We start from the raw sequence: 41206 nt of genomic DNA on the forward strand, positions 1-41206 counted from the left end.
GGATCCGGTACTACAACGAAGAACGGCCACATCAGTCTCTGGACTATGTGGCACCCCGAGCACACCCTGCATTAGCTGCATAGGGTGTGCAGAAACTAGGGGGTCATTACAGGTTAACCCGCACCAGCGCCCAGGGAGCGACCGAAGAAGCCAACTACCGCTACGACGCCCTGGGGCGGCGTATCAGCAAGACCGTCCATCGGGCCAACGGCACCACCGCCACCACCCACTACGGCTGGGACGGCGACCGGCTCGTGCACGAAGCGAAAGAGCGCTACCAAACCACCGTGGTCTATGAGCCCGGCAGCTTCGTGCCCATGCTCCGAATCGACCAGGCCGGTGATGGCGCAGCCAAGCAGATCAGTGCCTATGTCACCGACGAGGGCAATGGCTTTTAGGTGTATTGGGAATAGGGGCCGCCGCGACTGCAGTGTCTACCATTTCCGGATCTACAAATGATACGTCTCAAGCACGCCTGGCGCATATGCTGGCACTCATTCGAGTACAGCAGAAATAATGCGCCGCGGAAGAATTCAGGCACAAGGTGGTGGCCTAGAGGCGTCAGTGTCTTGGGCACAAATGAGCCCACCCAGTTCTGCAGACGGGCTATTGATGCTTGAGGAGTTGCAAGCACAGTTGACAAAAAGGCAAGTACGAGAGCGAGCTGTAGGGTTTAGTCAGGCCGAATGATTTATCAATAACGCAGGTAATGCAGGCGGTGTTATGGCCCCTGTTTCTAGAAGCTTTCCACGAGGCAATCCGATTCGTGTTGATATAGAAATCATTACGGGTGAGGCATTTGTACCATGACAGATTGTTGAGGTTGAATATGATGATTTTCGAAGTTTGGGAAGATGAGGACGGCACGACACTGTCTACCGTGGAAAATATAATCGAATTAAAAAATAAAGGGCTGCTTTCAAAGAGTGCTAAGCTGCTGTATAAGATAGAGGCTAATAATTATGAAGAGGCAATGGTTGAGCATCATAATAAAATGGGCTGGGAACGATATAAACCCATGGAAGAAGAATGATATTGGCAGCAGCTCTTCTTTGACGACTATGGCCGCCCGGTACAACGCATCGAGGCGGAAGGCAGCCAGCAGTTCACCGCCTGCGATGACGTGGGCCGCTTGAGCAAGCTTACTCTGGGCAACAGCGCGGTCTACCGTTTTTGCTATGACGAGATGGATCGTCTGGCCAGCGAGACCGGCCGTGACGGCTGGGAGCAGCACTACCGCTATAATGGCGCCGGCAACCTGATCGAGCGAGGCTCCTATGGCGGGCGGCCCAGCCTCGGCTATGTGGCTCTTGTTTTTGATGCTGGCATGCTCGTAGATATAAGGTGATAAATAAATCCTGGCGCTGTAGAAAGAAGGTGTGGTTGCATGGAGCGAACGGATGGGCTGGTAGGTAAAGGAAAGCTGAGCGGTGGTAGGTATTTGGCTATATTTCTTGTAGTGGCGATTGCCTCCACTCCGCTAAATATATATCTTTTTAATCATTGGCTGGCTGTTTTTCTAGCTGCTCTGATTTTGGTCCCTATGCTTGGGGGTAAGCCGAGGATGGAGAAAGATTTAATAAATGCCGCGTTATTTGGTTTTTATACATCAGTCTCTATGTCGCTAATCATATCGTTATATTGCTATTATTCCTAATTTTGTTGCGATTCCGTTTTGCGCGATGTCATCATGTGGAGTTTTGGATGTGGGTGAGCTGAAGAAATTGGGCTGGTTTTACAGACTACTTTGTGGTCTGATTTCTTCTTTTTGTCTTATAGCTCTTCTGGGAATTCTTGCATTTGGGCGTGATGAAGGGCTTCATGCTCATGTATTGATCTTTGTTGCGGTTGTAGGGCTATTGTTGTATATATCACTAGTTATTTTGTTGAAAGGCTATCCGCCAAGATTTTTGAAGTGGGCAGCAGGAAGAAAGTGAAGTTTGTCTTACGGGCTTTGGGAACGTAGGCGCCCCCAATCTGAGGCGTGAAAATTGGAGAGTGTTTTTTTGGAGTCAATGCATGGACGGTGTGTTTGAAGCTCTTGTAAAGGCCTTTTTACGTGCGGTTGTATATATCGTAGGACAAATAATATTTGAGGTGATTTTTTATTATGTTGGCTGGCCATTTGTTAAGGTAATGACCTTGGGGCGATACCCGAAAGGCCACGCTCGGAATGGTTGGAAGAGCGAGAGTTATGAGGGAATATGGACCAGCTGCGTGGGTGTAATGGTAATAGCGATCGGGGCCGTGTTTTTTGTCACTGTAAGTTGAATGTCCGAATCAGTGTGCTGCACGTGTCTGAAAACATTGCAGTCCGAACAACATAGATGTTAAGGAAATGATGTGCTTCTAAGCTTTTTCTTTGGCTCGCTGTGTCTTATTGGGCAGCATAGGTACGCTCTATTGAAAGGCGTTGCCTTGCCGTCAATTATTTATCTGCTCCTTGAGGCCGTGGATTATGCTCTGTCCAATGCTGGGCCCTCATTTAGCGATGTCAAATTGCTGCTGTATGTCCCTTTCTTGCTTGCTGAAATTGCAATTGTGGCAGTTGTTTCCATAACCACAATACGAATTGTGTTGCTGGATGAAAGGCCTAAAATCTTTCGGTTCTCCAAGCGAGAGCTCAAGTATGCTCTGTACTACATGGGCTTTTTACTTGCTTGGATGATACCAAGCTCGCTGATAGGGGTGTCAACAGCCCTTGTTTTCCAAAGCATATGGTTGGCTCCGATTCCTTTGGCTTTTTTTCTGGTGGCAGTATTTTTCACGTTAAGGTTGTCGTTGGTGCTTGTGGGTGTGGCGATTGACAGAAAAATTTCTTTGAGAGATTCCTATGTCATGACTCTTGGGCCCCAGTGGGCGCTATTCATTTCGCTTGCAATGTTCAGTGTTTTGTTTGTTGTTTTTTATTTTTTCTGGGGGCTTGCTATCGGCATGTTAGAGTCTGAATATTTTAATTCAGTATCGTTTTTCCTGTTGTGGCCTCTTGGGGATATATTCATCTATGTGCTTATATCTGTTGTTCTAGCTAACTTGTACTCTGTGGCTTATCAGTCAGGCGAAGGCGAAGGTGAAGGTGAAGCACATGCGTTGGTGTGACTATGGACTGGGGCGGGCTGTGAATTACAATTTATAATTGAGGAATTTTTGTGCGCTCCCTATAATTGTAATTGCTGGTTTTGGTTGTTCTAACGAGTCTAAGGGTGTGCAGTGATAGCATCCACCTGACACAAAGCCCCTGAGCCAGTCACCTGACTCAGGGGCTTTCCATTTCTATCACCTAATTACTTCGCCGCCAGCGCCACTCCTACCTTCGAGCGGTTCGGCCGGCCGATGGTCTGGGTGATCCAGGTGCCGGTCTCGGCGAGCTTGTTCAGGTCGATACCGGTCTCGATGCCGAGGCCGTTGAGCAGGTAGACGACGTCCTCACTGGCGGCGTTACCGGAGGCACCCTTGGCGTAGGGGCAGCCGCCAAGGCCGGCGACGGAGCTGTCCACCACGCTGATGCCTTCTTCCAGCACGGCGTAGAGGTTGGCGAGTGCCTGGCCGTAGGTGTCGTGGAAGTGGGCGGCGAGATGGGCCATGGGCACTGCGTCGCTCACGGCTTCGAGCATGCGTTTGGCGGCAAGGGGTGTGCCCACGCCGATGGTGTCGCCCAGCGAGATTTCGTAGCAGCCCATGTCATAGAGTGCTTTTGAAACCTCGGCGACTTTGGCCGGGGCGATCTCGCCTTCGTAGGGGCAGCCGAGTACGCAGGAGACGTAGCCGCGCACGCGTACGTTGGCCTGCTGGGCGCGTTCCAGTACGGGGGCGAAGCGCTCGAGGGATTCGGCCACTGAGCAGTTGATGTTCTTCTGCGAGAAAGCCTCGCTGGCCGCGCCGAATACCGCCACTTCCTCCACGCCGCACTCCAGTGCCGCTTCCAGCCCCTTGAGGTTGGGGGTGAGGGCGGCGTAGGTGATGCCTTGGCGACGCTTGAGGCCGGTCATCACTTCGCGGTGGTCGGCCATCTGTGGCACCCACTTGGGCGAGACGAAGCTGGCGGCTTCGATGTAGCGGATGCCGGCGGCGCCCAGGCGGTCGATCAGCTCCAGCTTGGTGGCCGTGTCGATCGGGTTGGGTTCGTTCTGCAGCCCGTCGCGGGGGCCGACCTCGACCAGGCGTACGCGCTTGGGAAATGCCATGTTCTACACTCCTTCCTGTTCTCGGCCGAGGTTATGAACCGCGGCTTACCCCCGCGCCGCTCACCTTGGCGCTCTCAGATTTGCTTCCAGCTTACTCCGCGGGAGCGAATTCCAGCAGCACGTCGCCTTGTCCCACCGTATCGCCGGCATTGAAGTGGAAGCTTTCCACGTGGCCGTCGGCGGGGGCGGTCATGGTGTGTTCCATCTTCATGGCTTCCATGACCATCAGCGGCATGCCTTTCTCCACCTTCTGACCGGCTTCCACCAGCAGCGCGACCACGGTGCCGTGCATCGGCGCGGTGAGGGTCGACTCGGCCTCGTGGTGGCCATGGTCGATGGCGTCGATGCGGCGCCAGAACAGGCGGGTTTCGCCACGCGGGTCGACCATCACGACGACGTTGCCGTCGCGGCGGGCCTGCAGGCGGCGGCGGTGGCCGTTGAGGGTGACGGCCACGGCGTCGCCTTCCAGGTGCTGCAGGCGGGCGGTGAGGGTCTCGCCGCCGATGGTCAGGTCCCACGGGTCGGCGCCGCTGGCCCGGGTGCCTTCCACGACCACCACGTTTTCCGAGTTCTCATCGTCCTGCACGTGGGCCGGATCGCACAGCGAGATGCGGATGGTGTGCGGGGCGTTGAGGCGGAAGCCGTCGTGGCGGTCCCACGGCGAGTCGCTCTCGCACTCGCGGGCGAGCTGGTTGAGGCCGATCAGCGCGGCACCGGCGTATTCCTCGATGCTGTATTGCTTGGGGGCGAAGAGGGTGGCTTCGTTCTTCTCGATGAAGCGGGTATCCAGCTCGCACGCCTTGAACGACGGGTGCGTGGCCAGCCGCTGCAGGAAGGCACGGTTGGTCACCACGCCCTGCACGTCCAGCGCGGCCAGCGCCCGGTTGAGGGTGGAGAGCGCCTGGTCGCGGTCGTCGCCGTGGACGATCAGCTTGGCGAGCATGGGGTCGTAGTGCATGGAGACGACGTCGCCGGTTTCCACGCCGCTGTCCAGGCGTACGCGCTCAGGGTCGAGTCCGGCGCCTTTCAGGTCCATGGCGAAGCGGGTCAGGGTGCCGGTGGCGGGCAGGAAGTCCTGCTCCGGGTCTTCGGCGTAGAGGCGTGCCTCGAAGCTGTGGCCGGTGATGGTCAGCTCGTCCTGCGTCAGCGGCAGTGCCTCGCCCATGGCCACGCGCAGCTGCCACTCGACCAGGTCCTGGCCGGTGATCATCTCGGTGACGGGGTGCTCCACCTGCAGGCGGGTGTTCATCTCCATGAAGTAGAACGAACCGTCCTTATCTAATAAGAACTCGACGGTGCCGGCGCCGACGTAGCCGATTTCCTTGGCGGCGCGCACGGCGGCTTCGCCCATCTCGCGGCGCAGCTCGGCGGTCATGCCGGGGGCGGGGGCTTCCTCGAGTACCTTCTGGTGGCGGCGCTGCACGGAGCAGTCGCGCTCGAACAGGTACACGCCGTTGCCGTGGCTGTCGCAGAATACCTGAACCTCGACGTGGCGCGGCTGGGTCAGGTACTTCTCGATCAGCATGCGGGTGTCGCCGAAGGCGGCCTGGGATTCACGGCGGCAGCCGTCCAGCGCGGCCTGGAAGTTCTCGCCGCTTTCCACCACGCGCATGCCCTTGCCGCCGCCGCCGGCGCTGGCCTTGAGCAGTACCGGGTAGCCGATCTTGTCAGCCTCGGACTTGAGCAGGGCGTCGTCCTGGTCGTCGCCGTGGTAGCCCGGCACCAGCGGTACGCCGGCATTGGCCATGCGCGCCTTGGCGGCGGACTTGTCGCCCATGGCGGCAATCGCCGAGGCGGGCGGGCCGACAAAGGTGATGCCGGCGGCGTCCAGCGCTTCGACGAAGGCGCCGTTCTCGGAGAGGAAGCCGTAGCCGGGGTGAATGGCGCCAGCGCCGGTACGCTTGGCGGCTTCCACCACCGCTTCCACCTTCAGGTAGCTCTCGCGGGCGGCGGCCGGGCCCAGGCGCACGGCCTCGTCGGCCTCGCGCACGTGGCGGGCCTCGGCGTCGGCGTCGGAATAGACAGCCACGGTGCGCAGGCCCATGGCACGGGCAGTGCGCATCACGCGGCAGGCGATCTCGCCGCGGTTGGCCACCAGCAGGGTGTCGAAGGGCGTGGTACGGGAATCGTGGGTCTGACTCATGAGCGGCGCTCCGAGGAATTCGTGTTGTCGTCGGCCCAGGCGGGGCGGCGCTTCTCGAAGAAGCTGGTCAGGCCTTCCTGACCTTCGGCACTGACGCGCAGCTCGCTGATCACGCGGCAGGTGTGCTCGCGGGTCGCCTTGCTGTCGGCGTCGCGGGCCACTTCGGCCAGCAGCGACTTGGTGGCGCGCTGGGCCTGGGGCGAGCCGGCCAGCAGGGTCTCGATCATTTCGCTCACGGCCTCGTCGATATGATCATGGCCGACGATCTGGTGAGCCAGGCCCAGTTCCAGCGCCTGGTCGGCGTCGATCACCTCGGCGGTGAGCGCGAAGCGGCGCATCTGGCGCGAGCCAAGGGCGCGCTGCACGTAGGGGCTGATCACCGCAGGCGAGAGGCCGATCTTGACCTCGGAGAGGCAGAACTTGGCCTTCTCGGAAGCGATTACCACGTCGCAGCAGGCGGCCAGGCCCACGGCACCGCCGAAGGCCGCTCCCTGTACGCGGCACACGGTGGGGCAGGGCAAGGTGTCCAGGCCGTGCATCAACTGCGAGAGCTTGCGCGAGTCGGCCAGGTTGCCCTCGAAATCGTATTCCACCATGCGCTTCATCCAGTTCAGGTCGGCACCGGCGGAGAAGCTCTTGCCCTCGGAGCCCAGCACCACCACGCGCACCTCGCCGTGGCGGGCAGCGTCGTGGAGCTTGGCGAGGTGTTCGTTGAGCTCGGCGATCAGGCTGTCGTCGAAGGCGTTGTGCACCTCGGGGCGGTTCAGCGTCAGCCGGGCGACGCCGCGGCCGTCGATGTTCAGGTTCGAATAAGTCTGTGTGGTCATATCGGTATCCTGCTGGCTTCGAGCTTCGAGCTTCGAGCTTCGAGCTTCGAGCTTCGAGCTTCGAGCTTCGAGCTTCGAGCTTCGAGCTTCGAGCTTCGAGCTTCGAGCTTCGAGCTTCGAGCGCTCGTGGCGCGTAGCCCGGTGCTCGTGGCTGGTGCGAAGCGCCTACATCCGGAATACGCCGAAGCGGGTGTCTTGTACTTCCGCGTTCATGGCGGCGGCGAGCGAGAGCCCCAGCACGTCGCGGGTCTGGGCCGGGTCGATCACGCCGTCGTCCCACAGCCGTGCGCTGGCGTAGTAGGGGTGGCCCTGGTGCTCGTACTGCTCGCGGGTGGGCTGCTTGAAGGCTTCTTCCTCTTCCTTGCTCCACTCGCGGCCTTCGCGCTCGTACTGCTCGCGCTTGACCTGGGCCAGCACGCCGGCGGCCTGTTCGCCGCCCATCACCGAGATGCGCGCGTTGGGCCACATGAACAGCAGGTTGGGGTCGTAGGCGCGGCCGCACATGCCGTAGTTGCCGGCGCCGAAGCTGCCGCCGATCAGCACGGTGAACTTGGGCACCTTGGCGCAGGCCACGGCGGTGACGAGCTTGGCGCCGTGCTTGGCGATGCCTTCGTGCTCGTATTTGGAGCCGACCATGAAGCCGGTGATGTTCTGCAAGAAGATCAACGGGATCTTGCGCTGGGCGCACAGCTCGATGAAGTGGGCGCCTTTCACTGCGGATTCGGAGAACAGCACGCCGTTGTTGGCGACGATGCCCACCGGATAGCCGTGAATGTGGGCGAAGCCGGTGACCAGGGTGTCGCCGTAGTAGCGCTTGAATTCGTCGAAGTCGGAGTCGTCGACGATACGGCCGATCACTTCGCGCACGTCGAACGGCTTCTTGAGGTCGGTGCCGACGATGCCGTAGATATCGCTGGGGTCGAGCCTGGGTGGCTTCGGCTCCTGCATCTTGAGCTGGCCGCGCTTCTGCCAGTTCAGCCGCGACACGCAGCCGCGGGCGAGCTGCAGGGCGTGGGCGTCGTTCTCGGCGTAGTGGTCGGCCACGCCACTGATCTTGGCGTGCACGTCGGCGCCGCCCAGGTCTTCGGCGCTGATGCTCTCGCCGGTCGCGGCCTTCACCAGTGGCGGGCCGCCGAGGAAGATGGTGCCCTGCTGCTTGACGATGATCGACTCGTCGGCCATGGCCGGCACGTAGGCGCCGCCGGCGGTGCACGAGCCCATCACCACGGCGATCTGCGGAATGCCTTCGGCGGAGAGGGTGGCCTGGTTGTAGAAGATGCGGCCGAAGTGGTCGCGGTCGGGGAATACTTCGTCCTGGCGGGGCAGGAAGGCGCCGCCGGAGTCGACCAGGTAGATGCACGGCAGGCGGTGCTTACGGGCGATCTCCTGGGCGCGGATGTGCTTCTTCACCGTCAGCGGGTAGTAGGTACCGCCCTTCACGGTGGCGTCGTTGGCGACGATCACGCACTCGACGCCGGAAACGCGGCCGATGCCGGTGACCACGCCGGCGGCGGGCACGTCGCTCTCGTAGACCTCATGGGCGGCCAGCGCCGAGAACTCGAGGAAGGGCGAGCCTTCGTCGATCAGGTGGTCGATGCGATCGCGCACGAACAGCTTCCCGCGGGACTCGTGGCGGGTGCGGGCCTTCTCGCCGCCGCCCTGGCTGATCGCCGCGGTCAGCTCGCGCAGCTTCATTACCTCGTGGCGCATGGCCTTTTCGTTGGCCTGGAAGCCGTCGCTGCGCGGGTTGATCTGGGTTTGCAGAATAGCCATAGAATATCCTCTGACGAGCTTCGAGCTTCGAGCTTCGAGCTTCGAGCTTCGAGCGGCTCGTGGCCCGAAGCCCGTGGCTCGCGGCTGGTTTAGGCTGACTCGTTGAAGAGTTCACGGCCGATGAGCATGCGTCGAATCTCACTGGTGCCGGCGCCGATCTCGTACAGCTTGGCATCGCGCAGCAGGCGGCCGGTGGGGTACTCGTTGATGTAGCCGTTGCCACCGAGCAGCTGGATGGCGTCCAGCGCCACCTGGGTGGCCTTCTCGGCGCAGTAGAGGATCACGCCGGCGGCGTCCTTCCTGGAGGTTTGGCCACGGTCGCAACCGGCTGCCACGGCGTAGAGGTAGGCGCGGCAGGCGTTCAGGGTGGTGTACATGTCGGCGATCTTGCCTTGCACCAGCTGAAACTCGCCGATCGACTGGTCGAACTGCTTGCGCTCGTGAATGTAGGGCACGACGACGTCCATGGCGGCCTGCATGATGCCGATGGGGCCGGCGGCGAGTACGGTGCGCTCGTAGTCCAGGCCGCTCATCAGCACGCGTACGCCCTTGCCTTCCTCGCCCAGCACGTTCTCGATCGGCACTTCGCAATCCTGGAACACCAGTTCGCAGGTGTTGGAACCGCGCATGCCGAGCTTGTCGAGCTTCTGGGCGGTGGAGAAGCCCTTGAAGTCCTTCTCGATGATGAAGGCGGTGATGCCCTTGGAGCCGGCTTCCGGGTCGGTCTTGGCGTAGACCACCAGCACGTCGGCGTCGGGGCCGTTGGTGATCCACATCTTGTTGCCGTTGAGCACGTAGTGGTCGCCCTCCTTGCGCGCGCGCAGCTTCATCGAGACCACGTCGGAACCGGCGCCCGGCTCGGACATGGCCAGCGCGCCGACGTGTTCGCCGCTGATCAGCTTGGGCAGGTACTTGGCCTTCTGCTCGGCACTGGCATTGATCTTGAGCTGGTTCACGCACAGGTTGGAGTGCGCGCCGTAGGAGAGGCCCACCGAGGCGCTGGCGCGGGAGATCTCCTCCATGGCGATACAGTGCGCCAGGTAGCCCATGCCGCTGCCACCGTCCTCTTCCGGCACGGTGATGCCGAGCAGGCCCATGTCGCCGAACTTGCGCCACAGGTCGTTGGGGAATTCGTTCTTCTCGTCGATCTCGGCGGCGCGCGGGGCGATCTCGTCGCGGGCGAAGGCGTTCACATGGTCGCGCAGCATGTTGAGTTCGTCATCGAGGCCGAAGTCGAGGGGCTTGTAGGACGTGAACATGGCGGCGGAACTCCTAGTGTCAGTGGTAGACCAGCTGTCTGGTGATACGGGCCGCGCAGGCGCAACCCGCAGCGCTATACATGAATGGTACTAGACTAGGCGAGGTTTACGTTAACGTAAAGTGCAGCTTTTGGACGTGCGACGAATGTAGAAGATAGGTCATGGGAAAGGAGCGTAAGAAGGGTAAGAAGAAAGAGGGTAAAGGAAGCGTGGCAGACGGAGGGAATAAGCGCCACCGACCTGCATGATCGGTGGCGCGGCGACAGGTTCAGCCCCTATCAACCCAGCCACATGGCGAGCTGGTGGTAGATGGGGATGCCCACGATTACGTTCAGCGGGAAGGTGAAACCGAGCGCCGCCAGCATGGCCAGGCCGATGTTGGCCTGGGGTATGGCGGTACGCATGGCAGCCGGGGCGGCGATGTACGAGGCGCTGGCGGCAAGGGCGGTGAGGATCATCAGCGAGCCGGTGGGCAGGCCCAGCATCAGCCCGACGGCCAGGCCGGCCATTGCCAGCACGAACGGCGCCACCAGGGCGAAGGTGAGCAGGCGCCAGTGGTACCAGGGAATGGGCCGCAGGGTTTCCGCCGCGGTCAGGCCCATCTGCAGCAGGAACAGGGCCAGTACGGCATGGAAGGCGCCCATTAGCAGGTCGGTGACGTTGGCGCCTTCCGCCGGGCCGTACATGGCACCGATCACCGCACCACCGGCGAGCAGGATCACGCCGCGGTTGGTCAGGGTCTCGTGCCAGATGCCTTGCAGGGCTTCGCTTGAATCCTTGCCGGAATGACGGCGGTAAAGCGCGATGGCGACCATGATCGCCGGCAGCTCCATCATTACCAGGTAGAGCGTGACCTCGGCGCCGATGGGCAGGGTGCGGCTCTCGGCGAAGGCCAGCGCCACGGCGAAGGTGCCGGCGCTGACCGAGCCGTAGTGGGCGGCGATACTGGCGCTGTCGGCGGGCGAGAGCCGTACCAGGCGGCGCAGCACCGGCATCAGGGCCAGTGGGATCAAGCCCCCCAGGGCGGCCACCGCGAGCAGTTCCGGTATTAGCGACCAGCTGAGGTTGCCATACAGCGCCATGCCCCCCTTGAGGCCGATGGTGAGCATCAGCAGCAGGCTGAGGGTGTCGTAGGCGGCCTTGGGAATGGTGAGATCGGATTTCACGACGCCGGCGAGCAGGCCGAGCAGGAAGAACATCACGACGATATCTGGCATGGGGCTCTCTTCTTCTGGAACGCAATGGCAGGGTAGTCGCGGATTGTGAGGAGTGCGTGGTATTGATTCCAATTGAATGTACTGGCGAATAGTATGGAAAATTATCTATAAGGCTGCAGTGGTCCTTGCCATGAACATACGCCACCTGACGTTTCGCCTGTTGCAGGTCTATGTCGCCGTGGTCCGCAGCGGTTCGGTCAGCGAGGCCGCGCGCCAGCTCCACCTGACCCAGCCGACCGTTTCCCAGCAGCTCAAGCGGTTGGCCGAGGCGGTAGGGGAGCCGTTGCTGATCATGCGGCAGGGGCGGCAGGTACCCACTGAAGCGGGGCGGGAACTCTACCGGGCCAGCCGTGAAGTGCTGGGGCGCTTCGACGACTTCGAGGATTATCTCACCGCACTGCGTGGCGGTGAGCGGGGGCGCTTCAGCATCGCCCTGGTCAATACCGCCCAGTACGTGTTGCCGCGCCTGCTCGGTCCCTTCAGTCAGGCCTTCCCCGATGTCGACGTGACCCTGCATATCGGCAACCGCCGCCAGATGCTCACTCGCTTCGAGCGCCAGGACGACGACCTCTACGTGTTCAGCCATCCGCCCTCGCTGGCTCATGCCCTGGCCGGACGCTTCCTGCGCAATCCACTGGTCGTGGTGGCGCCGCAGGGGCACCCCCTGGCGGATCGTGAACGTATCGCCATGCGTAACCTGCTGGGGGAGCGCCTGCTGCTGCGCGAGCCGGGCTCGGCGACGCGCATGATGTTCGAGGGCTGGCTGCAGGAGCATGGGCTCTCGCTGGGCCCCACGCTGCAGATGGCCAGCAACGAGGCGATTCGCGTGGGGGTAGCGGCCGGCATGGGCCTGGCCGTGCTCTCAGAGCACGTGCTACCCCCGGAACACCCCGATATCGCGATCCTGCCGGTCATCGACTTTCCCATCGAAAGCCACTGGCAGTTCATCGTGCGCCGCGACCGCCGCCTGCCCCACGCCGCGTTGGGCTTCCTGCGCTTCGCCGCTGGTCATCTCGACGAATGCGTGGAACCGCGCTTCGTGGCCAATGAGTTGGGGGAGATGCTGGGGCGGTTGGAGGCTGGACTATCCGGGCGCACCTGAGGCGTTCTGGTTCGATTGAAGGTCGGTGCCCTACAAGATCTCCAGATCGGGAATGTGCAGGATGCCGTCGTCCATGGCCTCGTCGTCGAGTTCGCGAATGACCTGGTAGATCTTGGCCACATGGCGCAGGGTTTCCCGCGGAATGTAACCGCCGGTCCGTTCGCGATGGAGGGTTCGCGCCAGCCAGATGAAGCGGATGACGGGGATGCCCTTCTCCTTGGCCTGCTCGATCAGTGCCAGGGCATCGTCGTCCATCCCCTTGCAGACGATGCGCGGCAAGGGGGTGCTCTCGGCCCGGTAGTAGAGCCCGACGGCGAAGTGGGTCGGGTTGACCACCAGGGCATCGGCGTCTTCCAGCCGTGGCTTGGGCTTGGCGGCCGGGGCGTCACTCATGGCAATTTCACGGGCCACCGAGCGGCGGTGGCTCTTGGTGTGTGGGTCGCCTTCGGCATTCTTGTACTCCTGCTTGATGTCGTCCTTGCTCATCCTCAGGCCCTTGATGTGGAAATACTTCTGCATGCCGAAGTCGAGTGCGGCCAGCACCAGCAGTGTCATCAGGCAGGCTCTCTCGATCTTGACGAACAGCAGGGCAATGCCTTTCCAGGTGGTGTCGAGGTCGGTCAGTGGCAGTTTCACCAGGGTCTGCAGTGCGGGGGACAGCAGTAGATACAGGAGGGTGGCCAGGACGATGGCCTTGACCAGGCTGTTGAACAGCTCGAACAGTTTCTTGCCCGAGAACATGTTCTTCAGCTGGTTAACGGGGTTGAGTTTGTTGAAGTCGATCTTGAGGGCTTCCGGCGCGAACAGGAAACCGAACTGAAGCCAGCTGCCCAGTAGGCGCATGATCACGGCCAAGCCAAGCACCATGAGGATCATCGAGCCCGCAATGGTGAGGCACTGGATGACCACTGCCCGGAGCGCGTATTCGAAGGGTTGATTCAGCAGCGTCAGCGGGACCGCCACCAGGCCTTCCATGCTGGCCATGCCGGTTTCCACCATGGCCAGCATGGTTTCCAGCAGCGCCGCGGCAATCAGCAGCTTGGGGACATCCTGGCTTTGGCCGACCTGGCCTTTCTTGCGTGAGTCGCGCAGCTTCTTGGGAGTAGGCTTTTCGGTCTTTTCACCCATGACGAGACTCCTGGTCGAACCGCGGCGTCATGGGCTGGCGAACAGCAATTGCAGCGTATGCTTGAAGCCTATCCACTGCAGGTTGCGTTCACCGGCCAGGTAGAACAGCATCGGTAAATAGAGCACCAGAAAGCCGAGGCCGACCAGGCACTTGAGTGGCATGGAAAGGATATACGCCTGTAGCTGCGGACTGTACAGGCTGAGAATCGCCATGCCGAACTCGATGAACAGCAGCAGGGCGACCAGAGGGGCGGCGTACAGCACCATGTCGGTAAAGGTTGCGGATAGCAAAGTGAGGTAGACGTCCATGCCATCGGCTGCCGGTGTCGGAAACCATTGGGTGGGCGGCCATACCAGATAACTGTCCCAGATCACCTGCAGCATGGTCAGGAAGGCGCCCGACGTCACCATCAGCACGATCAGCGCCTGTTTGAACAGAAAACCCAAGGGCGTGAAGTCCTGGCCGAGGCTGGGGTTGAGCTGCCCGCCCATCAGCGCGCCACGCTGGTTGTCGAACAAGGCGCCGACCGATTCGAACAGCCAGAAGGGCATGGATAGCAGGGCGCCTAGCAGCATGCCGAGGGCCGCTTCCTTGAAATAGAGGGCGAACAGGGTCCACCAGGAGTGATCATTGGGCAGCGCCTCGTGAATGCCGGGTGACACCACCAGTGCCAGAATGGCCACGATGGAGTAGCGCAGCATGCCCTTGAGCTCATGGAAGGAAAACAGCGGCACCAACAGTAGACAGGGATACAGCCGTGCCATGGCCAGGGTGATGGCCAGGACCCAGTCGGCGAGATGAAGGGCACCCTGAAACGGCATCTCAGTGCCTCGTGGTGGCGATCAGGGTGAAGACCTGGGTGATGAACTGGATGGTTTCCACCCCTATCCAGCGCCCGGTCAGTGCCAGGGTGACCCCGACCCCCACCAGCTTGATCGCGAAGGGCAGGGTCTGGTCCTGAACCTGCAGCAGGGCCTGCAGCAGCGAGACGATCACGCCGGTGATCACCGCCACCAGCAGTGGCGGGGCCGACAGCAACACCACCAGCACCAGGCCTTGCTTGAACAGGGTCAGGGTATCCATGGGCTCAACCTTCCAGGCTTGCGATCAAGGCAGATGGCATCGTCGGGGCACATGAGGTCACAGCACATAGGTGTAGAACAGCGCATCGAGCAGGCGTCCCCAGCCCTCGACCAGCACGAACAGCAGGATCTTGAGCGGCAGGGAGATGGTCATGGGGGATACCATCTGCATGCCCAGCGCCAGCAGCACGTTCGAGACGATGAGGTCGATGACGATGAAGGGAATGTAGATCAGGAAGCCGATCTGCAGACCGGCCTGCAGTTCCGAGAGCATGAAGGCCGGAATGGTGATCATCAGGTCATCTTCACTGACCTTCTCCGCCATCTCCTTGGGCCAGAGCAGAGCGGTGTTGTCCATCAGATGGATCCGCACGTCGGGGTTGGAGTTGTTGGCCATGAACTGCTGCAGCGGACCGACCAGGTGATTGACGCTGGCCTGCATGGTGTCCAGGGAGTTGAAGTCGGGAGGGGTCTCCTTGACCTTCTCGCTGATGTCCTGGAGCACCGGCGCCATGACGAACAGGGTCGCGGCCAGGGCGATGCCGTAGATGGCCATGTTCGGCGGTACCTGCTGTACGCCCATGGCGTTACGGGTGATCAGCAGTACCATGGAGATCTTGAGAAAGGCGCTGCAGACGATCAGCAGCATGGGCAGTAGTGACAGACCGCCCAGGAAGAGGGCAAAGATCAGCGGGTCGACCTGGCCCAGATTCATCAGTCGTCGTCCCCGCCGGTGTGATCGGCAGTCCCTGGTGGCAGCAGCACCTGGGTCAGCTGCACACCGAGGCGTCCTTCCACTTCCACCAGTTCGCCGCGCGCTACCGGACGCTGGCGGTGATAAAGGGTGGCGTAGCCTGGGGCCTCTCCGGTCGCGACCAGGATGCTGCCCTCTTGCAGCTGTGACAGTTCCTTGAGGGTCAGGGAAATCGCACCGGCATTCAGGGACAGGGTGACGCTGCTTTCTACTGAGGGCATTTCCATGCTGGCATCCAAATCGTGATCGTCGTGCTCCAGGGGAGCGCCTGCAGCCACTTCCTCCCGATGAGTGACCCGATAGCAGGCCTGGGTTCCCTCACTCTGGTGACGAAGTTGCAGACGCACGGAAGCCAGTTGCACGAAACCTTCTCCCTCGGCGGAAAACATCGGCTGGGTGGGGAGGATCACATCGCCAATGCCGAGCCCTCTGAACTCGCTCTTCTCGAGCTGGAGTTGGCCCAGGCAAAGTGGGGTATCGAGCACGAGATCGTCGATGTCGAGCCGCGAGATGTCTTGCCATTGCGCTCGACCCAGTAGCTGCTCCAGCGTCGCTTCCCCTAGCGTGGCAAGCAGCTGGCCGCTGTGGTCCCCGATACGCCAGTCCAGGAGATAGGTATGGCGGTCGGAATGGGCATCGCCCGGGGGCGGCTCGAGCGGCTGGAGATGACCGAGCAACTGGCGAAATGCGGCGAGCAGGTGCTGGTTGTAGAGCTGTAAGTACCACGCCTGTTCGCCGCCATCGGTGGCGGGTACGGAGGAGAGCACGAACGGTACCTCGGAGAGCTGGTTCAGCCATGGTTCTGCGTTGGTGCTGTCGAGGGCGAGGGCGCCGGCCGCCGTATCGAGATGCAGCCAAGCGCCGCCCGGCTCGCGCTCGCTTACTCTACGCAGCGTCAGGTATCCCTGTGTGTCGGCGTTGCCGCCCCAATGGAGCGCCTTGCCGCGTCCGAGCCGGTTGCTCGCCCAGGCTTCATGGGCGCTGACGCGTCGTAACTTGTTCAGGTAGCTAGTCGTCAAGCGAGTCTTCCCTTCGAAGATGCAGGCCCAGGATCACTTGGCGGCCCAGACGATCGCTAAGGCGCTGGGCGAGGTGGGAATGGTGACGGCGTGCGTAGGCCAGGGCCGGCGCGTGCAGAAAGGTGAGGTCGATGTGCCAGTCATCCTGCTGCAGGCTGGCATTGAGCCTGACCTCGCCAAGCCGGGGCAGGAGCAGGGTGCACTCGATGTCAGGGCGGCCATCATCGAGCCGTTCATGCACCAGATGCTCCAGCCGATCCAGCGGCTGGGTCTGCGTACCGTGGATCATGACATCGGCGAATTTGGCGGCGGTACCGCTCGGAGGGCGCCCCTCCTCGCCGGCAATGGCCGGGGGCTGGGCGTTGGCCGGCAGGGGAGGCATGAGCAGGTGGCTGAACAGCATGGCGTCCGCATCGCTCGCCTCGCGCCGCGCCTTCGCCGCTCCGCCATTCGCGGGGCGGGAAACCACGTCATCCGTTGTCGCGACGGCGCTATCCGCAGCCGCTGTCTTTGCCATCAGGGGGCGGTTCATGACTCCTCCTCGAGTGCTTGAGTGAACAGCATCAGGCGCTCTTCTTCTCGCTGCTGGAGTTCCGCCTGTCGTTTGGCTTCCTCCACGCGCCCTTCCTGCTCCTCAAGTGATTGCTGCAGTTGATGCAGCTCGCGATCGATGGCCTCGATGGACTTGAGCAACTGCTTCTCTTCTCCCATCCACTGCTCGAGCGATTCATGGCTGATGCGGCGCGACTGATGCTCGCCGGCCAGTTCGCCTCGGCGCTGCTGGCAGCTTTGCCGACGCCGTTCGCCTTCGGCCTGGCGTTCCTGCACCCTGTCGTGCAACTGCGCCAGGGCCTGGCGCTCCCGCCGCCAGCGGCGCTCGGCCATCAGCCGTCGATGGGCACGAATCGGCTTCAGCACCTCGAGACTGTGCTGGAGTTGCAATGACTCGGGATCGGCGGGACGTGGTTCATCGGGCAGGTAGCGATTTTTCGCACGGGACCTAGGGCGGGGCATGGGCACTCAACTGGGCGAGCAATTGCTGGGAGTGTTCATAGGGCGTCGGCGCGCGCATCTCCTGTTGCAGAAAGCGGTTGATGTCGGCCTGCAGCTCCACGGCGACGTCGGTCAGGGGATCGTGTCCCGGCTCGTACTCGCCCAGGCGAATCAACATTTCCACCTCCTTGTAGGCCGCCAGCAGATGACGCAGCTTGCCGGCGGCCTGTATCTGCGCGTGGTCGGCGACATTGGGCATGGTGCGACTGATGCTGCCGAGCACGTCGATGGCGGGGTAATGGTTCTTTTCCGCCAGCTTGCGCGACAGGATGACGTGGCCGTCGAGCAGCGAGCGCACCTCGTCGGCGACCGGGTCGCCGGCAATCACATCGCCTTCGATCAGTACGGTATAGAGCGCCGTGATCGAGCCTGCCCCCTCCATGTTGCCCGCTCTCTCGACCAGGCGTGGCAGCATGGTGTAGACCGACGGCGGGAAGCCGCCACGGCCGGGAGGTTCCCCTGCCGCCAGGCCGATCTCACGCTGCGCGCGGGCGAAGCGGGTCAGGGAGTCGATGAGCAGCAATACCCGTTTGCCCTGGGCGCGAAAGCCCTCGGCGATGGCGGTGGCGGTCGAGGCGGCGCGTGCGCGCTCCATGCTGGTTCGGTCCGAGGTGGAGCACACCAGCACGGAGCGGGCGCGCAGTTCCTCATCCAGCTCATGGTCGAGGAATTCCCGCAGCTCCCGGCCGCGCTCGCCGATCAGGCCGAAGACGATGACGTCGCAGGGCATGTTGCGCGCCAGCTCGGCGAGCAGGGTGGTCTTGCCGCAGCCGGCACCGGCGAAGAGGCCGATGCGCTGGCCTTCGCCGATAGTCAGCAGGGCATCGATGGCGCGCACTCCACTCGGCATGGGCTGGCTGATGCGGGGGCGCTGGGTGGGGGCCAGGGCATCGGCGATGACGGGAAAGGTCTGGTCGCCGCGCTCCAGGGTAAAGGCTTCGCTTGGCCCTTGCAGGCGGCGGCCGAAGCCGTCCAGCACGCAACCCAGCAGTTGTGGGCCGATACGGATACGGTGGGCCTGGAAGAACGGCGTGATCGCCGCGCCAGCCTCGATGCCATCGAGCGGCCCCAGAGCCGACAGCAGCGTGGAGTGGGCGCTGAAGCCGATGACTTCCGCGAGCACCGAGGGGGCATTCTGGCTCTTGTCGCTCTGGCTCTTGTCGCTCTGACTATGGATGGCACAGAGGTCGCCAATGCGGGCGAAGGGCAGCCGGCTTTCCACCAGGATTCCATTGACCTGCGTGACCTTGCCCTCGATGGCGACGGGCTGGAAGGCCTCCAGGCGCGCCAGGTGTCGGTCTCGCCACTGTGCCAGGACGTCGGGAGTCACTACCAGATGACCTCGAAATCCTGGTCGCCCTTGAACAGGACCTTGTTACTGTCGATGGCGACCAGCCGCACGCCGTTCAGCTCATCGCCGATGAACAGGCGCTTGCCATCACCGGTCACGACGCTGCCCATCGGTCCCGAGGTGATCTGCGCGATCTCGAAAGGCAAGGTCCGGGATTGGTGAGAAATCTGGTTGTCGATCGGTAAAGGTGTGCTGAAGCGCTGCTGGAAGCGCGTGAGCATCCGGCCGACCAGCTCCTGTTCGCTGGGGAGCAGGGTGCCGTTCAATACGATCCGTTGATGGCTGACCTCGACATGGACCTTGGTGTCCAGTTCGCGATCGACCAGCATCCTTCGCAATTGTTGTTCCACATCGGTGGCGATACTCAGAACAGGTTTGTTGGGTTCGGCCTCGGGGGACGGCGCCGGAGTCGGTTCAGGCGTCAAGGTGGCCCAGGCGCTGGTGGCGACAATGGCGGCCGCACTGAGAAAACCGAGAAAGAAGGGTACGCCGGAACGTCTCGCCGTCGGTGGTGTGGCAGGGGCCGGTGAAGGTACGGCCGAAACTTCCACGTCGTCGCTGGGCCAGGGGGTGTTGGCCTCGACAATGGTCATCCAGATTCCGTTGAGGGAAAAGGCCATGTTGGGGCGTAGCGCCGGTAGGGCATCGAGGCGATGGCCTTCGGCATCGGTAATCTTGCCTTGCATGGCGGTGAGCACCCAGCCGTCGTCCTGCCACTCGAGACGACAGTGCCGCGGCTTGACGCCTGGATCGAACAGGACGAGATCGGAGTCCTCATCGGCACCAAGGAGCCACTGTTCACCGACCAGTGGTAAGGCGGCGCCGCGATGCAGTCCGGTAAGAACGCGCAATTCGTACATGATGACGGTCCCCTTGGTTCGGATCGTGTATCCGGTAATCGGCATCCAGGTCCGATCCAGCGTTGTTTGCTGTTGGTTAAGTGGGTGAACGGGCGAGGGAGTTCCCATCCTTCACGAGCTTCAGGCTTCGAGGGAAATGCGCCCCAATACGTTGATTTGTGAGGTGCTTTGCAACTCGGCGAAGGACAGCACCGGCACATGGTTGAACTCGTCCTGGAGCAGGTTGCGCAGGATGCGTCGCAGGTCCTGGGCGACCAGCAGGATCGGCTTGGGCTCGGCCAGCATGGGGAAGGCTTCGCGCAGCTGCTGCACCAGCAGATGGCTGGCTTCCTGGGACAGCGCGAAAAAAGTTTCGCTCTGGGTCTGGCGCAGGGAGTCTCTCAACAGCTCTTCGGCCTCGGGGGTCAGCAGCCAGACATGCAGGCCGGAAGGGGTACCGTATTGATGGCATATCTGTGCCTTGAGGCTGATGCGAATGTAGTCGGTCAGGGCGCCGACATCCCGTTCATGCTGGCCATGTTCGATCAGGGCTTCGGCGATCGGGCGGATCGCGCGCAGGGGGATGCTCTCGGCGGCCAGGCGCTGGAGCACGGCGGCGAAACGGGAGGTCGGAATCACCCGCTGCAGCTCCTGGGCCAGCTCGGGTTGCTCCGACTCGACCCAGCTGAAGATCGTCTTGGCCTCCTGCAGGCCGATGAACTGGGGGCCGGTGGCGAAGAACAAGCGTTGAAGGCGTTCTATCACTAGGGAAGTCGAGGAGATCGGAGCCATCTCCTCTTGTTGGGCCAAGGGATGATCGGCACCGAACCAGACCCAACGTTCTTCGTCGCGCTCTGGAATGCCCGGCTGCCCTTCGGCGATCTGTTCGTCGGAGAGCAGGCTACGCTCGATGGCTATCCGGTCTGGGTCATGGGTCGCTGTCAGGGCGGGCACTTCATAGACGCAGAAGCGAAATTCGTCTTCGGCCAGCTCGTCGCTGTAGTCGATATCGAAGGAGGGCAGGGTGATGCCGTACTGGTTGACGATACGATTGCGGCAGCGTCTCGCCTGGCGGATCAGGTCGACGGCAACCGGGTCGTTGGGGGTGCTGCGGCAGGGATGAAACTGCAGCAGATAGGCTCGCGCCGGATTGAAACGGCGAATATCCTCTTCGCCATTCAGCTCGGGAGGGGTATCGGAAGGGAGTCGGTTGGCTTCCTGGAGTTGCTGAATCTTGCGGGCCTTGAGCAGTTGAAAGAGTCCGCTGGCGAGGGACAGGCTGGCGAGGGTCAGGAAGATCGTGGTCGGCATCCCCGGCAGCAGGGCGAACCCCACCATGCCAAAAGAGGCAACGATCCAGGCCTTGGGTTGGCTGGTGATCTGTTCCGCCATCTCGCGGCCGATATTGGCATCCAGCGACTGATTGTCCGGCGCCACGCGGGTGATGATCATGCCTGCGGTAAGGGAAATCAGCAGCGCGGGAATCTGGGCGATCAGGCCGTCGCCGATGGTCAGCACCGAATACAGGTGCATCGACTCCGAGGCACTCATGTCGTGCTGGAGCGTGCCCACGGTAAAGCCACCAATCAGGTTGATGAAGACGATGATCAAGCCGGCGATGGCATCGCCCTTGACGAACTTCATGGCACCGTCCATGGCGCCGAACAGCTGGCTCTCCTTGCCCAGCTGCTCGCGACGATAGCGTGCTTCGTGGGGGTCGATCAGGTTGGCGCGCAGGTCGCTGTCGATGGACATCTGCTTGCCGGGCATGGCGTCGAGGGTGAAGCGTGCGGCCACCTCGGCCACGCGTTCCGAACCCTTGGTGATCACCAGAAAGTTCACCACCGTCAGAATCAGGAAGATCACCAGGCCAACGGTCAGGTTGCCGCCGACGACGAAGTTGCCGAAGGCTTCGACGATATGACCGGCATCCTGTTCGAGCAGGATCAGGCGTGTGGTGGAGATGGACAGCGCCAGGCGGAACATGGTGGTCAGCAGCAGCACCGCCGGAAAGGAGGAAAATGCCAGCGGGCCGGGCAGGTACATGGCCAGGGCGATCAGCAATGACGAAAGGCTGATGTTGATGGCGATCAGCACATCCACCAGCCCAGGGGGCAGGGGGATGATCATCATGAACACGATGGCGATGACGAAGACCGCGCCGACCACCTCCGAGCGCTTCATGGCGCTGATGGCGATGCGGTTCAGCAGGAGAAATAACTGGTGCATCGAGATGTCCGTTCAGTGGCTGCGCAGCGGCGGTTCTGGGGGGCCGGCGGTTGCGGTTGGGTCAGATCCTATCCAGGCGGTGAGTGGCAGCCGGAGTGGAGGGGTTCCGGTCAGACGGCAAGGGGCGCGACATTTTTTACGGCATGGCGTTTTACGGCATGGCGGGTCGTTCACTCCTCATGTCGTACCGCTCGAGGGGGCGGTAGCATTGGCTTGGGCGAGCAACTGCTGGCGCTCGTACTGGGCGTATTCCGTCATGATGCGCAGCAGCAGATTGAGGGTACTATGGCGGGATTTTCCATCTTTCCAGATGGGTAGGGGGAGTTGCTGTACCAGCGGGTACAGGGCGTTGAGGAACTGCAGATGGTCCAGGGGATCCTCCCCGACCGTGTCCTCACTGAGGGTCTTGAACTCGCGTGGGTAGACGTTGGTTTGGGTGAAGTCCACCAGGCGGCGGGTCAGTCGAGCGGGCGTCATCTGGCGGGCCAGACTTCGTGCGGCGAGTCTCTCCAGCAGTTCGCGGCAGCCATTGAGAATATTGCTGAGCTGTTGGCTGGCGGTCAGGTCGCGCAACAGGGTGCGCAATTGACTGGCGGGAAGAGAGGGGTAGGCCGCGGACAGGTCGTCGGCCATGGCTCGCATCAGAGTATGAATTCCCTGACTGAAGTGCTGTTCATCGAACTGGCTCAGCAGGGCATCGAAGATAGCGGCCAGGGAGGCTTGTCCGACGATGGTGCGGTAATAGAGCTGGCGCATGGTTTGCCGCTGTTGCGGCTCCTGACTGAACAGGGCCAGCGCTTCTGCGGTATTGATGCCCGCCTGAACCTCGTCGCCATGCTCGCTGTGCAGGGCTTGCATCGCCTGTTGCAGATTGCCTGTGGCCGTGGTGTTACCCTGGGCGCGCGCCCGGTGCAGGGCGTGTTGCGCCAGGACTTCCGCCTTGGCTGGATCGCCCTCGGCAAGCTCCAGCAACTGCGACAATGACACCTGGTGTTGCCCCATGGCCAGCAGCCGGCGTACTTCCCTGTCCAGCCGGCTATCGGAGCCGCCGCTCAGCAGGGTGTAGAGAGCTTGCAGTTTCTGCACGCGCAGCAGCGTGCGGGGCCTCACGGCCCGTTCATCCAGTGACTTGCTGTTGCGTTCCACGCTCTCACTGAACTTCATGGCGACCTCTTCCATTGCATCGGCCAGGTCGTCTGCCGGTGACGGTGTCTTGATGCCGTTCGCTGCGCCTGATGGGGAGATAGCAGGAGGTGGATGGGCGGTATCTCGGGTTGGGGCGCGGGTCGCGGAAGTGAGGTTCATTGGTTGTCCGACATTGGGGTGATACCCCGTGGGTGGAACCGGAGGTGGAGTGGGTTCCAGAGAAAACTTCGCTCAACCCGGTAGTGCAGCGGACAGTCAGCAGCGGCAAGGAACCCGCCGGCCTCCTGCGCCAGTCGATTCAACAACCCTTTCACGTCAACCGAGGCGGGTGCCGTGGCGCTTACCTCGGTTACGTCGCGCCTGACAGGCACGAGGTCTGAGGACAGTAGACATATAGCTGTTGCAGATCGTTACTTTCGCGTGCTGATGATGTCGGCGATGTGCTCGACCACCCTCGCCGCCGTCAGGGCGGCATCCTGCTGCAATTCGTCCAGGTGCTTGGCATCGTCGATGAACCGCTCCTCCAGGCCGTCGATATAGCGAGCGAAGTCGAAGGGTTCGGCCTGCTCGGCCGGCGTTGGTGTCTTGCCGAGGGTCACCTGTAGACGTTCTATCACCATGGCGATGGCGGTTTCGAAGGCCTTGCGCTGCGCCGGCGTCAGATAGCCGTCACCTTGCTCGAGCAGCGCCTGCCAGGAATCGGGGGGCGTTTCATCGCTCGTGGTCATCGATGTTCCTTTATCGTCGTTCATGCCTGCCTGCTCTTGGGGTTAGCCTACTCTGGTCGTAGCCATGCAGGGTTGTCGTGGTCGAAAATATAGAGACCAGCGCTGACTGATGGCCTCGCTGGTGTGGTGGGGCAGGCGTGGCTCAGCCCATGACCAGCAGCACTGGCGAGATCCATGCCACCGGCCTGGCCAATACGACTCTGGGTACCGCGAGGTGGCACAGATAGAATGACATGAGGAGTTCCCCGTCTCTCTGCGTTGCACCCGTATTCTGAGTGGTGGTGAACGTTCAGAGGTTCCAGGCGTGAAAGGGGAAAGGGCGGGATTCGAGCGGGTGGAGTGAATTCCACCCGATGGGAGCGGTACTACTTGATCAGGTTGTGGGCCAGTGCGTAGCGGACGATCTCGGTATGGCTGCTGAAATCCATCTTCTGCATTAGCCTGAACTTGTGCGTGCTGACGGTTTTGGTGTTGATGCTGAGCTGATCGGCAATCTCGTTCAGACTCAGGCCGCGGGCCAGCAAATAGAAGACATGAAGCTCGCGCTTGGACAGGGCCTCGTGCTTGGGGGTATCGATGGTCTCGTCATAGTCGAATGCCAGTTTTTCTGCTACATCGGGCTGGATGTATCGGCCTCCCTGGGCAAGTCGGCGGATAGCGGTAATCAGGGTAGTGGCGTCGCAATCCTTGCTGAGATAGCCTTGGGAGCCGGCACGGATGGTACGCCGGGCGATCTGGGTCTCATTGTGCATGCTGAGGATCAGGATCGGTAGCTCGGGATGACGCTCGGTCAGGGTTTCGATCAGTGGAATGCCACTAAGCCCGGGCATCAGGATATCGAGAATCAGGACGTCAGGGTGGTGGGTTTCCAGGATGCTCAGTAGGTGATCGCCGTCGACAGCCTCGGCGATCAGTTCGATATCCTCGTAGAGTGCGAGAAGCTGTTTCAAGCCTTCGCGCACGATGGAGTGATCATCTGCAATTAGCAAGCGAATCTTCATTGCTGCCTTTATCCTTGTGCTATGACAGGCATGTTGTGTGCTGAGATTGGCATATGTAGCTCGATGTAGGTGCCTTTTCCTGGGGCGCTGAACAGGGTTAACTCGCCGCCGAGCATGATGGCTCTCTCCTTGATGCCGACCAGGCCAAAGGACTCTTTGCCTTGGCGTTTGGTGTCAAAGCCGCGACCATTATCGCGGATACCGAGCAGGAGATGAGTGCCCAGTTCATGGAGCAGAATATGCACCTGGGTGGCATGGGCATGTTTGATGATGTTGGTCAGGGACTCCTGAACAATGCGGAATACAGCGGTAGCGGCATCTTCGCTTAGGCAGACATCGGCGCAGTTCAGGGTTAGACGACATTCACACTTGGGATTACGTTGCCTGAAGTCGTCGACCAGCCACTCAAGAGCGGCGATGAAGCCCATGTCCAGCGCGCTGGGGCGCAGGCGGGAGACCAGGTTGCGCGCATAGGAAATGGTGTGGTGAAGCTGGGCGTGGATCCGATTGAGCTGAGTCTGGAGCGGCGGGCTGCACTTGTCATAGCGTACCCGCATGCTCTGGATCTCCATGTTGAGCGCCGTGAGTTGCTGGCCCAGCTCGTCGTGCACTTCGCGGGCGATATGCTTGCGCTCGGCCTCGCGGGTGCGCTCCCGGTGGGCGACCAGTTCGCGAAGTTGGGTGCGGGACTCTTCCAGATCCTGGCGAAAGCGCTTGAGTAGCGTGATGTCACGACCAATGGCCAGTACGCTGATGATGCGGCCATCGTTGCTACGCTCCGGCACCAGGTTGATCAGTGAGCAGCAGGAGCCCTTGCAGGAGTTCCAGTTGAGTTCGAATTCCACGTTCGTGCCACTATTGATCACCTCCTGGATCTTGCTCTGGTAGATCTGGCCTTCTTCACCGCCGGGGTATTCAAGGGGAGAGGAGTTCATGATCACCTTGGCCAGATCCCCCGACATCTTGATGGCCTTGGGATTGATGTAGATGCGGCGGCCGTCCAGTTCATGGCGACAGATGATGTCTGGAGAATTCTCTACCAGAGTACGGAACTCCTCCTCACGCTTCTGTAGAGCCAACTCGGCGTGCCAGCGCCGGGAGTAGTCGCGCCCGATGCAAAGTACGCTGGCCACCTGATCATGGGGATTGAACTCCGGAATAAGATGACACTCGTAACAATACTCGATTCCTTCGTCGGACCAGATGAGATCCAGCTCGTTACTCTGACGGGTCTTGACGACCTCTTGGATCTTGTTGTAGAGATTCACGTTGTTGTGTTTGATAATTGACCACTCTAACGGTGTCTTGTTCAGCACTTCGTCGATGGATGCTACCCGAGAAGCCTTCAGGAAAGCGCTGTTAACGTAGGTACGGCGCCCCTTGGTGTCGTAACGGATCACCACGTCGCGGGAGTGTTCCACCAGTGCCCTGAACTCCTGCTCCCTCAGCAATTTCTCTTCTTCCTGGCGTTTCCTATCGGTGATGTCTCGAGATAGACCGGCGATACGGTACACTTCTCCTTTATCGTTTATAATCGGGACAATGGTGGTGTCAAATACAATGGCGACACCGTTGATAACGATATGCTCTTCGTAATGATAAGGTCGCCGCGTCATAACGCACTTGAGTTTCTGCTCATGGCAGCTCTGCACTTTATCCGCTGGGATCATGGTGTCGAGGAAGCGACCGACGATCTGCTCGGCGGGTAGGCCGAAGCGCTGAGCAGCCACCCTGTTAATATCGGCGAAGCGCAATCGTCTGTCACTAGTGATGTCTAACAAGTAAAAATCATCAATGAGGCTGTTGAATACTTCAGTGTATTGCTGTTCGATTTCGATACGCTGCTGCTTGGCCTGCAGGTCGCGGCGGTGTTGTTCTTCCAGTTTGCGCTCGGAAATATCACGGAAATAGCCAACCACCAGGTTTTTACCATTGTAGTCGAAATGGTTGACGATGACTTCGACCGGCACGCGGCGACCGTCTGGCAGGTGATGTTCGCTTTCGAAGGTCTTGGTCGTGTGGCGTTCCAGATAGGCCTGCAACTCATGCAGATAGCCACCTCTGGCGGTGGGGTCGATGTCGGCCGGACTCCACTGCAACACCTGTTCGCGTGGAACACCGAAATGCCTGCATACCGCTTCGTTCACCAGCACGAAACGGAAATCCTGATCGGGATCTGTAACGAAGATGGCAGGCTCGCGGGTCGATTCGATCAGCGTGCGCAGCAGGCTGTTCTCGTGGCGCAGGATGTCGACTTCGGATGGGGGCTGGGAGAGGGTCATCTCTATATAAGGGCTGCAGGTGTGATCGTCTGGCAAAGAAGGCATGATTATAGTATGTGAATCGATTAAGCCACTAGATTAGCCTGATTGGTGCCAGTTCAGTAATTATTTATGTTTCATTTTGTAAATAAGATATGAGTGCCTACACGTGGGTGATGGGGCAGCTGTCTGGTCGTGCCATGAAGATCCGTTGGTTAGGGGGGCGGTGCGTCAAGACCTCACTGCCAACGGGTCTTCATCGGCGATCTGGCGAGCGGCTAGAAGTTGATGCCCTTGCCACCTTGAGTGGCAGCATTGTTGGCCTTGCTGGCCGAGTCCACGTAGCCATTGGCGATCGCGTTACGGGTATCGACCACCATTTTCTCCGATTGGACAATGCAGGCTTGAATGGTCATGTCGGACATGGTGCGATCGATCAGCTGCAGGGATTCCAGGGCCTGTTGCTGGAGCCGTTGGCTGCCGTCCAGCCAGTCGGCGTGGTATCCACTTTGCTCCTGCTGGCCATTGGCCCTCTGGTGCATGCCGCCATACAGGTGTTGGTCATCAAAGTTGAGAGGGTTGCCCTGAGCGTCGAAAAGCGCTCCCTTGTCGTTTGCGCCATGCGTCTTTCCTGGAAAGGATGAGGCATCGTCTATGGTGATCGTCAAGCTGATTTCCAGTCTGCGGTTCTGAGACTGTCGAGCATCCAGTTGACCAAGGGGGTGATGCTGGGTGGGCGGAGAAAATCCGCGACATCCACTGGCAATGGTCATTTCTTGTCTCCTTTAGCTCTATTCCACTTCTGCAGTGAAAGTGGTGAGGGCATGCGTTGGTGTGGATTGTCGAAGATGAGTGGACGGAATAGTGCTGGGAGTTCCCATTGGAGAAGAGGGGAGAGAAGAGCGAGAAAAATACATCCTGTGCGGAACTCACCGCCGGAGGGGACCACTTAATCGGCGAGGCATGTATCAGCATGTCCAAAATGCAATTCGTGGTATGTGAGATTGTGTGTTGAATCCACTCTAAAATATAGGTGAATACTATGTTCTCTCTCCTCAGTGCTCTCGGTGGTGCAGGTGGTGCAGGTGGTGCAGGTTTGGCAGCATCTCAACAGGCCCTGCAGATGATGGATCAGACCTCGGCAGAAACGACCATGATGAATGCCCAGGCTCAGTCTCAAAAAATGAAGGCCGATACCGTCAATAGCATCGCGAACGGCTACGTCGATTCCGCCAGTAAGGCGAACAACGCTGCCACCCAGAGTGGTAAGGCGATCAACTACTAAATTCATCAGCAGGCCCATGCATGACAGAAGAGCACTGTGGCTATTTTTCCTCTCCTGTCATGCATGGAAAATTCAGAGAGATGGTATCGAGAGTTCATGGTTTCTACGATTGCCATTTCACGGATCTCAAGGAGATAAGTGCATGATCAATGCAACCCTGACGATCAGTGTGCCGCTTGATAATGCGGGTGGCTTGACCCAGGCCGGTGCCAGGGGTGGTGTGGCGGCTCTCCAGCCTGGTGGCGCCCAGGGTGGGGGTGGCACCGATGCCTTGGTCGATACGCTGGCCGAAGCCCTGATGCAGGCTCTGTTCCAGAAGCAGGGGGATGGCGCAACCTTCAACAATCCTGGCAATAATCCGTTGATGGAGATGATTGCCAAGTTCATGGATCAGAACGGCTCCAATTATGGTGGTCCTCACGATGCCACCGGCAACGTGCGCAACTGGCAGGATGAGGTGAGCGAGGACAACTACCTCGACAAGCAGGAGCTGGCGGAGTTCTCCCGTGGACTGAAAGATGCCCTGTCCAGTGTTCTGGGTGGTCTCGGCGGGTTGGTCGGTGGCCTGGCGGGCGGTGCCGTAGGTGGGGTTGGGGGCAGCATGCTCGGTAGCGCGCTGGGCCAGGAAATGGGCAATGGTGTCGGTGGCGCCATGAATGGTCTTGGCAATCAGGCCGGTGGCCTGGGCGTCGGTCCAGGATTTGGTGGAGGCGCCATGGCTAACATGAGCCCCATGGGACAGTCCGGCTTCGTAACCGGTGGCAACTTTGCGAGCCATGTGGGAAAGACTGCAGTCGATAGCATTGATTTCAAGGAAAGTGGAGTTCGACTCGAGGAGTTACGTCTCAACGGTGGCCGGCGTTTCTCCATCGACAAGGAGGACAAGGATATGGCCAAGGAGATCGCTAAATTCATGGATCAGAATCCTGAGAAGTATGGACCTGCGCCCAAGAATGGCGGTTGGGCCGGTCGTATCGAGGATGGCAAGGACTTCAACCAAGATGAGATGAATCGTTTCAAACAGGCGATGGGCGATGTCAAGGGGGTGATGGACGGTCAGAGCACCGGCAATCAGCAAACCGACATGGATGCCATGCTGCTCTCCAACAGCCTCATTAACCAGGCCATGCACAAGATCGCGGCTTGATGGCAGCTGAAGGCTGTTTTTAGCGGGCCTTGGCCCGCTTTTTTCACCTCTATTCACAAACAAGTCTATTCGGTGCGGGGTGTAGAGATGTCGGTCAATCAGATTCAACAATCTGGACAGTCCAGCGAATGGTCGAGTCAGCACGGTGCGATGCGTCCTGCTGAGCATGCTCCTGACCAGAGCGATATCCACTGGTTCAGTGCGGCCATTCAGCCCACCGAGAAGGGGGGAGGCGAAAGCAATGTCGCCGAACGCATCGTGGGTCAGATTGCGGGCTCTTCGGAGCATCTGCAGAAACTGTCGGACCAGGCCGATCGGGCCCTGCGCAAGGCCTCGAAATCCAATGATCCCCAGGACGTGGTCCAGGCCAACCGTTCCTTGTCCTCTTTCTATCTGGAGAGTCTGCTGACGACCAAGCTCATCAGCAAGGGCACCCAGGCCGTCGAGAAACTGACCAACCTGCAGTAAGGGGAGCGAGGCATGCTGCGCTATCTGGTGCGACTGATGTTGCTGAGTGCTGCGCTGGTGCTGGCGGGGTGTCAGCAACAGGTGGAGTTGCACCGTAACCTGGCTGAAAGCGATGCCAATGAGGTGATCTCCGCACTGGCGATCAGGCATATCGAAGCGGAGAAGAGGGTCGGCAAGGATGGGGTCTCCGTCTCCGTCGATGCCTCGGCAATGGCCCGTGCCGTGAGGATTCTGGAGGCTGCGGGCCTGCCGCGGCAACCCCGTGCCAACATGGGCGATGTGTTTCGCAAGGAGGGGGTGATCTCATCCCCCCTGGAGGAGCGCGCGCGCTATATCTATGCGCTGTCCCAGGAGCTGGAGTCGACCCTGGCGCAGATCAGTGGGGTGTTGGTGGCGCGGGCCCATGTCGTGCTGCCGGAGCGGGTCGCGCCGGGAGAACCGGTGCAGCCGGCCTCGGCGGCGATCTTCATCAAGCATCATGCCGACCTGGATCCTGACGTTATCCAGCCTCGCATCGAGCGCCTGGTGCTCAGCAGCATTCCGGGGCTGGCCGAAAAGGCAGACAAATTGGCGGTGGTCTTCGTGCCGGGCGAGGAGTATCGCGAGCAGGAGCAACTGGTGAGTTTCGGCCCCTTCCTGATACCCGGGGAGTCACTGCGCTTCTGGCAGTGGTGCGTTGTCACCGGCGGCTTCCTGCTGGTACTGCTGGTGCTGGCGCTGTGTCTCTGGTTGAAGCCCGAGTGGCGAGCCATGTTGCCGGGCAGGGCCAAGGTGGCGTCTGCCGAGCCCGGTTCCGGGGGATAGGCGCGAGTATGAATGTTGCGCTGGAAATCGATGATCCGCGTCTGAGGGAGTGGCTGCGGTTCTGGCAGCGCCCTTGGCGAGAGATGGATGCCAGCTGGCTCGACAGCCTGCAGTCGGGCATCAAGCCCCGATTGGCGGACGCCTGGCAGTGCGCGCCGCCCGAGCTGCTGCGCCGGCGGCTAAAGCTTGGAAGGGATGCGCCGCCCATGCCAAGCGAAACCTTGCTGCAGTGGTGCGGGATGTCGCCTCAGGCTCGCGAGCAGGTGCTCTATCTGGCTGCTGAAGTGGTGGTGCCCGAGGTCGCCGCGCAATGTCTGGAGCCTGAGGATCGCGCCTGGTGTCGGCATCTGGCCAAGGCGCTGATGCCGGGGAGCTGGCCGGTAAGCTATCCGCATGGGGTGGCGGCGGAGCCGTTGGGCCTTGCCATGCTCCGGCAATGGCTATCGCCCGCAATCTGGGCTCGTCTTCGGCTGCATTATCGGCGCACGCGGGTTGAGGAGGGGGAATCCCTGGCGCTGGAGGAAATTCCGGTGGCGCGTCTCAATCCGCTATGGCACGGGGTGATCTGGCGTGGCGTCTCCAGCGAGGCGGATCGTTAAGCCTCTCTCGGCGAGCTAGAAGGAGTTGCGCTTATGTTTGTCAAACGACGAGTCGCCTTACCTGGCGTGGAAGAGGTGGCATTGGCCCCATTGATCAAGGCCGAGAGGTTGGGGTTGTGCCTTGCCGTGGAACAGGTTCTGGGCCGAGCCGATGAGCGGGCGGCGGCGCTCGTGGCCGATGCCGAAGAGCAGGCGAAACGGCTGCTCGATGAGGCGCAGCAGCGAGGCGAGGTGTTGACCGAGCAGGCGCGCATGGAGGTCGAGCGGCAGGTATGGCAGCAGGCCGATGCGCTTCTCGATGGCTTGCGTCAGGCTGAGCAGGGGCTGTGGGAGGATGTCGAACGCCATGCCGAGCAGGTGCTGCGGTCGGCCTTGGTGACGCTGCTGGGAGAGGTCGCCCCACAGCAACGGGTACGGGCATTGCTGCGCCAGTTGGTCGATGCCCAGCGTCAGCTGTCGAGCGCGACCCTGTATTGCGCTCCCGAGCAGCAGGCGTGCGTAGAGGACGTTCTGGGGAGTGAACACCTTGGCCGTTGGCGGGTTCTGCCGGGTCCCCGGCTGGAGGTCGACCAACTGGTGCTGGAAACCGACAGTGGTGTGTTTCGCTGCTCCTGGTCGGCGCTTTCTGATGCCCTATCTTTCGATATTCATGATGAGCCCGATGACGGGGAGGGAACCCAGGGCCGGTAGCGGCCACCCAGGAAGTGTTGATCTCGTACAAGCCAGTCGAACGTGTCCAGGAGGAGAATATGTCTTCGGTCAATAGCGTACGTCATCGGCTCGATACGCAATTCGAGCGCGCGCAGAAGAGCATGGATAAGATCGCAACCAATCTTGAAGGAGCATCATTGGATGATGTGTACGCCTTCAACTCGGCCATGCGCCAGCACGCCACGGCCAGCTGGGCGATGAATCAGGAGCTGCAAGTCAAACACAATCTAGCCAAGGCAATCATCAGCGAGATCCGTTGAGATGTCGTCCCCTGGTGGTTTGGAAGAGGCACTGCTGCGCTGGCTGAATCGTGCCGAACCGGAATTGCGCCTGGATATCGATCGGCGCTGTTGCGCCCTGGGCAAGGCGTACGGGGGGATTCGCTGCGTCTTTGGAGTGGAGATGTCCAGCCGGGATGCCAGGTTTTCCCCCACTCTGTTGCTGCGTATTGCCTCGGTTAGCCTCGAGCGCTTTCCCGGTGCCTTGGCCATCAACCCGGAGGATGGTCAGTGCGTGCTGGTGAAGTGGATACCTTGTGCCGGGAGCGCGACACAGGACTGCGAGGTGTTGCTTTCCCTGGTGGAAAGAATGGCCAACCAGGCCGACGTCTGGTGCGACCTGTGTAGCCGGCATGGTCCACATAGCGAGAGTAGAAGCCGTGCTCCGCTGGCCAATGCCTCCGGGCTGACGCTCAGCTTGTCGCTGCGGCTCTCTCAACAGCTTTCTCAGCAGCAGTCTCTGCAACCCTCGCCGCAGCGTTTCTCGCCAGCCTAGCCTATCGAGTTTTTCATCGGTTCTTTCCCTATCGCCGAACGCCGGCGAATAACATGAGGGTGTCATGCGTCGACTTTCGTGGGTCATGATTATTCTTGGTTTGTGCTGGGGCGGAGTATCCATGGCGGCGGTGCCCGCTTCATGGAAGAACACTTCCTTCGCCTACGACGCAAACGACACGCCTTTGGAACAGGCGCTGTCGGATTTTTCCCGTACCTTCGGGGTCAGGCTGGAGATGGACGAGGTCTGGGGCTTCGTCGATGGCAGGCTGAGGGCAGATAGTGCTGAAGAGTATCTCGATCGTCTGGCGTTGGAGCATCGTTTCCTGTGGTTCGTCTACAACGGCACGCTCTATGTCAGCCCGCAGGAGGAGCGGACCTCCGTCAGGCTCGACGTGTCGGAAGATGCGGTGCCCGATCTCAAGGAGGCCCTGTCCCAGGTAGGCTTGCTGGATAGCCGTTTTGGCTGGGGTGAGCTGCCCGATGAAGGCATCGTCATCGTCTCCGGGCCGCAAAGATACGTGGATTTCATCACGGAGCTGAGCGAGAAAAAGAAACGGGGCGAAGACAAGCTGGAAATCATGGTGTTTCCGCTCAGGTACGCCCTGGCGGATGACCGCACCATCAAGTATCGCGGCCAGTCCATCGTGGTGCCTGGAGTCGCCACCATACTTGGCGGCCTGCTGAACAAGCAGGAAGGAGGCAGCGTTCCTCTCAGCTTCAATACCCGCGACATGACGCTACCCGATAGTCTGCAGGCTTTCGAGACGATGCAGGGGCAGGCCGAACAGCGTATTTGGAACCAGTTCGATAGCCGCTCCCAGACGCAGGCACCGCTCAATCGGCAACTGGGCGACGCCGGGCGGCGCCGCTCCAGCGTCAGTGCCGACATTCGCAACAATGCGCTGCTGGTTCACGATGATCCTGACAAGGAACCCATGTATCGCAGCCTGATCGATAGGCTCGATCAACCCCGCAGCGTGATCGAGATCGATGCCGTCATTCTCGATATCGAACGCAGCAAGATGGCCGAACTGGGCATCAACTGGCGTGTGGGTAGCGGCAGTACGGAGGCCACGGTAAATGCGTCGGGCGCCGATCCCTTTCTCGCCAGGGGGTCGTCGGCCACGGTGCTGATCCAGGACTTCGGTCACTTCTTCGCGCGGATTCGTGCTCTGGAGAGCAGGGGGGAAGCATCCTTGATCGCCAATCCCTCGATCCTGACCATCGAGAACCAGCCCGCGGTGATCGATTTCAGCGAAACGGCCTACCTCTCCACCGTCGGCGAGCGGGTGGCCAGTATCAGCCCGGTGACGGCAGGAACCAGCCTGCAGGTGATTCCTCGCTCCATCGGTGAGAGCACACAGCGGCTGGTTCAGCTGTCGCTGGATATCGAAGACGGCAGCATCGAGCAGCGTGGCAATGACGATGCCGACACGCCGAGGGTCAGTCGCGGCACCATCAGTACCCAGGCGGTAATCCAGGCCGAGCGTTCCCTGGTGGTGGGTGGATTCAACGTCGAGCACCATCGGGACCGGACCAGCAAGGTGCCTTGGCTCGGCGATCTACCGGGGATAGGCAGGCTGTTCAGCTACACCAACCGCAGCCACGACAATCGTGAACGGCTGTTCATTCTCACCCCACGGCTGGTGGGAACCGAACTCGACCCCGTCGCGTATGCTTCGCCAGAGAACCGTCACGCGTTGGGCGCGGCCCTTGCCAATCAGGAGGCACGTCACGGCGGACGGCGCAACACTGTGTCCCGTGCCGAGGTGGAAAGCGCGCTGGCTGCCTTTGCCGAGCATTACGTGCCGGCGGGATTCGACGCCAACCGTCCGGCGTCCTATGGCCTCGACCGGCTATGCCAAGCAGGAAACATGCTGTCCCTGGAGAACGATCGGAGGCAGTGGTACGCCAATGATCGCTTTGCCGTGGTGATCGGGGCGGTGCGCAACGTCAGCGAGGAGCGACGCCGTTTCGACGAAGCCGCCTGCGCTCATCGCGATACCCTGGCGGTGGCGGTGTGGCCGAATGCCGACTTGGATCCTGGAGAGCAGGCCGAAGTGATGGTGGCGGTACGCCTGCCCGATCCTGACAGGGCGATGCGGCCGTCCCTGCTCGATGCCGCCTCGACGACTCAATCCACCAGCCAATGAACGGGCCCATGCCATGTATCGGATGCTTGTCGCTGTGATTCCCTTGCTACTCACTGGCTGCGCAGCGGTGGAACGCCAGGAGTGTAGTACCGCCAGTTGTTCCCGAGCGCTGTCAACTCCGGACACGCTGGTGATCTGGTGGGCGCCCGGCATGCGAGGCGGCTTGCCGGAAGACCAGGACACCACGAGCTATACCCTTGGAGACTGAGTATGTCGAATGACGGTGTGCTGGAGCAGTGGCTGCAAGCTGCTCTCCAAGGTTCACCGCCGGCACTGGAGCTGGGCGAGGGGATGCGCCTCGCCCTTCGACGTTCCGCCGATGGCGTGATGCTGCAACTGGAGATAGGCGCCATGGGACAATCCCCTGAGCGTCTCCTTGCCCTGCTGGAGCGGCGCTATACCGATATGGCCGATCTGGACAACACCTTCGTCAGCAGCAACGGTGCCGGTGGCTGGGTGTTGAGCTGGATGCCGGCTGCCGAAGACAGTGATGGCCATGCCGCCTGGCTGGAAGGGGCCGAGCGTTTGCGCGCCTGGGCGGCGTCAGGGCCTTGAGGCACCACTCCCTCTCTTCCACCGGCTCGCTTTGCATGGGGGAGAGGCGGTGGAAGAGACTGTCGAGAAGCACTTGTCGAGAAGAACCGGTCGATAGGATGGAGCAGCGATAAGGTGCGCCGGAAGCGGCAGATCAGGCGGCGGCGTGACGCAAGACCTCAGCGCTGTAGGCGCGCACGTCCTTCACCTGGGCGATGAAGCAGTTGAGGCTATCGCCGAAGTGCTGCTCGTCGGTCCTGTCGAGGGGCAGGACGTAACAGAGGCACAGCTTGTCCTGCTCGTCGATGGCCAGCCAGCAGCCTTGCATGGCGCTGATTTCAAAATTGAGCCGCAGCAATTGATGCAGCGCCTGGGGTGGGGTATCGCTGGAAAGGGGCAGCAGAGCGCCGTGGAAAATGGCACTGTCACTGTGCTCGGGGACTTCGATGATGGCCACTTCGATGCCTTGGGCGTCGAACAGTGCGCAGACGCCATCCTTCAACTGCAATGGGGTGTGGATGGCTTGCGCGAAGTGCTGGAGCAAATGGTTGGCTTTGTGCTGATGGGGAGTCATGGTCTCTCCTTGCTGTTGATGCTGTTTGAATGCCAGGCTCGGAGGATGGGGTCCTGCGGTACCCACGCGAGCCGTTCGAAGCGGCGACAAAGGTCAGCCGCGCTGGGAAGGCGCGTCATTGGTCACGGATATCCAGCCCCTGTTGCTTGAGGGCGGTCATGGCGCTGGCGATCTCCGGCTTGGAGGAGGCTGCCTCACCGCTAAGGGCGTAACTGCGGGGTGTGTCCTGGTCGGCACCATAGGTGAATTCGATGGTGCCCGCCGACCGCTCCATGTAGACACTGGCCGAGTGGGAACCACTGACCAATGGGGTTGGCAAGGTGAAACCCTCCTTGTGTTGGCCGGTTTCCAGAAGGGTGATGGACTTGAGGCGGCGGTTCTGCGGATCGCTCAAGGCCGCCTTGACCTTGCTCAGGCTGGTCTTGCCCTCGAGGAAGCTCTCCTCGAGGCGATGGCGCACGTCGTCCTTCAACTCCAGGGTGACCCAGGTGTAGCAGTTCGGCTTGCTGCGGATATCGTTGATGAGGGTGGCGAAGGTTGGGTCGTTCTTCATCATCTCGCCGATCTGGCTGGCCAGGGCATCCTTGCGTGATGGCGCAACCAGGGAGACGAGGAAGTTGAGCACTCCCTGGTGGTCGAGGTGGTGGGGGTTGGCGTGGGAGACGACCATCTTGGCGGCGGACATCACTTCTCCATGGCCGCGGGCGGCCTGGTGCTGGAGGGAGGTGGATTCGAGGCTGCGCAGGGCAGCGTACTGGCTATCATTGTGAGGCGTCACCGCTTCGCGATTCAGGAAATGTTGTTTGAGGAGGGTGAGCTTCTCACCGACTCTCTCCTGGCTCGAGCCGCTTGGGCTGTCCGAACCGGATGATTGGGGGGAAGCCGCAGAGTCGAGCGCGTCAGGTTTGTCAGGCATGGCCAGGTTTTTGATTCCATCCAGCAGCCTTTGGCTACCGGGATCAGGGAATGCTTTGGTCAGGCTGTCGATGAGCTTGTCGAACGCCTCGCTGGTGATCGGCTCGGCCCTTTTGGTTTGCATTTCACCGCGTACCTTGACCGAGTTGTCGATCGATAGGGTCAGGTTGGCGGGTGTGGGGATATTCACGGGAATTCCAACGTCACCTGCCTCGTGAAAGACACTCAGGGTTGGTGTCGCTCCGACGGTAAGAGAGGCATTGTTGAGGAAGCCGGTCGTATTGTTGGTCCGGTGCTTGGTGCTCTCGATCCCCTCATAATGAAGGTTATCCCGCTTGGTGGAGAACAGGTTGAGACTGGCGGATGCTGCACCGGCGCCGCGAAGAGTGACACCTGTGTTGCTCCCTTCTTCGGTAAGCACGTGATCGAGCCGGCCACCGAGACTGGCTGACAGGTCGAGGTTGAACTCCCATTTCCTGCCGTGCATGGCCACGTGCTCCAGTCCCTTGTCGACCAGTTCATCCGGAGTTATCTGACCACTGGTCAGGCCATCGACGAAGCTATCGATGTCCTTGCCATGAAGCTTGAAGATGAATTCGTTATGATCGGCACTGCTGGCTTTGCCCGCCAGGTTGGCACTGGCGGCAAGGGCTCCGCCTTCAGGAGTATCAAAGACACCCACTCCGATGCTGATGGAGTGTTGGAGGTTACGGCTCAGGTTGATTTCCACGCCATCTTCAACGCCGTTGAACTCTATGACGTAGTTGCGTTGTTGATTGAGAGTACCGCCGATGGGGATGAGAATGGACAAGCCTAGTGTCGGAATGATGCTGGGAGTGACGGAAACGCCGTAGTTCCGGGTGAACATCACGTCATCGCTGGGCTTCAGGCTATGCAGCATCGCCTTCAGGTTGCTGTTCAGATCCTGTTGGCTTTCGCTGCGCAGCGCCGCGCTGGCGACCAGATTGATGCTGTGCCTGGGGTTGCTGAAGGCCTTGATGAAGGCCTTGGCGGTATCGTATCGCCCTTCGACATCATGATGGCCCGACATTCCATGGTCGGTGTAATACTTGGCCCGGTGGTTTTCGTAGCGGTGGTCGCGTAGCTGGGCGAGTTCATGCTTGAGACCGTTCAACTGCTTGGGAGCGATTCCCTGATCGGGGATCCGTTCGGCTTCCTTCACCAGTTGATCGAGCTCCAGCAAGGTCAAGGTATCGAGTGCCAGGCGAGACTTGCTGAGGGCCATCTTGTCATTGGGGTCGCGCCGTCGACCTAGGGGAACATCGGTCGCCTGGTGGCTCATGTTGACTCCGGTCTTACGGAAATCCTTCAACAGTTGACCGACATCGTTGTCGGGCGAGGCGGGGCAGTGCTGCCAGAGGGCGAGCAGCTCCTTGCTGAGGTCATGGCCGGAGCGGTTGGGATTGAATGCTTGGATGCTGCTCTTCAGTTTCGGGGTTTGGTAGTCGGTCTTGAGCTTGCCGCCACGGTCCAGAACGCCCTGGTGCTTGCCCAGTTTGATCAACTGCTTTCGTGCGCTGAGTTCCAGGCTTTCGCGGAAGGATTCCAGCGCTTCCTTCAGCTCGCTGCCCGCGGGGCCAAGGTCCAGGCGCTGCAAACGGGTCTTCAGGTCCATGCCACGGTGTTCCGGCGCCAAGCCTCGCTCCGGGGCCAAGCCTGACTTGAGCTGGGTATTGATGGCATCCAGCTGCTTGAAAAGGGCGCTTTCCTGCTCATAGAGCGGGCGCAGGCCCTCGCGCCCCTGCCAGCGATGCTGGACGAAATTGGTGGCGGTCTTGATCGGGCGGGGCGTTTTCCAACTGGGCTCGAACACAACGGCCGACAGGCGATTGCGGTAGCGATTGCTGACATCGGTGGACTCCAGCTCCGAGATGCCGAACACCTCGGTGCTGGCAGTGACGGTTGGCAGCATGCCCGATGGTTTGAACATGGTGGTTGCCTGGATGACGTCACTGAACATTCGGTCCCTGGCGCTGGTGGTTGGCGCCTCCTGCCTCTCTGACGCCTGGGTTACCCAGCCATGATCCTGTCGTTTCAGGCGTTCCCCCGAGGCAAGGATCAGTTCGCCATGGTAATCGCGCGAACTGGAGAGTGTCGCGCCAGCCAGATCGCCCGTGCCTTCCGGCAGGCTCTCCGGCTGCCAGGTCGCTGCGGGAGTCGTGAACCGTGGCTTCTGCCAGTCGCTGGCGGCCAGGCTGTAAAGCTTGCCCTCCGAGGTGAGGGCGAAGAGGCGCTCGTTCTTATCGACGCTCAATTGCCGGATCTCGCCCTCCAGCCCTTGAGTACCGATGGTGACGGGGGGATGCTTCTCACTACTGGTTCCCGGGCGCACATCGATATAACGCAGCTTGCCGGCCTCGGATAGCGTGACGTGGCGGTATTGACCGAGCACCGCCGCCGCCTTGAGGGTCTCTTTCGGCGCGTTCTTGGGGCCATCCTTCAGCGTCGCCTTGCCGCGTGTCTGGGTAAGTGTGAACACGTTGCTATCGCCGTAGCCGATGACAGGCGATTTCTCTTCCACGCCAACCTTTTTCAGCTTGCCTTCTTGCAGGGCGTAGGCTTGTCCATCGAGGCCACGCTGGAGGCCATCGATCTTCTTACCCACCTGGCTCCACTGCTGGGTCAACTTGTCCTTGGCGTAGAGCTTGCCGTCAGCCAGGCCCAACTGGCCAGCATGGTTGAACTCCTGCAGTCTCATGCCGTCCGGTGCGACGTCGAGGCCACGACGGCTGTCGATATGCAAAATATCGGACAGGTTCCAGCCTGGGCGGAATGCCTTGCCGGACGCATCCAGGGGCCCGACGTGCAGCTGGCCCTGGCCACTGTGATCCTTGCTCAGGAGCGACAGCTCACCGTCGCCGTGGTGGGTGAAGCCCACGAACTGGATGTCCTTGCCCAAGGCATTCTGTAGTTCGGCCTGGGGAAGGGCTTGAAAATTCACTTCAGTCTGTCCCTGTTGCGGCAATGGCGCCATCAATACCCGATTCTCCTTATCGATGGCGAACAGGGCCCGTTCGGAGAAGGCGATGCTGGTCAGCTCCGGAACATCGGAGCTTTTAAATCCGGGTATGGGAGTGTCGGGGGCGTAGCGTGGCGTGACGTCCAGGGCTTGTTCGGGGCTTGCTCCCAGAGACGGGAGCAAGCGTAGGAAGTTATTTCCGCCGTTATCCGGCTTCAGTACCTGGGCAACTTCTCCCTGCCGGTCGATAGTGAATGCGGCAATGGGGTGGGGAGTCGTTTCACTACCGCGGCCAGTGGCAAGATCGATGATCTGCGTCGACGACTGAAGGCCATACAGTCCACCGTCCCTTCCTGGGGCCAGCTTGTTGATGTCGGGCCGGTCGGGATGCCATTGCCTCTCGCTCGATAGCTTGTGCAGCTTGTCATCATGGACTCGCCAGTGATCACCATTAACGTCGCGATGGATGCCGGTCGCCAATGCCAGATAGTTGCGGTCGCCAGTGGGGAGACCTGCCTCACTGAGATGGCCGAAGAGTGACGCGGGGGGCTGCTCGGCATCCAGCATGGCCGTGGAGCTGTGCAGGGCGACCAGACCGGCCCGGGGATCGGTCGACACCTGGAAGACGCGGCCTGTCCTGTCGAGCAGATATTGTTGCCGGTCGTCCTGCTGGGATTCGTGGGCAACGTAACTTTGCGAGGCTTTGCCCAGGGTCTCCTTGAGCATGGTGGCAACAGGGGCCGGGGTCTCGGGAGCGATCATCAACTGGCCATTCTCCTTCTCCACGCTCAGCCGAGGCGGGCGGAGAGCATCGTTCATGCCCTCCGGCGAAGAGGCTCGGTTGGTACCGGGAGGTGTGCCGGAGGGGCGACGGGATAGGCTGGAGGAGTCCCGGCTGATCTCGGGCGTCGAAAGCGCTGCCGTCTCATCGCCCTCGGGGATGGTCTCCAGGAATGGCGACACCGAGGCGGCCTGGCGCGGAGGGGTGAAGGCCGAGGCGCCACGCCGCCGCATGGTCTCGATTGCTTCGACAGATAGCGCTGCCGCCTCACCGCCCTCGGGGATGGTCTCCAGGGATGGCGGCACCGAGGCGGCCTGGCGCGGTGGGGGGAAGGGCGAGGCGCCACGCCGGCGCATGGTCTCGATCGCTTCGGCGGCAGATA

At 60.9% G+C, this 41206-nt stretch carries 41 protein-coding genes; 18 read left to right on the top strand and 23 right to left on the bottom strand.

Features of this window, described 5'->3' with window-relative positions:
- Positions 1-86 precede the first annotated feature (86 nt).
- The 5 genes from ACUY1T_RS21345 (at position 87) to ACUY1T_RS21365 (ending at position 3099) form a co-directional block, all read left to right on the top strand.
- Positions 87-398, top strand: a complete 312-nt coding sequence (locus ACUY1T_RS21345; RefSeq protein ID WP_446025582.1) for a hypothetical protein — start codon at positions 87-89, stop codon at positions 396-398.
- A 431-nt stretch (positions 399-829) separates the two neighbouring features.
- Positions 830-1033 (top strand): hypothetical protein, encoded by a 204-nt coding sequence (locus ACUY1T_RS21350; protein WP_446025583.1) that lies wholly within the window; start codon positions 830-832, stop codon positions 1031-1033.
- A gap of 99 nt (positions 1034-1132) precedes the next feature.
- A complete protein-coding gene (locus ACUY1T_RS21355) occupies positions 1133-1348 on the top strand; it encodes a hypothetical protein (protein WP_446025584.1) in 216 nt (71 codons plus the stop codon).
- 358 nt (positions 1349-1706) lie between these two features.
- On the top strand, positions 1707-1937 hold the full coding sequence (locus tag ACUY1T_RS21360) for a hypothetical protein (protein WP_446025585.1): 231 nt from the start codon (positions 1707-1709) through the stop codon (positions 1935-1937).
- 406 nt (positions 1938-2343) lie between these two features.
- Complete coding sequence (locus ACUY1T_RS21365; RefSeq protein ID WP_446025586.1) at positions 2344-3099, top strand: hypothetical protein; 756 nt, start codon at positions 2344-2346, stop codon at positions 3097-3099.
- A 185-nt stretch (positions 3100-3284) separates the two neighbouring features.
- Here the strand turns inward: ACUY1T_RS21365 and ACUY1T_RS21370 are convergent, their stop codons facing one another.
- The 6 genes from ACUY1T_RS21370 to ACUY1T_RS21395 form a co-directional block, all read right to left on the bottom strand.
- Positions 3285-4184: a hydroxymethylglutaryl-CoA lyase gene (locus ACUY1T_RS21370; RefSeq protein WP_446025587.1), complete on the bottom strand. Its 900-nt coding sequence runs from the start codon at positions 4182-4184 to the stop codon at positions 3285-3287.
- Between the two features lie 91 nt (positions 4185-4275).
- Complete coding sequence (locus ACUY1T_RS21375; RefSeq protein ID WP_446025588.1) at positions 4276-6327, bottom strand: acetyl/propionyl/methylcrotonyl-CoA carboxylase subunit alpha; 2052 nt, start codon at positions 6325-6327, stop codon at positions 4276-4278.
- Positions 6324-7154 (bottom strand): enoyl-CoA hydratase-related protein, encoded by an 831-nt coding sequence (locus ACUY1T_RS21380; RefSeq protein WP_446025589.1) that lies wholly within the window; start codon positions 7152-7154, stop codon positions 6324-6326. The genes ACUY1T_RS21375 and ACUY1T_RS21380 overlap by 4 nt, the downstream gene beginning before the upstream one ends.
- Positions 7155-7319: 165 nt before the next feature.
- Complete coding sequence (locus ACUY1T_RS21385; RefSeq protein ID WP_446025590.1) at positions 7320-8927, bottom strand: carboxyl transferase domain-containing protein; 1608 nt, start codon at positions 8925-8927, stop codon at positions 7320-7322.
- Between the two features lie 89 nt (positions 8928-9016).
- Positions 9017-10186, bottom strand: coding sequence for an isovaleryl-CoA dehydrogenase (locus tag ACUY1T_RS21390; RefSeq protein ID WP_446025591.1), 1170 nt, complete (start codon positions 10184-10186; stop codon positions 9017-9019).
- A gap of 278 nt (positions 10187-10464) precedes the next feature.
- The gene (locus tag ACUY1T_RS21395; RefSeq protein WP_446025592.1) at positions 10465-11403 is read right to left on the bottom strand and encodes a sodium-dependent bicarbonate transport family permease; all 939 of its coding nucleotides are present in this window, start codon (positions 11401-11403) and stop codon (positions 10465-10467) included.
- A gap of 130 nt (positions 11404-11533) precedes the next feature.
- On the opposite strand from ACUY1T_RS21395, the gene ACUY1T_RS21400 reads away from it, so the two are divergent.
- Complete coding sequence (locus tag ACUY1T_RS21400) at positions 11534-12505, top strand: LysR family transcriptional regulator (RefSeq protein ID WP_446025593.1); 972 nt, start codon at positions 11534-11536, stop codon at positions 12503-12505.
- A gap of 30 nt (positions 12506-12535) precedes the next feature.
- Here the strand turns inward: ACUY1T_RS21400 and sctU are convergent, their stop codons facing one another.
- From sctU to ACUY1T_RS21475, 15 genes are all read right to left on the bottom strand, one after another.
- On the bottom strand, positions 12536-13633 hold the full coding sequence (gene sctU / locus ACUY1T_RS21405; protein ID WP_446025594.1) for a type III secretion system export apparatus subunit SctU: 1098 nt from the start codon (positions 13631-13633) through the stop codon (positions 12536-12538).
- A 27-nt stretch (positions 13634-13660) separates the two neighbouring features.
- Complete coding sequence (sctT, locus tag ACUY1T_RS21410) at positions 13661-14455, bottom strand: type III secretion system export apparatus subunit SctT (RefSeq protein WP_446025595.1); 795 nt, start codon at positions 14453-14455, stop codon at positions 13661-13663.
- Position 14456: 1 nt separating this feature from the next.
- A complete protein-coding gene (sctS, locus tag ACUY1T_RS21415) occupies positions 14457-14717 on the bottom strand; it encodes a type III secretion system export apparatus subunit SctS (RefSeq protein ID WP_446025596.1) in 261 nt (86 codons plus the stop codon).
- A gap of 57 nt (positions 14718-14774) precedes the next feature.
- Positions 14775-15431: a type III secretion system export apparatus subunit SctR gene (gene sctR, locus ACUY1T_RS21420; protein WP_446025597.1), complete on the bottom strand. Its 657-nt coding sequence runs from the start codon at positions 15429-15431 to the stop codon at positions 14775-14777.
- A complete protein-coding gene (locus ACUY1T_RS21425; RefSeq protein WP_446025598.1) occupies positions 15431-16489 on the bottom strand; it encodes a FliM/FliN family flagellar motor switch protein in 1059 nt (352 codons plus the stop codon). The genes sctR and ACUY1T_RS21425 overlap by 1 nt, the downstream gene beginning before the upstream one ends.
- Entirely contained in the window at positions 16479-17021 is a 543-nt protein-coding gene (locus tag ACUY1T_RS21430) for a type III secretion system HrpP C-terminal domain-containing protein (protein WP_446025599.1), read from the bottom strand. The genes ACUY1T_RS21425 and ACUY1T_RS21430 overlap by 11 nt, the downstream gene beginning before the upstream one ends.
- Positions 17018-17503 (bottom strand): hypothetical protein, encoded by a 486-nt coding sequence (locus ACUY1T_RS21435; RefSeq protein ID WP_446025600.1) that lies wholly within the window; start codon positions 17501-17503, stop codon positions 17018-17020. Before ACUY1T_RS21435 ends, ACUY1T_RS21430 begins: the two co-directional genes overlap by 4 nt.
- Complete coding sequence (locus ACUY1T_RS21440; protein WP_446025601.1) at positions 17490-18872, bottom strand: FliI/YscN family ATPase; 1383 nt, start codon at positions 18870-18872, stop codon at positions 17490-17492. Before ACUY1T_RS21440 ends, ACUY1T_RS21435 begins: the two co-directional genes overlap by 14 nt.
- Entirely contained in the window at positions 18872-19798 is a 927-nt protein-coding gene (locus ACUY1T_RS21445) for an FHA domain-containing protein (RefSeq protein ID WP_446025602.1), read from the bottom strand. The genes ACUY1T_RS21440 and ACUY1T_RS21445 overlap by 1 nt, the downstream gene beginning before the upstream one ends.
- Before the next feature lie 75 nt (positions 19799-19873).
- Positions 19874-21961 carry a type III secretion system export apparatus subunit SctV gene (gene sctV / locus ACUY1T_RS21450; RefSeq protein ID WP_446025603.1) on the bottom strand — a complete coding sequence of 696 codons (2088 nt, stop codon included), beginning with the start codon at positions 21959-21961 and terminating at the stop codon, positions 19874-19876.
- Between the two features lie 177 nt (positions 21962-22138).
- Positions 22139-23266 carry a type III secretion system gatekeeper subunit SctW gene (gene sctW / locus ACUY1T_RS21455; RefSeq protein ID WP_446025604.1) on the bottom strand — a complete coding sequence of 376 codons (1128 nt, stop codon included), beginning with the start codon at positions 23264-23266 and terminating at the stop codon, positions 22139-22141.
- Between the two features lie 251 nt (positions 23267-23517).
- Positions 23518-23835 carry a hypothetical protein gene (locus ACUY1T_RS21460; RefSeq protein WP_446025605.1) on the bottom strand — a complete coding sequence of 106 codons (318 nt, stop codon included), beginning with the start codon at positions 23833-23835 and terminating at the stop codon, positions 23518-23520.
- 365 nt (positions 23836-24200) lie between these two features.
- The gene (locus ACUY1T_RS21465) at positions 24201-24824 is read right to left on the bottom strand and encodes a response regulator (RefSeq protein ID WP_446025606.1); all 624 of its coding nucleotides are present in this window, start codon (positions 24822-24824) and stop codon (positions 24201-24203) included.
- A gap of 20 nt (positions 24825-24844) precedes the next feature.
- Positions 24845-27118, bottom strand: a complete 2274-nt coding sequence (locus ACUY1T_RS21470; RefSeq protein ID WP_446025607.1) for a PAS domain-containing sensor histidine kinase — start codon at positions 27116-27118, stop codon at positions 24845-24847.
- A gap of 257 nt (positions 27119-27375) precedes the next feature.
- The gene (locus ACUY1T_RS21475; protein WP_446025608.1) at positions 27376-27870 is read right to left on the bottom strand and encodes a hypothetical protein; all 495 of its coding nucleotides are present in this window, start codon (positions 27868-27870) and stop codon (positions 27376-27378) included.
- A gap of 269 nt (positions 27871-28139) precedes the next feature.
- Between ACUY1T_RS21475 and ACUY1T_RS21480 the strand changes: the two genes are divergently transcribed.
- From ACUY1T_RS21480 to ACUY1T_RS21530, 11 genes are all read left to right on the top strand, one after another.
- Positions 28140-28382, top strand: coding sequence for a hypothetical protein (locus ACUY1T_RS21480; RefSeq protein ID WP_446025609.1), 243 nt, complete (start codon positions 28140-28142; stop codon positions 28380-28382).
- 142 nt (positions 28383-28524) lie between these two features.
- Complete coding sequence (locus tag ACUY1T_RS21485) at positions 28525-29529, top strand: hypothetical protein (protein WP_446025610.1); 1005 nt, start codon at positions 28525-28527, stop codon at positions 29527-29529.
- 87 nt (positions 29530-29616) lie between these two features.
- On the top strand, positions 29617-29997 hold the full coding sequence (sctI, locus tag ACUY1T_RS21490; RefSeq protein WP_446025611.1) for a type III secretion system inner rod subunit SctI: 381 nt from the start codon (positions 29617-29619) through the stop codon (positions 29995-29997).
- 12 nt (positions 29998-30009) lie between these two features.
- Positions 30010-30801: a type III secretion system inner membrane ring lipoprotein SctJ gene (gene sctJ / locus ACUY1T_RS21495; protein ID WP_446025612.1), complete on the top strand. Its 792-nt coding sequence runs from the start codon at positions 30010-30012 to the stop codon at positions 30799-30801.
- Positions 30802-30809: 8 nt separating this feature from the next.
- A complete protein-coding gene (locus ACUY1T_RS21500; protein ID WP_446025613.1) occupies positions 30810-31400 on the top strand; it encodes a hypothetical protein in 591 nt (196 codons plus the stop codon).
- A gap of 33 nt (positions 31401-31433) precedes the next feature.
- Complete coding sequence (gene sctL, locus ACUY1T_RS21505; RefSeq protein WP_446025614.1) at positions 31434-32090, top strand: type III secretion system stator protein SctL; 657 nt, start codon at positions 31434-31436, stop codon at positions 32088-32090.
- A 59-nt stretch (positions 32091-32149) separates the two neighbouring features.
- Complete coding sequence (locus ACUY1T_RS21510; RefSeq protein ID WP_446025615.1) at positions 32150-32371, top strand: serine kinase; 222 nt, start codon at positions 32150-32152, stop codon at positions 32369-32371.
- Position 32372: 1 nt separating this feature from the next.
- Entirely contained in the window at positions 32373-32885 is a 513-nt protein-coding gene (locus tag ACUY1T_RS21515) for a hypothetical protein (protein WP_446025616.1), read from the top strand.
- Between the two features lie 121 nt (positions 32886-33006).
- A complete protein-coding gene (sctC, locus tag ACUY1T_RS21520; RefSeq protein WP_446025617.1) occupies positions 33007-35040 on the top strand; it encodes a type III secretion system outer membrane ring subunit SctC in 2034 nt (677 codons plus the stop codon).
- Positions 35041-35062: 22 nt separating this feature from the next.
- Positions 35063-35248 carry an HrpT family type III secretion system protein gene (gene hrpT, locus ACUY1T_RS21525; protein WP_446025622.1) on the top strand — a complete coding sequence of 62 codons (186 nt, stop codon included), beginning with the start codon at positions 35063-35065 and terminating at the stop codon, positions 35246-35248.
- Between the two features lie 2 nt (positions 35249-35250).
- Entirely contained in the window at positions 35251-35595 is a 345-nt protein-coding gene (locus ACUY1T_RS21530) for a hypothetical protein (RefSeq protein WP_446025618.1), read from the top strand.
- A 133-nt stretch (positions 35596-35728) separates the two neighbouring features.
- Here the strand turns inward: ACUY1T_RS21530 and ACUY1T_RS21535 are convergent, their stop codons facing one another.
- Both ACUY1T_RS21535 and ACUY1T_RS21540 read right to left on the bottom strand, forming a co-directional pair.
- Positions 35729-36148, bottom strand: coding sequence for a type III secretion system chaperone (locus ACUY1T_RS21535; RefSeq protein ID WP_446025619.1), 420 nt, complete (start codon positions 36146-36148; stop codon positions 35729-35731).
- Positions 36149-36263: 115 nt separating this feature from the next.
- A complete protein-coding gene (locus tag ACUY1T_RS21540; protein WP_446025620.1) occupies positions 36264-40862 on the bottom strand; it encodes an AvrE-family type 3 secretion system effector in 4599 nt (1532 codons plus the stop codon).
- Here ACUY1T_RS21540 and ACUY1T_RS21545 point away from each other — a divergent pair.
- The coding region (locus tag ACUY1T_RS21545; RefSeq protein WP_446025621.1) for a hypothetical protein at positions 40861-41206 on the top strand (346 nt) is incomplete at its 3' end. The genes ACUY1T_RS21540 and ACUY1T_RS21545 overlap by 2 nt on opposite strands.

This window comes from Billgrantia sp. Q4P2, assembly GCF_052806135.1.

What these genes read in the sequence shown, in the direction of transcription:
- sctR (WP_446025597.1), bottom strand. Translation starts at nt 15,431, where the DNA reads ATGAATCTGGGCCAGGTCGACCCGCTGATCTTTGCCCTCTTCCTGGGC.
- ACUY1T_RS21430 (WP_446025599.1), bottom strand. Translation starts at nt 17,021, where the DNA reads ATGAACCGCCCCCTGATGGCAAAGACAGCGGCTGCGGATAGCGCCGTC.
- sctL (WP_446025614.1), top strand. Translation starts at nt 31,434, where the DNA reads ATGTTTGTCAAACGACGAGTCGCCTTACCTGGCGTGGAAGAGGTGGCA.
- sctV (WP_446025603.1), bottom strand. Translation starts at nt 21,961, where the DNA reads ATGCACCAGTTATTTCTCCTGCTGAACCGCATCGCCATCAGCGCCATG.
- sctJ (WP_446025612.1), top strand. Translation starts at nt 30,010, where the DNA reads ATGCTGCGCTATCTGGTGCGACTGATGTTGCTGAGTGCTGCGCTGGTG.
- sctS (WP_446025596.1), bottom strand. Translation starts at nt 14,717, where the DNA reads ATGGATACCCTGACCCTGTTCAAGCAAGGCCTGGTGCTGGTGGTGTTG.
- ACUY1T_RS21510 (WP_446025615.1), top strand. Translation starts at nt 32,150, where the DNA reads ATGTCTTCGGTCAATAGCGTACGTCATCGGCTCGATACGCAATTCGAG.
- hrpT (WP_446025622.1), top strand. Translation starts at nt 35,063, where the DNA reads ATGCTTGTCGCTGTGATTCCCTTGCTACTCACTGGCTGCGCAGCGGTG.
- ACUY1T_RS21435 (WP_446025600.1), bottom strand. Translation starts at nt 17,503, where the DNA reads ATGCCCCGCCCTAGGTCCCGTGCGAAAAATCGCTACCTGCCCGATGAA.
- sctW (WP_446025604.1), bottom strand. Translation starts at nt 23,266, where the DNA reads ATGAACCTCACTTCCGCGACCCGCGCCCCAACCCGAGATACCGCCCAT.
- ACUY1T_RS21375 (WP_446025588.1), bottom strand. Translation starts at nt 6,327, where the DNA reads ATGAGTCAGACCCACGATTCCCGTACCACGCCCTTCGACACCCTGCTG.
- ACUY1T_RS21385 (WP_446025590.1), bottom strand. Translation starts at nt 8,927, where the DNA reads ATGGCTATTCTGCAAACCCAGATCAACCCGCGCAGCGACGGCTTCCAG.
- sctU (WP_446025594.1), bottom strand. Translation starts at nt 13,633, where the DNA reads ATGGGTGAAAAGACCGAAAAGCCTACTCCCAAGAAGCTGCGCGACTCA.
- ACUY1T_RS21515 (WP_446025616.1), top strand. Translation starts at nt 32,373, where the DNA reads ATGTCGTCCCCTGGTGGTTTGGAAGAGGCACTGCTGCGCTGGCTGAAT.
- ACUY1T_RS21390 (WP_446025591.1), bottom strand. Translation starts at nt 10,186, where the DNA reads ATGTTCACGTCCTACAAGCCCCTCGACTTCGGCCTCGATGACGAACTC.
- ACUY1T_RS21540 (WP_446025620.1), bottom strand. Translation starts at nt 40,862, where the DNA reads ATGAACGATGCTCTCCGCCCGCCTCGGCTGAGCGTGGAGAAGGAGAAT.
- ACUY1T_RS21475 (WP_446025608.1), bottom strand. Translation starts at nt 27,870, where the DNA reads ATGACCATTGCCAGTGGATGTCGCGGATTTTCTCCGCCCACCCAGCAT.
- sctT (WP_446025595.1), bottom strand. Translation starts at nt 14,455, where the DNA reads ATGCCGTTTCAGGGTGCCCTTCATCTCGCCGACTGGGTCCTGGCCATC.
- ACUY1T_RS21445 (WP_446025602.1), bottom strand. Translation starts at nt 19,798, where the DNA reads ATGCCGATTACCGGATACACGATCCGAACCAAGGGGACCGTCATCATG.
- ACUY1T_RS21380 (WP_446025589.1), bottom strand. Translation starts at nt 7,154, where the DNA reads ATGACCACACAGACTTATTCGAACCTGAACATCGACGGCCGCGGCGTC.
- ACUY1T_RS21395 (WP_446025592.1), bottom strand. Translation starts at nt 11,403, where the DNA reads ATGCCAGATATCGTCGTGATGTTCTTCCTGCTCGGCCTGCTCGCCGGC.
- sctI (WP_446025611.1), top strand. Translation starts at nt 29,617, where the DNA reads ATGTCGGTCAATCAGATTCAACAATCTGGACAGTCCAGCGAATGGTCG.
- ACUY1T_RS21350 (WP_446025583.1), top strand. Translation starts at nt 830, where the DNA reads ATGATGATTTTCGAAGTTTGGGAAGATGAGGACGGCACGACACTGTCT.
- ACUY1T_RS21485 (WP_446025610.1), top strand. Translation starts at nt 28,525, where the DNA reads ATGATCAATGCAACCCTGACGATCAGTGTGCCGCTTGATAATGCGGGT.
- ACUY1T_RS21460 (WP_446025605.1), bottom strand. Translation starts at nt 23,835, where the DNA reads ATGACCACGAGCGATGAAACGCCCCCCGATTCCTGGCAGGCGCTGCTC.
- ACUY1T_RS21530 (WP_446025618.1), top strand. Translation starts at nt 35,251, where the DNA reads ATGTCGAATGACGGTGTGCTGGAGCAGTGGCTGCAAGCTGCTCTCCAA.
- ACUY1T_RS21370 (WP_446025587.1), bottom strand. Translation starts at nt 4,184, where the DNA reads ATGGCATTTCCCAAGCGCGTACGCCTGGTCGAGGTCGGCCCCCGCGAC.
- ACUY1T_RS21535 (WP_446025619.1), bottom strand. Translation starts at nt 36,148, where the DNA reads ATGACTCCCCATCAGCACAAAGCCAACCATTTGCTCCAGCACTTCGCG.
- ACUY1T_RS21500 (WP_446025613.1), top strand. Translation starts at nt 30,810, where the DNA reads ATGAATGTTGCGCTGGAAATCGATGATCCGCGTCTGAGGGAGTGGCTG.
- ACUY1T_RS21400 (WP_446025593.1), top strand. Translation starts at nt 11,534, where the DNA reads ATGAACATACGCCACCTGACGTTTCGCCTGTTGCAGGTCTATGTCGCC.
- ACUY1T_RS21480 (WP_446025609.1), top strand. Translation starts at nt 28,140, where the DNA reads ATGTTCTCTCTCCTCAGTGCTCTCGGTGGTGCAGGTGGTGCAGGTGGT.
- sctC (WP_446025617.1), top strand. Translation starts at nt 33,007, where the DNA reads ATGGCGGCGGTGCCCGCTTCATGGAAGAACACTTCCTTCGCCTACGAC.
- ACUY1T_RS21470 (WP_446025607.1), bottom strand. Translation starts at nt 27,118, where the DNA reads ATGACCCTCTCCCAGCCCCCATCCGAAGTCGACATCCTGCGCCACGAG.